The 55944-nt window shown below is 59.0% G+C and carries 57 protein-coding genes and 3 pseudogenes (1 of these 60 only partly in view); 38 read left to right on the forward strand and 22 right to left on the reverse strand.

Translation table 11 applies throughout. The annotated features are described in order from the left end of the window. A partial coding sequence (locus MA07_RS20475; RefSeq protein ID WP_052003083.1) for a helix-turn-helix domain-containing protein occupies positions 1–275 on the reverse strand: 275 nt, incomplete at its 3' end. Between the two features lie 58 nt (positions 276–333). Here MA07_RS20475 and MA07_RS20480 point away from each other — a divergent pair. Continuing rightward, a complete protein-coding gene (locus tag MA07_RS20480) occupies positions 334–1473 on the forward strand; it encodes an IS630 family transposase (protein WP_036345333.1) in 1140 nt (379 codons plus the stop codon). Between the two features lie 60 nt (positions 1474–1533). Here the strand turns inward: MA07_RS20480 and MA07_RS20485 are convergent, their stop codons facing one another. Together MA07_RS20485 and MA07_RS20490 are read right to left on the reverse strand one after the other, a co-directional pair. Next, positions 1534–1794, reverse strand: a complete 261-nt coding sequence (locus MA07_RS20485) for a hypothetical protein (RefSeq protein ID WP_036356073.1) — start codon at positions 1792–1794, stop codon at positions 1534–1536. Between the two features lie 280 nt (positions 1795–2074). Beyond that, positions 2075–3466: an amidase gene (locus MA07_RS20490; RefSeq protein ID WP_036356076.1), complete on the reverse strand. Its 1392-nt coding sequence runs from the start codon at positions 3464–3466 to the stop codon at positions 2075–2077. 223 nt (positions 3467–3689) lie between these two features. Between MA07_RS20490 and MA07_RS20495 the strand changes: the two genes are divergently transcribed. The 7 genes from MA07_RS20495 to MA07_RS20520 all read left to right on the forward strand — a co-directional run bounded on the left by MA07_RS20495 (position 3690) and on the right by MA07_RS20520 (position 10184). Then, entirely contained in the window at positions 3690–4880 is a 1191-nt protein-coding gene (locus MA07_RS20495; protein ID WP_036356079.1) for an ABC transporter substrate-binding protein, read from the forward strand. A 121-nt stretch (positions 4881–5001) separates the two neighbouring features. Beyond that, on the forward strand, positions 5002–5886 hold the full coding sequence (locus MA07_RS20500; protein ID WP_052003380.1) for a branched-chain amino acid ABC transporter permease: 885 nt from the start codon (positions 5002–5004) through the stop codon (positions 5884–5886). Next, entirely contained in the window at positions 5883–6836 is a 954-nt protein-coding gene (locus MA07_RS20505) for a branched-chain amino acid ABC transporter permease (RefSeq protein ID WP_036356084.1), read from the forward strand. The genes MA07_RS20500 and MA07_RS20505 overlap by 4 nt, the downstream gene beginning before the upstream one ends. Next, on the forward strand, positions 6814–7530 hold the full coding sequence (locus tag MA07_RS20510) for an ABC transporter ATP-binding protein (RefSeq protein ID WP_036356086.1): 717 nt from the start codon (positions 6814–6816) through the stop codon (positions 7528–7530). Before MA07_RS20505 ends, MA07_RS20510 begins: the two co-directional genes overlap by 23 nt. Then, positions 7530–8246: an ABC transporter ATP-binding protein gene (locus MA07_RS20515; protein ID WP_036356089.1), complete on the forward strand. Its 717-nt coding sequence runs from the start codon at positions 7530–7532 to the stop codon at positions 8244–8246. The genes MA07_RS20510 and MA07_RS20515 overlap by 1 nt, the downstream gene beginning before the upstream one ends. 447 nt (positions 8247–8693) lie before the next feature. Continuing rightward, the gene (locus MA07_RS29120; RefSeq protein WP_200879409.1) at positions 8694–9233 is read left to right on the forward strand and encodes an ureidoglycolate lyase; all 540 of its coding nucleotides are present in this window, start codon (positions 8694–8696) and stop codon (positions 9231–9233) included. Between the two features lie 147 nt (positions 9234–9380). After that, complete coding sequence (locus MA07_RS20520) at positions 9381–10184, forward strand: hypothetical protein (RefSeq protein ID WP_152568953.1); 804 nt, start codon at positions 9381–9383, stop codon at positions 10182–10184. A 39-nt stretch (positions 10185–10223) separates the two neighbouring features. Here the strand turns inward: MA07_RS20520 and MA07_RS20525 are convergent, their stop codons facing one another. Beyond that, on the reverse strand, positions 10224–11342 hold the full coding sequence (locus MA07_RS20525) for an NADH:flavin oxidoreductase/NADH oxidase (protein WP_200879411.1): 1119 nt from the start codon (positions 11340–11342) through the stop codon (positions 10224–10226). A gap of 283 nt (positions 11343–11625) precedes the next feature. Between MA07_RS20525 and MA07_RS20530 the strand changes: the two genes are divergently transcribed. From MA07_RS20530 to MA07_RS20560, 7 genes are all read left to right on the forward strand, one after another. Next, the gene (locus MA07_RS20530; protein ID WP_036356093.1) at positions 11626–12540 is read left to right on the forward strand and encodes a LysR family transcriptional regulator; all 915 of its coding nucleotides are present in this window, start codon (positions 11626–11628) and stop codon (positions 12538–12540) included. 234 nt (positions 12541–12774) lie between these two features. Beyond that, positions 12775–13824 carry a TRAP transporter substrate-binding protein gene (locus MA07_RS20535; protein ID WP_036356096.1) on the forward strand — a complete coding sequence of 350 codons (1050 nt, stop codon included), beginning with the start codon at positions 12775–12777 and terminating at the stop codon, positions 13822–13824. 111 nt (positions 13825–13935) lie between these two features. Next, complete coding sequence (locus tag MA07_RS20540) at positions 13936–14547, forward strand: TRAP transporter small permease (protein WP_036356099.1); 612 nt, start codon at positions 13936–13938, stop codon at positions 14545–14547. 6 nt (positions 14548–14553) lie between these two features. Continuing rightward, a complete protein-coding gene (locus MA07_RS20545) occupies positions 14554–15837 on the forward strand; it encodes a TRAP transporter large permease (protein ID WP_036356102.1) in 1284 nt (427 codons plus the stop codon). A 47-nt stretch (positions 15838–15884) separates the two neighbouring features. Then, positions 15885–16568: a DUF2848 domain-containing protein gene (locus tag MA07_RS20550; RefSeq protein WP_036356105.1), complete on the forward strand. Its 684-nt coding sequence runs from the start codon at positions 15885–15887 to the stop codon at positions 16566–16568. A 39-nt stretch (positions 16569–16607) separates the two neighbouring features. Continuing rightward, the gene (locus tag MA07_RS20555; protein WP_036356108.1) at positions 16608–17963 is read left to right on the forward strand and encodes an amidase; all 1356 of its coding nucleotides are present in this window, start codon (positions 16608–16610) and stop codon (positions 17961–17963) included. A 27-nt stretch (positions 17964–17990) separates the two neighbouring features. Beyond that, positions 17991–18785: a putative hydro-lyase gene (locus MA07_RS20560; RefSeq protein WP_036356110.1), complete on the forward strand. Its 795-nt coding sequence runs from the start codon at positions 17991–17993 to the stop codon at positions 18783–18785. A 210-nt stretch (positions 18786–18995) separates the two neighbouring features. Here the strand turns inward: MA07_RS20560 and MA07_RS29125 are convergent. Further along, a pseudogene (locus MA07_RS29125) lies at positions 18996–19511 on the reverse strand (NAD(P)-dependent oxidoreductase); the annotation flags it as partial. Between the two features lie 73 nt (positions 19512–19584). Here MA07_RS29125 and MA07_RS29130 point away from each other — a divergent pair. Beyond that, a protein-coding gene (locus tag MA07_RS29130) for an IS630 family transposase (RefSeq protein ID WP_152568954.1) occupies positions 19585–20531 on the forward strand; the annotation gives its coding sequence in 2 pieces (ribosomal slippage) (positions 19585–19923 and positions 19926–20531; 945 coding nt in all). On the opposite strand, the gene MA07_RS29135 is transcribed toward MA07_RS29130, so the two are convergent. The 5 genes from MA07_RS29135 to MA07_RS20595 are packed head-to-tail and all read right to left on the reverse strand — an operon-like array spanning position 20503 to position 25083. Next, positions 20503–21072, reverse strand: coding sequence for a hypothetical protein (locus tag MA07_RS29135; protein ID WP_348270415.1), 570 nt, complete (start codon positions 21070–21072; stop codon positions 20503–20505). The two genes, MA07_RS29130 and MA07_RS29135, sit on opposite strands and share 29 nt — an antisense overlap. 32 nt (positions 21073–21104) lie before the next feature. Next, positions 21105–22385, reverse strand: a complete 1281-nt coding sequence (locus tag MA07_RS20580; protein WP_036356114.1) for a TRAP transporter large permease — start codon at positions 22383–22385, stop codon at positions 21105–21107. 9 nt (positions 22386–22394) lie between these two features. Beyond that, complete coding sequence (locus MA07_RS20585; RefSeq protein WP_036356117.1) at positions 22395–22916, reverse strand: TRAP transporter small permease subunit; 522 nt, start codon at positions 22914–22916, stop codon at positions 22395–22397. After that, the gene (locus MA07_RS20590) at positions 22913–23893 is read right to left on the reverse strand and encodes a TRAP transporter substrate-binding protein (protein ID WP_036356119.1); all 981 of its coding nucleotides are present in this window, start codon (positions 23891–23893) and stop codon (positions 22913–22915) included. The genes MA07_RS20585 and MA07_RS20590 overlap by 4 nt, the downstream gene beginning before the upstream one ends. A gap of 38 nt (positions 23894–23931) precedes the next feature. Further along, positions 23932–25083 carry a mandelate racemase/muconate lactonizing enzyme family protein gene (locus tag MA07_RS20595; protein ID WP_036356121.1) on the reverse strand — a complete coding sequence of 384 codons (1152 nt, stop codon included), beginning with the start codon at positions 25081–25083 and terminating at the stop codon, positions 23932–23934. A gap of 123 nt (positions 25084–25206) precedes the next feature. Between MA07_RS20595 and MA07_RS29140 the strand changes: the two genes are divergently transcribed. Further along, entirely contained in the window at positions 25207–26106 is a 900-nt protein-coding gene (locus tag MA07_RS29140) for a LysR family transcriptional regulator (protein ID WP_081929089.1), read from the forward strand. A gap of 181 nt (positions 26107–26287) precedes the next feature. On the opposite strand, the gene MA07_RS20600 is transcribed toward MA07_RS29140, so the two are convergent. Then, positions 26288–27538, reverse strand: coding sequence for a glycerate kinase (locus MA07_RS20600; protein ID WP_036356122.1), 1251 nt, complete (start codon positions 27536–27538; stop codon positions 26288–26290). A 146-nt stretch (positions 27539–27684) separates the two neighbouring features. Continuing rightward, a complete protein-coding gene (pgi, locus tag MA07_RS20605) occupies positions 27685–29334 on the reverse strand; it encodes a glucose-6-phosphate isomerase (RefSeq protein WP_036356342.1) in 1650 nt (549 codons plus the stop codon). Between the two features lie 315 nt (positions 29335–29649). On the opposite strand from pgi, the gene MA07_RS20610 reads away from it, so the two are divergent. The 10 genes and pseudogenes from MA07_RS20610 (at position 29650) to MA07_RS20655 (ending at position 41070) form a co-directional block, all read left to right on the forward strand. Continuing rightward, a complete protein-coding gene (locus MA07_RS20610) occupies positions 29650–30645 on the forward strand; it encodes a DctP family TRAP transporter solute-binding subunit (RefSeq protein WP_036356125.1) in 996 nt (331 codons plus the stop codon). Positions 30646–30714: 69 nt separating this feature from the next. Beyond that, positions 30715–31269, forward strand: a complete 555-nt coding sequence (locus MA07_RS20615) for a TRAP transporter small permease (protein WP_036356128.1) — start codon at positions 30715–30717, stop codon at positions 31267–31269. Further along, positions 31266–32546, forward strand: coding sequence for a TRAP transporter large permease (locus tag MA07_RS20620; protein ID WP_036356130.1), 1281 nt, complete (start codon positions 31266–31268; stop codon positions 32544–32546). The genes MA07_RS20615 and MA07_RS20620 overlap by 4 nt, the downstream gene beginning before the upstream one ends. Before the next feature lie 147 nt (positions 32547–32693). Next, entirely contained in the window at positions 32694–33674 is a 981-nt protein-coding gene (locus tag MA07_RS20625; RefSeq protein WP_036356133.1) for a D-2-hydroxyacid dehydrogenase, read from the forward strand. A 108-nt stretch (positions 33675–33782) separates the two neighbouring features. After that, positions 33783–34607, forward strand: a complete 825-nt coding sequence (locus MA07_RS20630; RefSeq protein WP_036356137.1) for a 2-amino-3,7-dideoxy-D-threo-hept-6-ulosonate synthase — start codon at positions 33783–33785, stop codon at positions 34605–34607. Further along, positions 34604–35644, forward strand: a complete 1041-nt coding sequence (locus tag MA07_RS20635; protein WP_036356140.1) for a zinc-dependent dehydrogenase — start codon at positions 34604–34606, stop codon at positions 35642–35644. Before MA07_RS20630 ends, MA07_RS20635 begins: the two co-directional genes overlap by 4 nt. After that, on the forward strand, positions 35637–37193 hold the full coding sequence (locus tag MA07_RS20640; protein ID WP_052003384.1) for an FGGY family carbohydrate kinase: 1557 nt from the start codon (positions 35637–35639) through the stop codon (positions 37191–37193). Before MA07_RS20635 ends, MA07_RS20640 begins: the two co-directional genes overlap by 8 nt. An 18-nt stretch (positions 37194–37211) precedes the next feature. Further along, positions 37212–37916 carry an FCD domain-containing protein gene (locus tag MA07_RS20645; protein ID WP_036356142.1) on the forward strand — a complete coding sequence of 235 codons (705 nt, stop codon included), beginning with the start codon at positions 37212–37214 and terminating at the stop codon, positions 37914–37916. A 1500-nt stretch (positions 37917–39416) separates the two neighbouring features. Beyond that, positions 39417–39623 (forward strand): annotated as a pseudogene (locus tag MA07_RS20650) (IS3 family transposase); the annotation flags it as partial. Positions 39624–40200: 577 nt separating this feature from the next. Then, positions 40201–41070: an alpha/beta hydrolase gene (locus MA07_RS20655; RefSeq protein WP_244445314.1), complete on the forward strand. Its 870-nt coding sequence runs from the start codon at positions 40201–40203 to the stop codon at positions 41068–41070. Between the two features lie 429 nt (positions 41071–41499). Here MA07_RS20655 and MA07_RS30235 read toward each other — a convergent pair whose 3' ends face one another. Genes MA07_RS30235 through MA07_RS20670 form a run of 4 tightly spaced genes read right to left on the reverse strand, consistent with a single transcriptional unit; the run spans position 41500 to position 42508 of the window. Next, positions 41500–41652: a hypothetical protein gene (locus MA07_RS30235; RefSeq protein ID WP_160195465.1), complete on the reverse strand. Its 153-nt coding sequence runs from the start codon at positions 41650–41652 to the stop codon at positions 41500–41502. A gap of 6 nt (positions 41653–41658) precedes the next feature. Then, positions 41659–41919, reverse strand: coding sequence for a sensor histidine kinase (locus tag MA07_RS30240; RefSeq protein WP_036356146.1), 261 nt, complete (start codon positions 41917–41919; stop codon positions 41659–41661). A gap of 44 nt (positions 41920–41963) precedes the next feature. After that, positions 41964–42233, reverse strand: a complete 270-nt coding sequence (locus tag MA07_RS20665) for an HWE histidine kinase domain-containing protein (RefSeq protein WP_036356149.1) — start codon at positions 42231–42233, stop codon at positions 41964–41966. Further along, entirely contained in the window at positions 42221–42508 is a 288-nt protein-coding gene (locus MA07_RS20670; protein ID WP_152568956.1) for a hypothetical protein, read from the reverse strand. The genes MA07_RS20665 and MA07_RS20670 overlap by 13 nt, the downstream gene beginning before the upstream one ends. A gap of 171 nt (positions 42509–42679) precedes the next feature. Here MA07_RS20670 and MA07_RS29755 point away from each other — a divergent pair, with 171 nt between their 5' ends. The 6 genes and pseudogenes from MA07_RS29755 (at position 42680) to MA07_RS20695 (ending at position 45137) form a co-directional block, all read left to right on the forward strand. Continuing rightward, the gene (locus MA07_RS29755; RefSeq protein WP_036356154.1) at positions 42680–42877 is read left to right on the forward strand and encodes a hypothetical protein; all 198 of its coding nucleotides are present in this window, start codon (positions 42680–42682) and stop codon (positions 42875–42877) included. Further along, positions 42858–43061 (forward strand): annotated as a pseudogene (locus MA07_RS30975) (response regulator); the annotation flags it as partial. The gene MA07_RS29755 and the pseudogene MA07_RS30975, both read left to right, overlap by 20 nt. A gap of 26 nt (positions 43062–43087) precedes the next feature. Beyond that, the gene (locus MA07_RS30980) at positions 43088–43267 is read left to right on the forward strand and encodes a hypothetical protein (protein WP_244445324.1); all 180 of its coding nucleotides are present in this window, start codon (positions 43088–43090) and stop codon (positions 43265–43267) included. Positions 43268–43269: 2 nt separating this feature from the next. After that, positions 43270–43491 (forward strand): hypothetical protein, encoded by a 222-nt coding sequence (locus MA07_RS20685; RefSeq protein ID WP_152568957.1) that lies wholly within the window; start codon positions 43270–43272, stop codon positions 43489–43491. Between the two features lie 348 nt (positions 43492–43839). Beyond that, positions 43840–44184, forward strand: coding sequence for a DUF2382 domain-containing protein (locus tag MA07_RS20690; RefSeq protein WP_244445315.1), 345 nt, complete (start codon positions 43840–43842; stop codon positions 44182–44184). A gap of 8 nt (positions 44185–44192) precedes the next feature. Beyond that, the gene (locus tag MA07_RS20695; protein ID WP_036356160.1) at positions 44193–45137 is read left to right on the forward strand and encodes a YsnF/AvaK domain-containing protein; all 945 of its coding nucleotides are present in this window, start codon (positions 44193–44195) and stop codon (positions 45135–45137) included. 407 nt (positions 45138–45544) lie between these two features. Here MA07_RS20695 and MA07_RS29760 read toward each other — a convergent pair whose 3' ends face one another. Then, positions 45545–45880 carry a DDE-type integrase/transposase/recombinase gene (locus tag MA07_RS29760; RefSeq protein WP_152568959.1) on the reverse strand — a complete coding sequence of 112 codons (336 nt, stop codon included), beginning with the start codon at positions 45878–45880 and terminating at the stop codon, positions 45545–45547. A 300-nt stretch (positions 45881–46180) separates the two neighbouring features. Continuing rightward, positions 46181–47572, reverse strand: coding sequence for a fused MFS/spermidine synthase (locus MA07_RS20705; RefSeq protein WP_036356166.1), 1392 nt, complete (start codon positions 47570–47572; stop codon positions 46181–46183). Between the two features lie 654 nt (positions 47573–48226). Here MA07_RS20705 and MA07_RS20715 point away from each other — a divergent pair. Then, positions 48227–49447, forward strand: coding sequence for a multidrug effflux MFS transporter (locus MA07_RS20715; RefSeq protein WP_052003386.1), 1221 nt, complete (start codon positions 48227–48229; stop codon positions 49445–49447). Here MA07_RS20715 and MA07_RS20720 read toward each other — a convergent pair. Then, positions 49444–49908, reverse strand: a complete 465-nt coding sequence (locus MA07_RS20720; RefSeq protein ID WP_052003387.1) for a DsbA family protein — start codon at positions 49906–49908, stop codon at positions 49444–49446. The two genes, MA07_RS20715 and MA07_RS20720, sit on opposite strands and share 4 nt — an antisense overlap. A gap of 262 nt (positions 49909–50170) precedes the next feature. Between MA07_RS20720 and yghU the strand changes: the two genes are divergently transcribed. Together yghU and MA07_RS20730 are read left to right on the forward strand one after the other, a co-directional pair. After that, complete coding sequence (yghU, locus tag MA07_RS20725; protein ID WP_036356173.1) at positions 50171–51049, forward strand: glutathione-dependent disulfide-bond oxidoreductase; 879 nt, start codon at positions 50171–50173, stop codon at positions 51047–51049. A 252-nt stretch (positions 51050–51301) separates the two neighbouring features. Further along, on the forward strand, positions 51302–51625 hold the full coding sequence (locus MA07_RS20730; protein ID WP_152568960.1) for a hypothetical protein: 324 nt from the start codon (positions 51302–51304) through the stop codon (positions 51623–51625). A gap of 241 nt (positions 51626–51866) precedes the next feature. On the opposite strand, the gene MA07_RS20735 is transcribed toward MA07_RS20730, so the two are convergent. The 3 genes from MA07_RS20735 to MA07_RS20750 all read right to left on the reverse strand — a co-directional run bounded on the left by MA07_RS20735 (position 51867) and on the right by MA07_RS20750 (position 53919). Continuing rightward, positions 51867–52079 carry a hypothetical protein gene (locus MA07_RS20735; RefSeq protein WP_036356179.1) on the reverse strand — a complete coding sequence of 71 codons (213 nt, stop codon included), beginning with the start codon at positions 52077–52079 and terminating at the stop codon, positions 51867–51869. 415 nt (positions 52080–52494) lie between these two features. Beyond that, complete coding sequence (locus tag MA07_RS20745; protein ID WP_036356185.1) at positions 52495–52767, reverse strand: DUF2312 domain-containing protein; 273 nt, start codon at positions 52765–52767, stop codon at positions 52495–52497. A gap of 174 nt (positions 52768–52941) precedes the next feature. Further along, positions 52942–53919: a 3'-5' exonuclease gene (locus MA07_RS20750; RefSeq protein ID WP_244445316.1), complete on the reverse strand. Its 978-nt coding sequence runs from the start codon at positions 53917–53919 to the stop codon at positions 52942–52944. Positions 53920–54321: 402 nt separating this feature from the next. On the opposite strand from MA07_RS20750, the gene MA07_RS20755 reads away from it, so the two are divergent. Both MA07_RS20755 and MA07_RS20760 read left to right on the forward strand, forming a co-directional pair. Next, positions 54322–54582 (forward strand): hypothetical protein, encoded by a 261-nt coding sequence (locus MA07_RS20755; protein ID WP_152568961.1) that lies wholly within the window; start codon positions 54322–54324, stop codon positions 54580–54582. Between the two features lie 147 nt (positions 54583–54729). Then, positions 54730–55944: the 5' portion of a protein adenylyltransferase SelO gene (locus MA07_RS20760; protein WP_036356194.1), read on the forward strand. 264 nt of this gene lie beyond the right edge of the window; only the first 1215 of its 1479 coding nucleotides appear in the window; the start codon lies at positions 54730–54732; its stop codon lies off the right edge, out of view.

Here is a 55944-nt window from a genome sequence, read left to right on the forward strand (position 1 = left end):
ATCCTCGGCCCAGAGGATTTGACGGGTTGGGGATGGCGGAGGAGGGGCAGGCCTTCAGGGGCGACCAACACCTCGATGCTTCGCGCCACTCCGGGCTGACGGCGGATCAAGCCGGCCCGTTCCAAGGTTAGGATCATCTGGTGCACGGACGGCGGCGTGACCTGGAAATGGCGCTGCATGTCGGTCTCAGCCGGGGGGCGGCCATGGACGCGCGTGTAGGCATCGATGAAGGCCAGGTACTGGCCCTGCCGGTCGGTGAAGCTTTTCTCGGACATCCGCCACACGCTCGATTCATCGGCTGATTCAGCTGGGCCTCTCACGCGGGAGGCCGAGATGAACATATGCTACCGGATTGAGCTGAGCGAGGCCGAGCGCACCCAGCTTCAGACGATGCTCAGCGGCGGCAAGCAGGCGGCCCGAAAGCTCAAGCGAGCGCAGATCCTGTTGGCGGCCGATGCCGGGGTGTCAGACGAGACGATTGCCGAGAGCATCGCGGTGGGCGGCTCGACCGTGTACCGGACCAAGCGCCGCTTCGTGGAGGGCAACCTGGAGCGGGCCCTCAGCGAGGAACCCCGTCCCGGCGCCGCCCGCAAGCTCTCAGGCCCGGAGGAGGCGCTGCTGGTGGCCACCGCCTGCGCAAAGCCGCCGGCGGGCCGGGCCCGCTGGACGCTGGAGCTCCTGGCCGGCGAGATCGTACGGCTCACCCAACACAACAGCCTGTCGCGCGAGACAGTGCGCCGGCGTCTGGCTGAAAATGCCCTCAAGCCGTGGCAGCAGAAGATGTGGTGCGTGCCAAAGATTGATGGCGAATACGTCGCCCGCATGGAGGATGTGCTTGATCTCTACGCCGCGCCGTCCGATCCGCAGCACCCGGTGGTGTGCTTCGATGAAAGCCCCGTCCAACTCATTGGTGAGACGCGCCCGCCGCTCCCGGCCGCACCGGGGCAGATTGAGTGCATCGACTACGAGTACCGCCGCTGTGGCACGGTGAACCTGTTCGTGATGGTGGATGCGCACCGGCCCTGGCGCCGGGTCAAGGTTAGTGAGCAGCGCACGGCATGCGACTTCGCCCGGTGCATGCGCGAGCTTGTGGATGTCGACTTTCCGCAGGCCGAGCGGATCCGGGTCGTGATGGACAACTTGTCGACGCACACGCCCGGCGCGCTCTACGAGGCTTTCCCGGCCGCGGAAGCGCATCGCCTCCTGGGGCGGCTGGAGTACCACTTTACTCCCAAGCACGCGAGTTGGTTGAACATGGTCGAAATCGAGATCGGGGTGCTCAAGGGCCAGTGCCTGGACCGGCGGATCGCCACGCGCGAGGGGCTCGAGCGGGAAATCGCTGCCTGGGAGCGCGAGCGCAACGCCGCCGGGGTCCGGGTCAGGTGGATGTTCACCACCGAAAACGCCCGGGTCAAAATGGGCCGCGCCTATCCCAAAACCGCCTCGCCCGAGCCACTCGCCAAAGGGTCATAATCACTGCGTAGAGGATCTAGTTCCAGACAGGCAATGATCGGAAGCTCGCAGACGCTTGTCTCACCAGCGCGGGGGCTGCGGCTGAGGCTCCACGCGGTCGACATCCATCGACACCTTGATGGTCAGCACCCGTTGGCGGTGTTCGTTTCTGACCTCGACCGTGACCTCGCGGGCGTCACCCTTCGGCAGGCAGTCCCGGCCGATCTCGGCCGCCGTGCAGGCCGCCTCGTGCTCGGCGGCCTCAAGGCTGGCAAACTCCAGACCCTCTTCATCAGGGATGAAGCTCGCTCCCTCGCGCACATCGAAATAGAACCGAGACATCGCTTTTCCCTGAAAAACAAAGATGAATGGTCCTCTCCCCAAGCTTCCTACGCTGATCGACAGTCTCATCGAGGCCGTTCGTGCTGGAGAGCTGGATTCAGCCATCGCTACGGCTGCCGCTGAGCGGGGGCAACTTCTGAACCGCAATGGAAAGCCAAAGACCACCTGAAATTAAACAGGTGAGTTCTCGGCTTCAGGAAGAGAGCTTGGGTCTGGGTATCAGTCCCCATGTGGGGACTGATAAACCCAAGGATGTGTCCTCTAGCAGTCCTGCACTTGGTCAGCTCAGAAAGTCGGCCAAGTTTGGAGCCGCAGGAGTGCCGAGCACTTCCTCGATCGCTAGTGCAACCGACAGTGCCTGCACATCAGCCCCTTCAGGACAAATGATCTGCAGCCCTATTGGGAGACTCCCAGGCTTCTGCGGCAAAGGGATGCTCACGGCGGGACATGCGAAATAATTCGCAGGCTGAGTGTTGCGGGTCATACCCAAAGCAAGATCAAGGGCCTTCTGTTCGTCATCCAGGTCAGCCACGGAAGGTGGAGGCGTTGCGGTCGTTGGAGTGACCCAACCGTCGAGTCCTGAGAATTTCTCGGAGACGCTCTGGCGGGACATGGTTCGCTTCGCCTCAAGAGCGAGATAATCTGCTGCCGTCACATCAAGGCCAGAGGTTGCGCGCTTCGCAACAATTGGATCCATCTGGTCACGACCGGCAAGGAAGCGATCTCGGCCAAGGGTCGCAATAAGGCAAGCCGGGAGAACAGCGGGGAAATAGCGCTCGCGTTCGCTCGCTTCGGGAACAGACACAGGCCTCAACCGGCACCCTGCAGCCGACAGGGCTTCCATCGCACCCTTAATTTGCGCTTCGACGACTGGATCGAGGTTATCAAAAAAGTACTCCTGAGGAATGCCAAGCCGGAGCGCTTCGACCGGAAGAGGGCGGGCTTCCGGTTCGCCTGTGAGCGCAGCCACAGCAATCGCGGCGTCTCGGGCACTGCGCGTTAGCAGGCCAGGCGTATCCAAATGAGGGGCCAAGGGGAAGGCCCCCTCGGTCGAGAAGAAACCGGGTGTCGTCTTGAGCCCGAAAATCCCATTGAACGCGGCGGGGACGCGGACTGAACCGCCCGTATCCGAACCAATGGCGAAGGCACACAAACCGGCAGCAACCGCGACGCCTGAACCGGAGCTCGAGCCTCCAGGCAGGCGCGGAGTTTGCGCGTCCCATGGATTTATAGGTGTGCCCTGGGCACTGGATACCCCTGTAATGCCGAGGGCGAACTCGACGGTCTTTGTCTTACCAAGGATAACGCATCCTGCTTGTCGTAAACTTTTGACCAGAGGACCTTCTGGTCCAGCGATGTCGTCGATGCTCATTTTGGTGCCCGCTGTCGTGGGCATACCTTCGACAACGAACAGATCTTTCACGGCGATCGGTACGCCCATCAGCAGACCAAGATCCGTGCCGGCCGAATAGAGCGCGTCGATTGCGCGGGCGGTCTCAAGCGCCTGTTCGGCGGCAACATGCTGGAATGCGCCGAGCCTCGGGTCGAGCGCTTCGATGCGGGAGAGATAAGCCCGCGTCGCCTGTTCGGATGTTGTTTCGCCAGCTCGAAACCGTCGGGCGAAACCAGAGAGTCCTCCCTGACCAAGTGGATCCTGTTCCAACACGACCATTCAGCGTCCCTCGCAATATTAAAACATGGCCGCTTTCGGCGGCGCTTGTATGCTAACCATGACAGATGTCATTCCGTAGCAGAGGATAATCTCGAGCTAAGCTCTGTCGAGGAAAAAAGTGTTTGGCGGGGCGGGAACGCGCACTAGGTTTAAGTCACTGCAGAATGAGTCTCTTTTTGCAGTGACAGACTTCTTAGCGAAGCAGATAAAAGGGTGAGGAAAAATGAGGATTGCTATCGCCGCTGCATTGGCAGCCACACTGGCCATCGCCGGCGCTCCTGCTCAGGCGCAGGTTGAGGTCGGTGTTATCAACAGCCTTTCAGGTAACTTCGCCGCGTTCGGCGAGCGCTATCGTACAGGCCTTCAGGTTGCACTTGACGAGATCAATGCGAACGGAGGCATCAAGGGGCAGCAGCTCACCCTCACGATCCAGGATGACCGGTCTGAAGCGAAGAGTGCGCTTGCCGCAGCTGAGAGTTTTGCCAGCAAAGACGTTCCGCTTGTCATCGGCTCCTACGCTTCCTCGATCACAGGACCTCTTGCGCAGTTCCTGACACGCCAGAAGGTTCCGATGATCGTTCTGGGCAGCGCCGACGACAGCATCACGAAGCCGGGTTCGCCGTGGGTGTTCCGCGCCAAGCACAACTCCACAATCGTCGGAAAGGCATATTTCGATTACTTCGACTATCTCAAGAATACAAAAAAAGATGTACCTCTTGAGACGGTCGCCATGCTGTACGGCAACGGTGCTTGGCCGACTTCACTGGCGAAGGAAGGCAAGCGTCTCGCCTCGGAGCGTGGGTACAAGGTCGTCGGTGACCAATCCTATGATCAGGGTGTGACTGATTTCCGACCGATCCTCAACCGCTTCCGCGGCGCCAACCCGGATATCCTTTATATTGTATCTTATGCAGAGGATGGTGTCGCGATCACCCGGCAGATGCGTGAGGTTGGCCTCAACGCCAAAGTCATCGCCATCGATACGTCCGCGGCTCTTCCGAGCTTCGTCCAGCAAGTCGGAAAATCGGCTGACTATGTTGCAACGGCTGTGAGCTGGAGCCAGGACGTGAAGTATCCCGGCGCTCAGGAGCTCTATGAGCGTCTGAAAGCAAAGGCCGGCGGTGAGCCGTCATTCTATGAGGCAGAGGGGTACCTTGCGCTGATGGTCGCGGCCGATGCTCTGCGCCGTGCTGACCCGAAGTCGCGTGACTCTGTGCGCGATGCGCTGGCTGCCACCGACATCACGACGCCCGTGACGACAGTGAACTTCAAGAGTGCTGACGGCTTCCAGGGCCAGAACCCAATCCGAAGCCTTATCCTGCAGATCCAGGACGGCAAGCACGTTACGGTATTCCCGGATGATCTCGCTGCGAAGCAGGCGCAGCATCCTACGCCGGAGTGGTCAACCCGCTAACACGGTTGGACCGGCGGCACAGCCGCCGGTCCAATCAAAACGGCAGTCACACATGACGATTGGCTCGTAACCGCGCACCTGCTTGCAGCGGATGAACACGTGACAGCAATCAGGAACAGGAATGGCCGAGTTGGACATTTTTCTACAGAACATCGCCAACGGCGTTCTGATCGGGGGCGTTTATGCCCTCATTGGAATTGGCTTGACCCTTGTGTTCGGCGTCATGCGCACGATCAACTTCGCTCACGGCGATTTCGTCGTGCTCGGTATGTACAGTGCTGTCCTTTTCAACGCTCTGCTCGGATGGGATCCATATCTGTCGCTGCTTCTTGCGATGCCGATCGGCTTCTTTGCTGGCGTCATCGTCGAGCGCTTCATCCTCTCACGCGTCATCGATGCGCCGCCGGAATCGGCTCTTCTGGCGACGCTCGGGATCTCATTAATCATCGGGAATGCAATCCTGCTCACCTTTGGTGGCGAGCCGCGCTCCGTTCAGGTGTCGTATGCCTCATCGACCTTCTCTATTGCAGGAGTGAACGTCTCTATGGTCCTGCTTCTTGCTGGGATCGCCACAGTCATTATGATCGCGGCACTCTATGTGCTGCTGAATCGGACTGAAGTTGGCCGTGCCATCCGCGGCACTGCGGAAAACCGGCTTGGCGCCGAGCTCGTTGGCATTGATACGCGGCGCATCCATAGCATCGTCTTTGGTCTCGGCGTGATGCTGGCGGTCATGGCAGGTGTCACGCTCATCCCGCTCCTGTTTGCAACTCCGACCAACACGGGGGCCGTGTTCACCCTGAAGGCTTTCGTCGTGACGGTTCTCGGTGGGTTGGGGAACGTCGGTGCGGCGATCGCCGGAGGCATTCTGCTGGGTGTGGTTGAGGTTCTGGGCGCCTCTTACTTCATGTCCGAGTACCGTGAGGCTTACGGATTGATTGCGTTCCTGCTGATCCTGCTCTTCCGGCCTGAGGGTCTGTTTGGACGGACGGTGAAACGCGTATGACAAAGCATCTCATTGGACTAGGCGTGCTGCTTGCTGTTGGTATGGCCTACCCGGCCATCTTCCCGAACAATCTGACGATTGCGGTCTCTGTCCTGCTGTTCGCCGGCTGGGCCACGTCCTGGGATCTGCTCGGTGGATGGAATGGCCAGGTGAGCCTTGGCCATGCATCGTTCGTAGGCCTCGGAGCTTATTTTGTCGCCATCGGCCAGAGCCAGTTCGGACTTGCGCCATGGTGGACAATGGCCATGGCAACCGCTGTTGCGGCAGTCCTCGCCTATTTTTGGGGATGGCTGACCTTCCGCCTGCGCGGGCCGTACTTTTCACTTTCCACCATCGCGGTTGCGGAGATCCTCCGGTTGGTCGCCATCAATGAGGAGTGGCTATCCGGAGGCGCTACGGGCGTATTCATTGCAACCCTCCCGGAGCCGTTTGGCATCGATCTCTTCTCCAGAACCGCCCAGTTCTATATGGCGCTTGCCTTCGCGACTGTGGTGATTTCTACCGTCATTGTGATCTCTCGGGCCCGATTTGGCTATCAGCTACGGGCTGTTCGCGAAGACGAGGACTCGGCGATGGCAGCGGGCATCGATCCGACGGCGACGAAGTTGAAGGCGTTCATGCTGTCCGCTGCGCTCACCTCGATCGGCGGCGGAATTTACGGGATCGTACTGGCGTTTATTGAACCGCACGTCATTTTCGCCCTTCTCCTGTCCGTGCAGATCGCCCTCACAGCCATCATCGGTGGGCGCGGGACGATCTGGGGGCCCGCAGTCGGCGCCATCGTGCTGATCGGAGCGGGAGAGATGTTCCGTACCACGTTCGCTGAGGCGAACATGCTCATCTACGGGATCCTGATCTTGGTGGTCGTGCTTTTCGTTCCCCGCGGCATTGTCGGGGAGCTGGCCCGCAGACATATTCGGAGGCTCTATGCCAAACGTGCTCAGGGCTGACGGCATTACCGTCAAGTTTGGCGGGGTAACGGCCGTCAACAACGTTTCCCTATCCCTTAGCTCCGGCGAGATCCTTGGGTTAATCGGCCCGAATGGAGCCGGCAAGACCACACTGTTCAATGCGGTGACGGGCTTTGCCCCCATGCACTCCGGCAGGATCACCTTGCTCGATAAGGATATCACCGCGCTCCCGGCATTTAAGCGGACCCGTTTGGGGTTCGGCCGGACTTTCCAGACAGAACGGCCGTTTGAGGAGTTGACGGTCCTGGAGAATGTGCTCGTTGCCGCGTTCCTGACGGCCAAACGGCGGAGCGAGGCGGAGCGCCTCGCTATGAGTGTCCTCGAGCAGGTGGGGCTGGCGGATCGCGCTCACCAGCCCGCATTAGATCTCAACCTTGCGCGTCGACGGCGGCTGGAGCTGGCGAAGGCGCTTGCCGTAAAGCCGAAGGTGATCTTTCTCGACGAGATCATGGCGGGTCTGAATCCTCCTGCGTTGCGGGAGATGATCGCCTTCGTGAGATCGTTAAGCGCTCAAGGTCTCGCGGTGCTGATGGTCGAACACATCATGGAGGCGATTATTGAGCTGTCCGATCATGTTATTGTACTCGCCAGTGGCGAGAAGATCGCTGAGGGCACTCCGCAGCAGGTAACGAGCAATGAGCGCGTGATCGAAGCCTATTTGGGGACCGACTGATGGGGCAGGCAATTCTGCAGGTTGACAATGTCGACCTTGGGTATGGTGCGCTGAAGGTGGTGTTCGGTGCCACTCTACATGTGGATCGCGGCGAGTTGGTCGGCCTCGTTGGGGGAAACGGTAGCGGCAAATCGACAATCCTCAGGGCGATCTCAGGCATGATTACTCCGTGGAGCGGACGCATCCTATTCGATGGCGAGGAGCTCAAGGGTGCACGGCCCCATCAGATGGCTCGCAAGGGATTGGCTCATGTAGCTATGGGTCGTCAGTTGTTTCCCAATATGACCGTCCGTGAAAATCTGATGCTCGGGGCCTATTTGCCGGAAGCAAAGGCAGCCCGGGACGAGAACATGGCGAAGGTCGAAACCCTATTCCCCGACCTTGTCCGCTACACCAGCGCGATGGCTGGCCAATTATCCGGTGGACAGCAGCAGATGGTGGCTATTGCGCGCGCTCTTATGCTCGGACCCAAGATGCTCATCATGGACGAGCCAAGTCTCGGTCTGTCGCCGCTTTTTGTCAAAGAAGTGATGGCAGCGATCAGGCGGGTCGCCGAGACTGGTCTTCCAATCCTGCTGGTGGAGCAGAATGTGAAACAGGTCCTCGCTGTCAGCCACCGGGTTTACGTGCTCGAGAATGGCAAGCAGGTGCTCGATGGTCCTTCAGAGGAGTTACAAGGGCACCCGATGATCCGTAAGGCTTATCTTGGCCTTTAGGCTTTCACTGATGAGCCTTAAGGCAATCACGGACGGAAACTTCCGGACGATCGTACGGTGGATATCCGCCGGCGCTTTTCTACGACGCAAATTGGGGTGTTTGGCAGCATCATCCGCTGCACTAAGGTGCCAATCTTCTTATTGGGCTGTCCAAGAGCTTCTGAGGAGCTTCTCGACGCTTCTTAGCCGGGTTCCATCCTAGGGGCCAGTCACAGGTTTCTTTGCTTAAGGTCTGGTGCGAGCGCGAGAACTCAAGTTCTCTGTTTTGTGGGATTGTAATGTTCCTACCAGGAGGGGAATTGGCTCTTCAGTATTGTGACAGCCTCAAAACTGGCATGTGAGCTCGACTCCGCCATTTGCCGTTATGGAAGTGTCCTCACATGCCAAGCTGACTATCAACCTGTTATGCACGTCGTCAGATTTGCCGGGCACGTAGAAGGGAAACGAATGGGCATGTCAATCAACAATGCGGTGAGCATTCATCGTCCCGACTCGATTGCCGTTGCTCCATTCGGCTGGATGCTCGGTAAGCCATATCCGCCAGCAGCCGGTGCCACAGCCTACCGGAACGCTGCGACTGCCTTTTGGCAGGAGCATCTGTTCGATCCAGGACCAGATGGGGAAGTAGAGGTCCTTTGGGTGACCTATAACGATGCTAGTCAGGCGATCAATCGCCTAGAGGTTCATCATCTGACCCAGCAAGCGGTCGTACCCCTGATCGGAGAAATCATTCAAGTCGTAGCCTTGAGTGATGGGGAGGGTGCTCCCGATCTCGCCACTGTCCGGGCCTTTCACTTGTCTCCTGGGGTCGGAATTTGCATGCATGCCGGCGTTTGGCATGCGACGCGAACCATTGGGCCGGAAGCCACATGCCTGATGTTAACCCGTCGATCAACAACGGCTGATCTTATCGGTCACCTTGCCAATGCTCATCCAGCGCGGGAGACAAGTCTCAGAGACATACAGCCGATACACATGACAAGGTGAGATCAGCAAAAAGACCGGGAGCACAGCCGGAAACGACCAGTAGAATCCAGTTCTATGCCCATATAAGGAAAGCAGGTTTCTCATATGTACCTTGGTGCTCCGACAATCTGGTGCCTCCTCACGGCAAGTCATTAAAGGTTGAAAATCTTGGACTTCTCTTTCTGGGCACTTCTTGTGATGAAGATGCTGACCAGCGCGGCGATCGTTGTTGGAGCATCGCTGGTGGTGGAGCGAAGCGGTCCGTTCTTGGGCGCTATGATTGTGACCCTGCCGATTTCGGCTGGGCCAGCCTATGTCTTTCTAGCGCTTGATCATGGTTCTGGTTTCATAGCAGCTAGCGCCTTGGCCGGCCTGCCCGTCTCTGCAGCGACGGTCATCTACATGGTTGTCTATGTTGCCCTTGCTCAACGGTTTGGAGTTCTGCCGAGCGTCGGCTCTGCATTAGGAGTCTGGGTCATCGCCATAACGGCTATTCTCAAGTGGCAATGGTCTCTTGGGAGTGCCCTTGCGCTGAACATAGCGGTATATGCTCTCGCCATACCGCTCACGCGCAAATTCTCCACTGCTGCCGTGCCCGTTTCTCCAAAGAAGCGAGCATGGGACGTTCCTTTCCGTGCAGCCTTGGTTATGACTGTTGTCGGCGTAACGCTGGTAGTAGGGAGGACGCTTGGTCCCTCGATCGCTGCAGCGGCTGCTTTGGCTCCTGTCGTCCTCATCAGCGTAGCTTTAGTTCTGCAGCCACGTATGGGCGGCACGGCAGCGGCATCCGTGGTTGCCAATGGCGTGCCCGGTATGCTCGGCTTCGTAGGAGCGCTCAGTCTGCTGCATTTATGCGCCGTGCGCCTCGGAGCCCCCGTCGCGCTAATCTTAGCCTTGGCGGTGAGCATCGGGTGGAACGCCTCATTGATTGCAGTACGGCGCTGGCGTTTAGGGGAGAGAGCCGGGATTTGATCATCCCGACTTTCGTTTATCTGCTTATTGGAAAGCTGCTCACCGCTGTCCGTATTGGGTGTTTTTGAAGAGATCTTTCTGCTCGCGGGGCTGCGAGCGCCAGTACTGCTTGGGTGCATGAACTTGGGCGCCGAGTTTGGCGGCAGCGTGCCAGGGCCAGCGCGGATTGTACAGCATGGCGCGTCCGAGGGAGACCATGTCTGCTTCCTCGCCTCCGATAATGCCTTCTGCTTGCTCAGGTTCGGTGATCAGCCCAACGGCAATCGTTGGTAGACCAACCTCAGCCTTTACTCGCTTTGCATAGGGTACCTGATAACCTGGTCCGAGTGTGATTGCCTGTGCCGGCGAAACCCCTCCGGTGGATACGTGGATGGCGGCGCAGCCTCGGCTCTGAAGAGCCTTCGCCAAGGCGATTGTTCCCTCAATATCCCAACCGTTGGGAACCCAATCCGTCGCGGAAATCCGTACCCAGACCGGCCGATCTGCGGGAAAAGTATCACGGACAGCATCGAAGACCTCAAGTGGGAAGCGCATCCGGTTTTCGAGGCTGCCGCCGTATTCGTCCTCACGCTTGTTAGCAATCGGCGAGAGGAACTGGTGGAGTAGGTAGCCGTGGGCTGCATGGATTTCGATTGCATCGAAGCCTAGTCGTGCTGCCCGCCGTGTGGCATTCACAAAATCATCACGGACGCGCTTGAGGCCATCTCTGTCGAGGGCTGCAGGTACACTCTCGCCCTCAGCATGCGGTATGGCTGATGGAGCCTCTGTCTCCCAACCTAGGGGCTCGTTTGGGCTGATTTGGGCGCCGCCCTCCCATGGGGCTCGGCTTGAGGCCTTTCGGCCTGCATGGGCAAGCTGAAGGGCGAGCGGAATGGCGGAGTGCAGCTTGATTCCCTTCAGCAGACGGGCAAAAGCATCCTCAGTTTCATCGGAGTAAAGACCGAGATCGTACGGCGAAATCCTACCCTGTGGCGAGACAGCTGTGGCTTCAAGGATCAGCAGGCCTGCACCCGATAGGGCAAGTTGCCCAAGGTGGATCAAGTGCCAGTCGTTCGGGAGGCCTCCTTCTGCGGAGTACTGGCACATAGGCGCGATTGCGATTTTGTTGTCCAGTTGAAGATTGCCGATCTGCATAGGCTCGAAAAGGCGGCTCACAATTCACTCCTTTTGCACGGTGATGGTGAAGTGTTGAACTTGCTGGAATGGGATAAGCATGTGGGGTGTTCAGAAGAGATGCATTCACCCTTCCAGACCCGCAAGAGCGAACAGTGTGGCAAGGCGATAGGACCTCGCTCGTGAGCCATATAGACTACTTTGGCAAATTGAGAGCAAAGCTCCTGTGCTGCATCGCCGGAGGTTGCATTGATTGCATCGCGAACCGCAGTGACTCCGGGTATGGTGACCGCAAAGCAAGCTGCCTCTGATCGCCGAACCGACCCTAATGATCGATTTTAGAAACATTGAAACGTTCTTTTGGGCTGCTGCACTGGGCAGCCTGAGAGCGGCGTCTGAGAAGCTCGGGACAACGCAGCCTGCGGTGTCACAGCGTATCGCCTCGCTGGAGGCCGCTCTCGGGGTGCGCTTGTTTGAGCGTGACGTGCGAGGCGTGACACTGACGGCTAAGGGGCAGGAAATGCTCTCGCACGCTGAGCGCATGATGCAGGTGCGACGCGATATGTTGAAGGCGGCCCAAGACCAAAATGTCATGAGTGGCACGATTCGAATTGGTGTCGCTGAAACGATCGTGCAGACTTGGCTATCCACCTTTATTGAGGAAGTGCACAGCGCCTATCCGGCGCTTGTCTTGGAAATCGAGGTCGACAGTACACATGTGCTTCGCTCTCACCTTCGGTCGAGGCAGATCGACATCGCGTTCCTGATGGGGCCTGTTCTCGAGGAGCGGATCGAGAACCTTCCACTATGCACTTATTCGCTCTCGTGGGTCGCTAGTCCAAAACTGCAACTAGAGGGCCCTTTGGTAACGCTGGATCATATAGCAAGTCGGCCCATCATCACTCATCCATCCAACAGCAGTCCTTACCAAATGGTGCGTGATATGCTTATGCGCGCTGGAGTAAAGACGCCTCGCATGTACGGTAGCGCTTCAGTTTCGATGATTGTGCGCATGGCTTTAGACGGTATTGGAACGGCTGTAATCACGCCGGTGTTCCTCGACCAGGAGCTTGCTTCTGGTGAACTGCAGATCCTTGAGGTGGAGAGTGATCCGCTTCCGGATCTCAGCTTTACCGCGAGTTGGATTGATGGTCTCGACAGTCGGCCCATGCGTTCACTTGCCGAACTCGCCCAGGATGTTGCTGTTCGCACTAAGGGCAGAGCGCCCATGGGTTATAAATAGTTTTTATATCCCCCATTAAAACATACGAATAGACAGGCTAAAGGTTCCTAGGATGCTATGTGACCAGGCTGAGGAACGACAGCCAGGTGGCGTATCAAAAGCGCACTGTGACGACATGGGTCCTTTGGTGATCGCCTGAGAGATCCTTAGAGCCGGAAGGCGGACAGAGGCGCTTTGATCCGACCTGAACGTGTTTTCGCTCAACCTCAAGATTGAACCAGAGGATGACACATCATGAAAAGAACCATTTATACCTTCGGAGCCGCAGCCCTGCTGAGCCTGTCTGGTGCAGCTCTGGCTCAGGATCTGCCGAAAACGAACCTCCAAATCGTCGGAGGCCTGAGCAATCTCACGGCCTACAATGACTTCGAAAAGCCGTTCTGGACCAAGACCATTCCTGAGCGTTCGAACGGTCAAGTCACAGCGGAGATTAAAGGCTTCAATGAGATGGGCCTCAAAGGGCCTGAAATTCTCCGCCTGATGTCACAAGGTGTCATCCAGTTTGGTACTGCGACGCTTTCGTACTTCGCGAGCGACAACCCAGTCAACGAAGCAATTGATCTGGCCGGTCTTGCGCCTGATGTGCAGACTGCCCGTAAAGTCACTGAGGCGTTTGAGCCGGTTTACAGCAAGTTCTACGGCGAAGGCTCCAAGGTAAAGCTTCTGGGTATCTCCACCTATCCCGCGCAGGTTCTGTTCTGCAATGCCGAAGTGAACGGCCTTGGTGATCTGAAGGGCAAAAAGGTTCGTACCAGCAGCCGAACTCAGGCCGAATTCGTTGAGGCTTTCGGAGGCGCGAGCGTGACCATGGCATTCGGCGAAGTGGTTCCCGCCCTCCAGAACAAGGTCGTTGACTGCGCCATCACGGGCTCCCTCTCTGGCTATTCTGCCAAGTGGTACGAAGTCTCGACCCACCTCTACGCGCTCCCGATCAACTGGAATCAGCAGATCCACGCCGTCAATCAGGCGGCTTGGGATAAGTTGGATCCGAAGGTTCAGGGATTCATCCAGACCAACATCAAGACATTGATGGACGACATCTGGAAGGCTGCCGATGAGCAGACCAAGCAGGGTTATGACTGCAACACGGGTGCTGCGGCCTGTACGCTGCCGGTCAAGGGCAAGATGAAGCTGGTTGAACCGAGCGCTGCTGACCGTGACCTTCTAAAGAAGGTCCTTCAGGAGACAATTCTGCCGAAGTGGGCGGCACGCTGCTCGGCTGACTGTGTGAAGAGCTTCAACGATACGATTGGCAAGACGTTGAACGTCACGGCCTCTAAATAATTTAGTTCGGCGCGCCGGACTGGTTCCAGAACCGGCGCGTCCCTTCGCACCTCTTGGCCGATCCTTCGCTGATCCAATGCGGCGCGCTCTTGCGCTGACAAGGTACTTCTCATGGCGGTGACCGTACGCCCTTCTTTCCTTGGCGGCTTGAGTCGCGCAGCTGAGCATATGTCCCGCTGGGCCGTATGGTTCGGCGGTGCTCTGACCATCGGCAGTGTGCTGCTGATCTCTTTCGACGTTCTCGCCCGTAAATTCCTTGGCTTCACTACGGGGGGCGCTGATGAGCTGTCGAGCTATGCGTTCGCAATCAGCACTTCATGGGCATTCGCATTTGCAACCCTCCAACGGGCGAATGTGCGTGTTGACGTGCTCTATCAGTATCTGCCTGTTCGGCTGTCGGCCGTGCTGGATTGGCTCTCCGTGGTGGCGCTCGGCGTTTTCATGGTGATGCTGACCTATTATGCCTATGACGTTGCCGCCAGCTCTTGGATTCAGAATTCGGCTGCTAACACACCGCTCGCAACCCCCCTCTATATTCCGCAGGGTCTCTGGCTGTTGGGGCTGATCTGGATGTGCCTGGTGCTGGCACTCATGCTCGTGCGGGCGTCTGTTGCGCTCGTCACAGGTAGAATTGACGACGTTAAATCCATTGCTGGCGTCCGCTCAACCCAAGAAGAAGCCGAAGAAGAAGCCGCCGCGGGCGAGCGCATGGTTAAGGGGTAAGGCGATATGGTTGCCACTGCACTCATCCTCCTGCTCGTCCTAATCGGGCTGAGCATTCCTGTCGGCGCTGCTCTCGGCGTGCTCGGTCTGATCCTGGATCCATTGTATTCCATGCTGCCGCTGACACGTGCCATTGGCGAGTTGGCCTGGAGCACGAACAATGAATTCCTGCTGGTGGCGGTGCCTCTCTTCATTTTATTGGGAGAGATCTTGCTACGGGCTGGATTCGCTGAGCGGATGTATAGCGCCATGAGCCTCTGGCTATCATGGCTGCCCGGCGGTCTCATGCATGCGAATATCGGTGCCTCAACCTTGTTCTCGGCAACATCTGGATCGAGCGTCGCTACCGCAGCTACTGTCGGAACCGTCGCGATCCCGCAGATCAAGCGGTATGGCTACAATGAGCCGCTCTTTCTCGGCAGTCTTGCGGCAGGTGGGACCCTCGGTATCCTCATTCCGCCGTCGATCAATCTCGTGATTTATGGCGTCCTCACCAACTCTTCCGTTCCTAGGCTCTATCTCGCGGGAATCATCCCTGGCTTTATGCTAGCTGCTTTGTTCATGCTGGTGATTGTAGTTGGCTGCACCGTGAAGCCGTCCTGGGGTGGTCACAAAATTCATGCCACCTGGGGCGAGCGTTTTAAGAGCCTGGTCCATCTTGCACCTCCTCTCGGGATCTTCTTTCTCGTCGTGGGCTCGATTTATGCCGGTCTTGCCACGCCGACGGAAGCTGCGGCTCTCGGTGTGACAGGCGCTTTTATCCTCGCAGCATGGTTCCGGCGGTTGACCTTGACGATGCTGCGCGAGTCCATCGAAGGCACGATGAAGGCCACCGCGATGATCATGCTGATCGTGATTAGCGCGGCCTTCCTGAACTTTATTATGTCGGCCACAGGTCTCACTGACGCAATCACCAGCTCGATCACGGGTCTCGGAGTTTCGCCCGGATTGATGCTATTAATTATCATCATCTTTTACTTGGTGCTCGGCTGCTTCATGGAAACACTCTCCATGATGATCACCACCATCCCGATCATTGCGCCAATTATGATCGCTCTTGGATATGACCCAATCTGGCTCGGCATCGTCATCATCGTCTTGGTCGAGGCGGCTCTGATTACGCCACCCGTGGGACTCAATCTCTTCGTCGTGCAGAGTATTCGTAAGGGCGGGTCAATGGGCGCTGTCATTACAGGTGCGTTGCCGTTCGTATTGGCAATGTTCATTCTGCTCGCGTTACTAGCGTTCTTCCCAGGTCTCGCGCTCTGGCTCCCAAGCGTCTTCAGCTAAGTCTTTACAGGCAACTGAACCTTTTCAACTCAATAGGTAACCCTACGATGAAACTCTCCTTCAAAGCTGAGACCCTCTCAGGTTCCCGCATAGTCGACGTCGAGATTTCCTCACTGGTGGTCGCCGGGTGGGCTGGTCGCGATCAGCATGCCATCGAGCATCACATTGAGGAGCTCTTCGCTATCGGTGTGCCGAGGCCTAGTTCCGTTCCGCTCTACTATCGCGTCGCGGAAAACCAGCTGACTCAGGCCTCGCGCATTCAGGTGGTGGGTGACCAGTCATCTGGAGAGGTGGAGACCTTTGTGTTTCGGGCAGGCGGTGAACTCTATGTCAGCATTGCCTCTGATCATACCGACCGTAAGCTCGAGACCCACAGCGTTGCTCTGTCGAAGCAGGTCTGTGCAAAGCCCGTTGCTGCCGAGGCATGGCTCTATTCTGACGTTGCAGAATATTGGGATGAACTTGTTATCCGATCCTACATTCAGGAGAATGGCGAACGGGTTCTCTATCAGGAGGGCACGCTTGCCTCACTCCGCGCGCCGCTTGAGCTGATCTCCGGTTTTGCAGGCAAATCCGAGCTTCCGGATGGTACAGGCATGGTCTGCGGAACGGTTGGGGCAAAGGGGGGCATCCGGCCCGCACCCTCCTTCACCATGGAATTGTTCGACCCTCGTCGCGAGCGTACTTTGAGCCACAGCTATGACATTGAGGTGTTGCCGGAGATCGCTTGATCCGTAGTTCCATGCATCCCCTACGATGGTTGATGTGACATGATTTCGACAGTGAAAGAACAGCACCTAGCGCTTCTAGACGGCAGCACCACGTCATTGGCCCTCACCGAGGAGGCGCTTAGCCGGGCCGCCGATCCGAATGGGGAGGGCTCGCGTGTTTTCACCAAGCTTTACACAAATGAGGCTCGTGCTGCCGCACAAGCTTCTGACATCCTGCGGAGTGCCGGTCTGGTCCGCTCGGCTATCGACGGCCTGACAGTGTCAATCAAAGACCTATTCGATGTTGCCGGCGAGGTCACTATGGCGGGATCTCTCGCTCGTGCCGGTGAGCCAGCGGCTGCGGAGGACGCCGTCGTTGTCAAGCGCCTTCGGGCTGCAGGCGCAGTGATTGTCGGACGCACAAACATGACCGAGTTCGCTTACTCGGGTCTTGGCCTCAATCCGCACTACGATGTTCCACGCAATCCTTGGGATCGCACAACCGGGCGTATTCCAGGCGGCTCTTCGTCAGGGGCGGCGGTATCCGTGACTGACGGAATGGCAGTTGCAGGAATTGGATCGGATACTGGCGGGTCAGTTCGAATACCCGCTGCACTATGTGGTCTCGTAGGATTCAAGCCGACTGCAGAGCGTGTGCCGCTGACCGGGGCTCTGCCACTTTCATTCAGCCTCGACTCCATTGGTGCCATTGCTCCCTCTGTGGCGTGTTGTGCTGTCCTCGACGCGATCATGGCTAGTGACGAGGAGCCGCTCCCGCAGCCATCTGACATCGGCAAGCTCCGGCTCGCGGTCCCTACAACCCTCGCGCTTGAAGGAATGGACAGGGACGTTGCGAGTGCTTTCGAAGCGGCACTCTCAACTCTGTCGGCTGCCGGTGCGCAGATTGACGAGATCGCCGTGCCAGAATTCGTTAGTCTTGCCGCGATCAATTCCAAAGGAGGCTTCACTGCAGCCGAAGCGTGGACTTGGCACCGGGACCTGATCAGTCGTGCAGGCGACCGCTACGATCCGCGCGTCGGCTCGCGTATTCTGCGGGGCAAAGATATATCTGCCGCCGACTACCTCGACCTGCTTGCAGCCCGCAGAACCTGGAGAGCAGGCGTGGAGGCACGCATCGAAAGCTACGATGCCCTGGTTCTCCCAACTGTCCCTGTTGTCGCACCCGCCATTGCAGAACTCGCTGCGAGCGACGAGGTCTACTACGCTGCCAATGGCTTGATCCTGCGTAATCCCACGTTGATCAACTTCCTTGATGGCGCCGCTCTGTCCGTGCCGTGCCACGCACTCGGCGAAGCTCCTGTAGGGCTGATGATCGCTGGGCCTGCGGGTTCCGATCGCAGGGTTCTTGCCATTGGTATGGCAGTCGAAGCCCTGCTCTCACCGAAGCAGGTGTAAATTACACACTGGCAGAAGGACCAAAGGATGTCTGTAACGATCGACGTTGGCGCTGCCTACCAAGCCCGCTTGGACGCGCGCGGTGGTATCCTAACTGGCCCGACCGCAAACCTCGCTCCAGGGCATGTTCAGGCCAATCTCGCCATCCTTCCAGAGGAACTGGCGCACGACTTCCTGCGGTTCTGCCAGCGTAACCCCAAACCATGCCCACTTATTGCCGTTTCCGAGACTGGCGATCCGTCATTGCCTGAACTGGGGCGGGATATTGATATTCGCACCGATGTGCCTCGCTACCGAGTATGGCGGAATGGCGAGCTCGTATCGGAGCCTGTCGACATCCGAGACCTGTGGAACGAGAAGCTGGTGGCTTTCTTGATCGGCTGCTCGTTTTCTTTCGAAGAGGCCATGCTGGCTGATGGCTTGCCGGTGCGCCACATCGAGCAGGGTCGCAACGTTCCGATGTATCGGACGAACGTTCCTACGGTCGCAACGGGGCCCTTCTCAGGACCGCTCGTTGTATCCATGCGTCCACTGAAGGCAGCGGATGCTATTCGTGCGATACAGATTACGTCTCGCTTCCCTTCGGTTCATGGTGCCCCGGTGCACCTGGGTGATCCTTCGCTGATTGGGATTGCCGATATTAATAAGCCGGATTACGGCGATCCAGTCGAGATTCGCGACGGTGAAATCCCGATCTTCTGGGCCTGCGGGGTCACGCCCCAATCTGTCATTGCGAACATTCGGCCGGAATTCTGCATCACTCACGCGCCGGGGCATATGCTCGTGACCGATCTCCTAAATTCTTCAATTGCGGTGATCTGAGGTAAGTGAGTTTTAGACACTACATTATAAGTCTACGATCTTTCCTTCTCCAGCCCAGCACTCGGCATGACCAGAGTTTATCAGGTGTGGGCACCGCCTCTTATCCCCTTACCCGAAACCTGAGTAGATAGATTAGGCAAACTTGAGCCAGAACCAGGAGTTCCAGAGAGCGCTCCAGAGTCACTCCAAGTCCTCACGGCTGGGCTATACCTAATTGCGCCTCCTCACATGCGCGGTTTCCGACACGGGTGTTAAGGCGCGGTCTCCGATGAACCAGGAGATCAGGTTCTCTGCCAGTAAGTTCGCTACCGCGGCTCGCGTGTAAGCTGATGCTGCAGCAACATGTGGTAAAAGCGAGACGTTATCTAGGGCGAGCAGGTCTTCTGGAACATGTGGCTCGTTGGCATAGACATCGAGGCCAGCTGCGCCAATTGTGCCGTTCTGGAGCGCTGCTATTAGAGCCTCCTCATCGACAGTACTTCCACGGCCGACGTTGATAAAGATGCCGTCGCTGCCCAGTGCGGTAAACACCTCTGCGTTGACTGCCTTGTAAGTAGAGGGTCCCCCAGGCGCCACTGCGATGAGCGTATCGACCGACGCTGCCAATTGCGCAAGTGTTCCATAGTAGGAATAGGGGAGGTCGCTACGAGGTTGGCGATTGTGATAACTAACAGGCAAGCCAAATGCCTCTATCCGGCGCGCAATGCATTCGCCGATGCGCCCTAGAGCGGTTTGGGGTTGAACGGAATCGGAAGATCTGACTCGATGGTGGTCAGGGGCGTGAGCACAGAGGCCCGCCATGACTACACCGCTGTCCCAGGATCTGCGCCGGCGCATCGTGCGTGCGGTTGAGAACGGCAGCTCCATCCGCCAGGCTGCCGCTCGTTATGAGGTCAGTCCCTCGGCCGCCGTGAAGCTCATGCGGCGGCTGCGCGAGACCGGCTCAACCAGGCCAGATCGGGTTGGAGGCCATCTCCGCCCGGTGCTCGAGCCGCATCAGGATCTGCTGCGCTCCCTGGTGGACGCCAAATCCGGCATCACGTTGGCCGAGATCCAAGCCGAACTGCGCACCCGCGGGATCGTGGTGCAGGCGCTCTCGACCATTCACCTGATGCTCAAGCGCATGGACCTGACGCACAAAAAAAGACACTCCGGGCAGCCGAGCAGGACCGGCCGGACGTAGCGCAAGAGCGCCGCCGCTTTCGGGTGTGGCAGCGCTTCATGGACGCAAGCCGCTTCGTGTTCCTGGACGAGACTGGCACGGCCACCAACATGACCCGCCGCTACGGCAGGGCGCCGCGCGGGCAGCGGGTGGTCGATGCGGTGCCACATGGGCACTGGCTGACCACCACCTTTGTGGCGGGCCTGCGCGAGAACGGGATCATCGCTCCGCTCGTGGTCGACGGGTCCATGCGGGGCGAGATCTTCAAGGCTTATGTGGAGCAGATGCTGGCGCCAGCCCTCTCACCTGCCGATGTGGTGGTGCTCGACAATCTGGCCGCTCACAAGGTGGCAGGCGTTGAGGAGGCAATCCGAGGTGTCGGGGCCAGCCTGCTGTACCTGCCGCCTTATAGTCCCGATCTCAATCCGATTGAGCAGCTGTTCGCCAAGCTCAAGGCGCTCCTGCGCAAAGCGGGCGCACGCACCAAGGAGGCACTCTGGGCTACCATCGGAGAGCTGCTCGACAGCTTTCCAGCGGAGGAGTGCCGGAACTACCTCAGGAATAGCGGGTATGAGCCCGTCTAAATCGAATCTGCTCTAGACCAAATATACCGACGGATCGCCCACGGAGGGTTCTTGAGGTCGGTGGATACGGCCCCTGTTTCTGCCAGCGTCTATCACGCAGCCATGCCTCAGCCTTGGGAAGCTCACGCACAACATTGATGAGCAATCCTATCGCTGTGTCAGCGACCTCCTCGCTGAGAACGTCAGGTGTATTTGTAACTGTCACACCTTTCCTGCTGGTATGTTCCACATCTATGCCGTCATACCCTACGCCGAGACTTGCGATGATTTCCAGGTTGGGCAATGCGTCGATGAACTGTGAGGTCACTTGGGCGCCGCAGCCGATGCCCCTGATGCGGTGAGCGAGCTCCTCCGTGATCAACCTTGGATCAGTGCTATCGACCCTTACCACCTCGAAGTGATCAGCAATTCTGACAACAGCCTCATTCGGAAGCGAACCAGGAATAAGAATAGTTGGGCGGTCTCGCATGATCATCGCTGTTGGTGTGGTATGCAGAAATTCGAGACACAATGATCGCTCTCGCAAGAAGAATTGGATCATTGTGCCAGTGGAGGATGTTGTGATTGTGTCTCCTAAGGAGCAGCAAACAGCCTAAGAAACGCAAGGCTGATCTCAGGAACATAGGTAACCAACCCCAAACACAGGACGATCACACCCACAAAGGGGAGAAGGTGGGGGATCATCTTCTCAAGCGAGACATTCCCTACAGCGGATGCGGCGAACAAGTTAACGCCGAAGGGTGGCGTGATCATTCCCATCGCAAGATTCACGATCATGATCATGCCAAAATGCACGGGATCGATCCCGTAGCGTATAGCTACTGGGGCAAGAATGGGTGCAAGTACCACAATCGATGCGGACGTCTCAACAAACATGCCGATCACGAAGAGGAATGCATTAACCGCTAGTAGGAACGTGATGCCACTTGTAAATGTCTCAACAACCCAGTCTCCGATCATTGCAGGTATCCCGGCTCGGGTTAGGACAAATGAGAAAAGCCCGGCCATCGAGATGATGAACATGATGATGGCGGAAGCCATCGTTGATCGCTTGATGACGGTGAGCAGACCTGAAAAGGACAACTCGCGGTAGATGAATACACTGACCAGCAATGCGTAGAAAACCGCGACCACGGATGCTTCTGTGGGGGTGAACACTCCCCCGTAAATTCCACCAAGGATAATCACGGGCATGAGCAGAGCAAGGGTGGCACGGCGGGCGCTTACCAAAATCGGCTTGTGTTCGAACCCACTTGGTACGGCGTGATTCTTCAGACGACACCATATCCAAACATATAGCGTCAGTGCAGCTGCAATGAGAATGCCGGGCCCAAAGCCGGCGATAAAAAGATCTCCAACAGGAGCGCTCGCTGCGACGCCATAGAGGATCATAGGAATTGAAGGCGGAATGATCACGCCCAATTCAGCCGAAGTCGCCTGAAGCGACGCTGCGAAGCCAACTGGATAGTTTTGGCTGACCATTGCTGGGATTAGGATCGCGCCAATAGCATAGGTTGTTGCAACGCTCGAACCAGAAACGGCAGCAAATACCATGCAGACCAGGACGCACGAGATCGGCAATCCGGCACGTGCGTTTCCTAGCAAGCTAATAACAAAGTCGACCAAACGCGAAGATATTCCGCCAGCACCCATAATATTGCCAGCTAGAATGAAGAAAGGTATCGCCGCGAGCGGAAACTTATCGAGTGCGATATAGGCCTGTTGCGGAACAACAATAAGCGGGAGGTTGGAGAACCCAATGGTTCCTATGATGCCTGCTAGGCCAATAGCAACAGCCACTGGCACGGCGAGGATCATTAGGACCGTCATGGTTAAGGTCATGACTGCGAGCATTGCAAACTCCTAACCAGCGGCTTCTGGTTCGACGATGGTCTTCTCAGGCGGGTCAATAAAGTGGGCAATTAGACCGAGAATGGATAGGAAAGAGCCCAATGGCAAAGCTGCGTAAGACCAGGACGCAGGAATTCCAAGGCCGGCGATTGTTTGGAAACGCACGCGCCACACAAGTATGCACCCGAACCATAGCAATACGATAAGCAACGCTAGAACTGCGAACATGATGACCGCAGTGAGAATGCGCTTGAATGGCCCTGCACTGAGGCGAAGAAGCATATCAACCGATATTAGCGTGCCAGTCCGCATAGCGCCCGCGAGTGCTAAGTAGGTCATCCAGATCAAAACGATCTGGATCATTGGTTCTGACCAGGACGCAGGATGGAAGAGGACAAACCGCGCTATGACTTGATAGAATCCTACGAGCGCCGCAAGAACAAGCCCGAGGCATCCCAGTGCGACAGCTGTCTGGGTAATGCGGCGCTCGATCGCGAGAAAGATCGAGCGCCCATAGAGCAATGCAGGGCTCATTTTGTATCCTGGATAGCCTTGAGGGTGCTCGCACCAAACGTCGTGGAATACCTCTCATAAAGCTGGCCCAGTTGCGCTCTGAAAGCTGCCTTGTCAACGTCGGTGACTACCGTCATTCCCTGGCTGCGTAGGGTGTCAAGCCCAGACTTTGCTACAGCCTCGACCTCCTTACGATTGCGCGCCATGGCGCTTTTCGCAGCCTCGCTGATGATCTTCTTGTCCTCATCCTTGAGGGCCTCATAGACGGATGGGGAAATCAGCAGAACCAAGGGTGTGAAAGCATGATCGGTAAGGCTAATGTACTTTTGCACTTCGCCAAACCGATTGTTAATGATTGCGCCGATGGGGTTCTCTTGCCCGTCTACTACACCCTGCTGTAGGGCGGTGTACACCTCAGGAATGGCCATGGGTGTTGGTAGCACACCGAGTGCTCGCCACACTTCAATGTGCATATCATTCTGCTGCGTCCGAACCTTCATACCCTTCACGTCTGCCGGTGTTTTGACGGGGCGAGCAGTGTTGGTGAGCTGACGAAACCCCATGCCGCCGAAAGCAAGGCCGACAAGACCGTTGTTCGGCATCTTGTCCAGAACGGCCTGCCCGATTGGCCCAGTGAGAACTGCCTCAGCGTGGTCGAAGTCGCGGAAGAGGAAGGGAATGTCAAAGACTTTAAGTTCGGGCACAAAATTTGCGACAACGGATGAACTGACCACCGTCATATCAGCAGTGCCAAGTTGCACACCCTCTACGACCTCTCGGTCTCCTCCGAGCGCAGCGCCACCATGGAGGCGAATGGTAACGCGCCCGCCGGTTTTTGCGCCTACCTCTTCGGCAAACTGCCGCATGGCGATTGCTTCAGGAGCTTGTGCGGCACCAATGAAGCCAAGGTTGAGCGTTGTCTGTGCTTGAGCAGGCGCTAAACCTGACACTCCGATCAGAACCATGCTGGCTGCGGCAAGTAGTGTACGTCTTTTCATTGTTTCCTCCCTTGCAAAAAGCAATATTACTGACTGCTCTATTCAAGCGTCCAGTGATCGGTAATGTACTCTGAAAGACCTTCAACCTTAACCTCAATCCCGAGACCAGGCCCGTCTGGAATGGTTAGCATACCATCGCGATCAGGTTGGGGATCATAGATCGCCGATCGTAGGGGATTGTAGCCCATGTCGTACTCAAACAGCGGGGAGGGGACTGAGCCAAATCGTGGCGTGAGGACCGACGAGAACTGGAGGGATGCAAGAAAGTTGATGCCTGTGCCCCAGACATGAGGCGCTACCATTGTTCCAAAAGCATCCGCAAATCCGGAGACTCTCATCGCTTCGGTCAGACCACCGCAAATCGCAAGATCGGGCTGAACGACGTCAAGGGCGCCAGCACACATGACGTCTCGAAAGGATTGAACGCCACAGAATGACTCCCCGCCAGCAAGAGCGAGTGGTAATAGCTCGGCTAAGCGCTTGTATCCCGGTAGGTCGTCGTGTGGGATTGGCTCCTCAAGCCATGAAAGACTAGCATCCTCAACTATGTGCGCTAAGCGGACGGCTTCCCGGACTGTGGAGCCTTCATTCATGTCTGCCATCAACAAGGCATCCGCACCCACGATGCTCCGTGCCTTCCGGATTGCCCATGTATCCCGAGCAAGCGTTGTTCCAACACGGAGTTTCACCGCGCGGAAGCCGGCATTCACGAAACGCTCGACCTCCTGCTCGAATCCAGCATAACGGTCCTCGCCGGCTTGCAGAAACGGTCCGCTCGCGTACGCTTTAACGCGGTCACGCATTTGTCCGCCAAGCAAAGCATAGATTGGCTTCTTGGTGATCTGTCCGAGCGCATCCCAGAGTGCAATATCGACTGCGCTGATAGCCATGTGTCCTTGGCCGCGGCGGTCTGGAATAATCCGCCCGAGCAGACGTGCCTGTACAGCCCGTGGAGAGGTGGCATCAGCACCGAGAATATCTGGCGCCAAAACGGACTTGATAAAGCTGCTCGCGGCCGCAGGGAACGCCCAGGTTTCTCCCCAACCAACAAAGCCAGACGCCGTTGTAATCCTTACAAGCAGTGCTGATCGCTTGTTGAACATACGTAGGGAGTTTCCCACGAATGAAGTAAGATTGCAGGCAATCTCGAAGCCCTCAATCTTGACGACCCTATGCTCGTAACTCGGCATCGAAACGAGCTCCTCCTCTTTATATGGGCCACACCTAGGCATTGGTGCTTGAGGAGAAGTCGTAATTGATTGCAAAAGAGCCGTCTATTTAGAATAATAGGCGCGAAATGATTGAGAAATTTAATGAGTCGGGTCACGTTTGCACAGCTCGAGGCTTTTTACTGGGTTGCATCCTCGGGCTCGGTTGAAAGCGCGGCTCAGCGTTTGAATCTGTCGCAGCCTACGATCTCTCTCCGTATCAAAGCTTTGGAGGAGGAGATTGGTCTTTCACTGTTTGATCGGGTTGGTCGTGGTATCCGGCTGTCGCTGGACGGGCAAGCGCTGCTACCAAATGCAAGACGTATATTGGATAATGTTCAAGATTTCACGAATCATGCTGGCCACTCTCAAGTGCGGGGTCGCCTCCGAGTAGGACTAGCTGAAGGTTTTGCGTTCATCTGTTTAGCCCCTATTCTGGAACTGCTGCATAAGAACTACCCAGAGCTGCAGCCTGAGTGCGTCATTGCAACGAGTTCCTCTATTGAACCGGAACTGCATGACCATAAGCTCGATTTGGCATTTCTCGTGAGTGCGAAAGAGCGAGAGAATTTCACACTGATACCTCTCGGGGTCCAAGAGACGAGTTGGGTCGCTCCAACCAGTTGGGATCTGCCGGAAACCGTATCTCCTCACGATCTGGCCGATCTACCTATTATCTGTAATCCCCAGGGGAGCATCAATTATTGGCAGGTCAAGAGTTGGTTCGCAGGCTCTGGAATTACGCCTGCCCGGCTAGATATCTGCTCCAGTGTTGCAATGCTTTCGCATCTGGTGAGCAAAGGTTCAGCTGCAGCTATATTTCCGAGCAAGATGGTTGAGGTAGGACCCAGTACAGGGAGAGTTCGTGTGCTTCAGGCATCGCCCCGGATCGAGGACGTTCCGGTCTATGCAGCTTTCCACACTGATAATCAGAGTGCTGCGCTCAAGGCGTTTATCAAGACTGTACACCAAGTCCTGGCGCAGATGGATTACCTGCGTCGCTGATGATCTAGTGCTCAGTACTGCTCCAGGGTCTCAAGCGACTGTCTGGGGGGCTGAGCTCCAGGTGCTCCTTCTGATCGATGAGGAGCAGCACATGCATGGTTGCGCACGGCTAGCGCGTCTTCGAGCAACGTCAAACCTTACAAGTGCTTAGTGGTACTAGAAGGCAGATCACAATTTGCAGTCATCGGATGAGAATGCCCCGGAAGTCGTTCACGTTCGTCAGCGTCGGCCCAGTGACTACAAGCTTGTCGAGTTTCGCGAAGGCTGTATAGGCGTCGTTACTCGCCAGATAGGCCGCAAGGTCGATCCCCTTGTCCCGTGCGCACTCATGCAGCATCGGATCGAACCATGCTCCCGCGTTGTCTTCCGAGCCATCGATGCCATCGGTGTCGCAGGCGATGGCGGAAATGGTCGCTTCGCCTTTCAACTCCAGCGCGAGAGATAACAGAAATTCCGCATTGCGCCCACCGCGCCCCTGGCCTCGCACAGTAACAGTGGTCTCGCCACCCGACAGCAGGACGCCGGGAGCTCTGACCGGGTCTCCATGCCTGCGGGCCGACTGGGCAATTCCAGCCATGACGCGCCCCACTTCCCGCGCCTCGCCTTCGATTGCGTCCCCGAGGATTAGGGGTTCAAGACCGAATTCACGCGCCCTCGCTGCAGCGGCATCGAGCGCCATCTTCGGAGTTGCGAGCATATGCAGGGCGCCGCCCGCAGGAGTTCCGTCGACCACATTGGCCTTGATGGCCTGGAGGACATGGTCAGGTATTTCGATGCCGTACTTGCGCAGGACGGCCAGAGCGAGATTCGGGTCGACTCGCTCGGGGATCGTTGGGCCGGACCCGATGCTGCTTGGATCGTCGCCTGGAACGTCCGAGATCAGATAGGTGACGAGCTGCGCCTTGCCGGCTGCCGCCGCGAGCCGCCCGCCCTTGATTGCGGAGAGCGACTTGCGCACCAAGTTCATCTCCCCGATGGGTGCGCCGGATTTCAGCAAGGCACGGTTGAGATTCTGTTTGTCGGCCAGCGTCACCCCTTCAGCCGGCAACGACAGGAGTGCCGAAGCCCCGCCGGACATGAGACAGATGACGAGATCATCCGGGCCAGTCTGCTGTGCGAGAGCCAGGATTCGGCGCGCTGCGTTCAGGCCTGCCTCATCCGGAACCGGATGCGAGGCTTCGACGATCTCAACAAAGCGGGTTGGCGCCGCATGGCCATAGCGTGTGACCACGAGTCCTTCGCAGGTTCCGCCCGCTCGTGTCCAAGCTTCCTCAAAAGCTCTTGCCATGCGCGCAGAGGCCTTTCCTGCGCCTAGGACGATAGTTCGTCCCTGTGGTTTCGGCGGCAGCCAACCATCGAACTTTCCCTCTGGGAGAGCTGCGTTCAGCGCCGCATCAAACAGAGCCCGCAAAATTTCAGCATCGTTCGGCATTACTGACCTCGTGACAGAGTTTGTTTGTGGAGAGGTAAAATGCGGGCTGCCTGACCTGTCTTATGTGAGCCGGCAGATTGGGATGCTAGTGAAAGCATCGATGGTGGGTAGTGCGTTGATGACATTTGGGCCTAGCAGATTCGAGCCTAATCCGTAAGCCTGCGAAGATGCTGGATGTGGTTGATCAGGCCGGTCGTCGAGCTATCATGCCCTGTCGCTGTCTCCTGGCTTTGGAGCTCCGGCAGGATCCGTGATGCGAGTTCCTTGCCGAGTTCAACACCCCACTGATCATAGCTGTTGATGCCCCAGATGATGCCCTGGACGAAAATCTTGTGCTCGTAAAGCGCAATCAGGGAGCCGAGACGGCGAGGCGTCAGCTTGTGGTAAAGGATTGAGGTCGTAGGCCGGTTTCCATCGAACACTCTATGCGGCACGAGGGCATCCAAGGCCTCACCCGTTAGGCCTTGTTTCTGAAGCTCGGCTCGGACTTCATCTGCCGTCTTGCCAAACGCGAGGGCCTCAGTCTGCGCCAAGAAGTTCGCGAGCAGCTTTTCATGATGATCTGCCAAGGGCGTCTGGCTCTCGGCCGCAGCGAGAAAGTCGGCTGGTATCAGCCCCGTGCCTTGGTGGAGAAGCTGAAAGAATGCGTGTTGACCATTTGTGCCCGGCTCACCCCAGATGATCGGGCCCGTGTCATAGTCCACCCGCGTGCCGTCTCGGCGCACGGACTTGCCATTGCTCTCCATATCGCCCTGCTGGAAGTAGGCGGCAAACCGAACGAGGTGCTGGTCGTAAGGCAGCAGGGCGAGGGTCGAGGCGCCCAAGAAATTGCGGTACCAGACGCCAAGTAGGCCCATGATCACGGGCATATTCTGCTCAAGGGGAGCACTGCGGAAGTGCTCGTCCATTTCATGGGCGCCCTCAAGCAGTTCGGTGAAGCGCTCAAACCCGACGGCCAACATGATCGGCAGGCCGACAGCGGACCAAAGGCTGTAGCGTCCGCCAACCCAGTCCCAGAACTCGAACATGTTCGTCGTATCGATGCCAAACCGCGCCACCTCGGCAGCATCGGTCGAGATGGCGACGAAGTGTTTCGCGACCGCGTCCTCGCCCAAGGCGTTGGTTAGCCAGGACCGCGCGCTAGCAGCGTTCGTCATTGTCTCCTGCGTCGTGAAGGTTTTTGATGCCACAATGAACAGCGTGTGCGCAGGGTTGAGACGAGCGAGGGTGTGAGTGAGATGAGCCGCGTCGACATTAGACACGAAATGCGGCCTCAGGTCCGGTCGCTGGTACGGCTTCAGCGCCTCGCAAGCCATGACAGAGCCGAGGTCGGAGCCACCGATGCCGATATTGACTACGTCTGTGATGACCTCCTCCGTCGACCCGCGCCAAGCGCCGCTTCGGACCCGCTCTGAGAACAGACGCATCTTTTCCAGCACAGCCGCGATCTCCGGCATGACGTCGATGCCATCGACAAGGATCGGTCGTTCTGCGCGGTTGCGCAACGCGACGTGCAGCACGGCTCGATTCTCGGTACTGTTAATCTTCTCCCCCGCGAACATCCTATCGCGCCAGCCCTCCACATCCCCGACCCTGGCCAAGTCGAGCAGAAGTGTCATGGTTTTGGCTGTGATCCGGTGCTTGGAGTAGTCGAGCAGAAGATCATCAATCCGTAGTGAGAAGTGTTGGAAACGCTTCGGGTCTTGGGAGAACAGATCACGCAGATGAAGATTGCGTATGCTATCAGAATGCGCCTGAAGCGCGTGCCAAGCCGGGAAGTCCGTGATTGTCTTCATCGCGTCGGAGCCCTGTCTATGAGAAATGCTCGGGTAATCCAGCTTCGCTCTCCAAATACGACCGGGCAAGCGCAACTTTACGCCTTTACCTGTAAGTCAAGCTTTCAACCGTCACGTCAGATCTGCTGGACTTGCCCCAACGCCTTTGAGTCCCGCCACGCTTAGCAGAAGAGGTCAGAACATTTTCCTCAATCATGATCGTGAGAGATAATTGGTTATGCCAATTTAGACAACGCTTGCCATCCGCTAAGCGTTCGGCTAACTTTTTGGTATAACCAATAAGAACATCGTAACGTTTTCATGGAGGAGACAAGAATGCTGAAGTCGATGATTCGTGGCTTGGCCACAGCCGCTGTAATGATTGCTGCGACGGCAGCGAGTGCTCAGACCAATTTTACTCTCTCAACGCCTGATCCGGATAATTCTGAAATTACTCTTGCGGCTAACAAGTTCGCCGAGCTGGTGTCGCAGAAGACAGGCGGTAAGGTCACGATCAAGGTGTTCCCAAATGGCCAGCTGTATGGCGGCGATCCCTCAGCTGCAGTGAAGCAGCTTTCAGGTGGCTCGCTCGACATGCTGCTGCTCTCGACGTCGCTCTATGCCAACTTCAACCCGAAGTTCACGGCGATTTCAGTTCCGTACCTCTTCACCGATACGGCGCAGCTCCGCACATACCTGTCCGGACCGCTGGGCCAGGAGCTGATCGCCGACCTTAACAAGATTGGTATTCAAGGCCTTGGCCTGTGGCCGCGTCCGTTCCGCCAGATGACCAATTCGCGCAAGCCGATCACCAGTCCGCAGGATCTGGCCGGCATGAAGTTTCGCGTACCCAACAATCCGCTCTGGGTTGAGTTCTTTAAGAAGATGGGCGCTGCCCCGACCCCAATGGCGTTTGCAGAGGTTTACAATGCCCTGCAGCTGAAGGTCATCGACGGCCAGGAAAACCCGATCAACATCCCGGTTACGGCTAAGTTCTACGAAGTGCAGTCCTTCGCCACCATGACGAACCATATGGCGGATGGTTGGGTGCTGGGGATCAACCCTGCTAAGTACAACGCACTCCCTGAAGACCAGAAGAAGTCTATCAAAGAAGCGGCTGTTGAGGCCGAGGCCTGGAAGGTGGAAAACGACGCCGCAGACGAGGGCAAGTCAATCGCAGCGCTCACCGAGAAGGGCATGAAGGTCGACCGCTTGACCCCTGAGCAACAGAAGGCTTTCGCGGACGTCGCCAAGGAGCTGTTTCCGACCTTCGCCAAGCTCGTGAAGGATCAGACCTTCTTCGACCGCACCATCGCGGCCGTCGGCAAGTAGTAAAACAAGTCCTACAGGGCATCCTGGTCGCGATCCTGCGGCCAGGATTCATCTGGGAGGTAAAGCCCCATGGCTCAACAACCGTCTTTGCTCGGCCGGTTCGTCAAGCTCACTGCCGACTTCGCAGCCGGCGCCACGGCAGCCGGAATTCTGATCGTCGTGGTCGTGCAGATCGTGGGCCGCTTGATCGGGCAGCCAGTCTCCTGGTCTGAGGAGGCCACTCGCTTTCTCTTTGTCTGGATGGTTTTCCTGGGCCTCGCCGCAGGGTTCCGCACCGTTGAAAGTGCCCGGGTTATGGTGTTCATCGCTGCAGCGCCAAGACTGTTCCGGCGATTGGCGGTGCCAATTTATGTGGTCTCATCCGTTCTATTCTTCGGCATCATGGGGTGGACTGGCCTTAGCCTCGTCCGCCAGCAGATCATGATGAGCGAAGAGGCGGCAACGCTCGCCATCCCAATGTGGGTGATCGGTCTCATCATGCCCATCTCGGCAATTCTAGCCATCTTGGCCATCGTTGAGTCCCTGAAGACAAAGCGCGATCTCATTGCGCTTCCGGAGGTTGGCGCGCCGCGGGTCGACCTCGACGAGCCTGATGTCTTTGTTTCGAAAGGACATACGCCGTGAGCATTGCGCTTCTTCTTCTCTTTCTAGGGCTGTCCGCCCTTGGCGTTCCTTTGGCAGTGGCGCTCGGCCTGGCTAGCGTGGCGGTCATCATGATGTTCACGTCCACCCCGATCGATCTCCTCTCGCAGAGTATGTTCTCGGCGATGAACTCCTTCCTGCTTGTGGCCGTGCCACTCTTCATCCTGGTCGGGCACTTCATGGAGCGGGGGCGTGTGGCCGAGCGCATCTTCGACTTCGCCGAGGCGATGGTGGGCTGGATGCCCGGCGGCCTCGGCCACGTAAACGTGGTTTCCTCCGTGATCTTCGGCGGCATCTCCGGATCATCTGTTGCCGACATCGCGTCTGTCGGCGCGATCGAGATCAAAGCTATGGAGCGGCATGGCTTTCCCAAGAGTTACGCGGTCGGAATGACGCTCGTCACCTCGACGCTGTCCTCCATCATCCCGCCATCTATCCTGGTCGTGATCGCAGGCTCGATCGCAAACGTCTCCATCGGCACGCTGCTGGTGGCTGGCCTGATCCCAGGCCTGTTCATCGCCTTCGTGTTCATGGTGTTCAACCATTTCTACGCTGTGCGCTACGGCTATAATCCACCGACTCCGTTCAATCTCCGCTTGGTCGTGACGACTGGGCTTCGCGCTATCCTGCCGATGCTGACACCGGTCATCCTGCTCGGCGGTATCGTCAATGGCTTCTTCACGCCGACGGAAGCCGCCGCCATCGCGGTGCTCTATACGATGTTTCTGTCGGTCATCGTTTATCGCTCAATTCCTCCAGCAGAGATATGGAATATCCTGGTCGAGACGGCCCGGGCCTCTGGGACGATTCTTTTCATTGCCGCGACCGCGAAGCTCGCTGCCTGGGTGTTCGCCTTCGACGGCCTGCCAGTCCAGGTCGCTAATTTGCTAGGCAGCATCAGCACCGGCCCGACCATGGCGCTGTTCCTGATCTTCCTGTTCCTCATCGTGGTTGGGATGTTCATGGATGCGATTGCAGCCATGTTCATCTTGATACCGGTGCTGCTACCTCCGGCACTGAAAATGGGCATCGACCCGATGCACTTTTTGATCGTAACCGTGATCACCCTCACGCTTGGCCTTGTCACGCCGCCGGTGGGTGTCTGTCTCTTCGCTGTGGCTCAAGTGGCGAAAATGCGGATTGAGGACGTTATCCGCGGATCTATGATCCCGGTTGGGATCCTGACCGCCGCGATCCTAGCGCTGGTCCTGTTCCCAGTTTTGACTCTGGGGCCGATCAGGCTCCTCGGGCTTTATTGACGGCAACAAGTCAAGAAAGGGCAGGGTGTATCAACATCGGGCCCTTTGCATTTCCTGGCGACGGTGGAAGCCGGTTTGTCGAGGCGGATCCAGACCTCACATGCCGCGCATAGATCGCCACAACCGACTCGCAGAAAGTGGTGTCGTATGACTGAATCTCTGCCCGATGCGCCGGCTCGCATTGTGTTCCTCGATCGAGAGACGCTCTCTCCAGAAGCACAGCTGCGGACGCTATCTTTCCCCCATGAGCTTATCACCTATGGCAAGACCGCTCCGGGCGATGTAGGCACGCGCATTGCTGATGCTGATATCGTCATCACCAACAAGGCATCGGTAAGACGCGATGCCATCGCGCAGGCACCTAGGCTCAAGCTCGTCGCTGTTGCGGCCACCGGGTACGACGTCGTCGACGTCGCAGCCTGCCAGGAACGCGGCATTTCCGTGTGCAACATCCGCAATTATGCGGTGAACACTGTGCCCGAACACACTTTTGCGCTGATCCTCGCCCTGCGGCGCAGCATCCTAGCCTATGCGGATGCTGTTCGCCGAGGCCGATGGCAGGAGGCGGGTCAGTTCTGCTTCTTCGACTATCCAATCCGCGATCTCGCCGGCTCGACCCTCGGTATCATCGGCGATGGCGTGCTTGGTCAAGCCGTCGCCGACATCGCCCGCGGCTTCGGCATGCGAGTGCTGTTCTCCGCCTACAAGAGCTCAACCGGCATGGGTCCGCTCTACACCCCTTTCGAGAATGTGCTCCGCCAGAGCGATGTCATCACGCTGCACTCTCCGCTGATGCCATCGACCCGCAACATGATCGCCGCTCCGGAATTCGCCCTTATGGAGCGCCGGCCCCTGCTCATCAACACGGCCCGCGGAGGGCTGGTGGACGAGGCTGCCCTGGCGGATGCGCTCACAGCCGGACAAATCTCCGGCGCCGCCTTTGATGTAGTCACGGCGGAACCGCCAGCTGCGGATCACCCATTCATGCGCCTGCTGGAACGGCCCGACTTCATCCTTACGCCGCACGTGGCTTGGGCGAGCAGCGAGGCTGTCCAGGGGCTCACGGACCAGCTGTTTGAGAACATCGAGCTGTTTCGGGCCGGCAGCCCAAGGAACCTAGTAACGTAAAATTGGTACAACCAATTGATGTTTGTGCTTGTACTTCGGCTTTAATTGGTATAACCAAATCTAATCCCAGTTTCGTCGGCAACATCCGACCTGCATTAAGGAGCCTCTATGTTTCTCGGGAAAGAAGTTCGTCTGAACCGGATCGTGAATCCCAAGTCTGGCCGCATGCTCGCCATCACGGTTGACCATCCGATCACCCGCGGGATGATGCCCGGACTCGTGGATATCCGCTCTGTTATGCGCAAGGTTGTAGCCGGCAAGCCTGACGGTATCACCATGCACAAGGGCATCGCCGAGAAGGTGTTCGCACCCTATGCCGGCCAAGCCTCAATCATCTTGAAGGCTAGTGCCTATTCCGTGCAGTACCATCCGACGTACGACACGCCCGTTGCGGATGTGGAGGAAGCGGTGCGCTTTGGCGCTGACGCTATTTCGGTGGGCTGCATCGTCGGCGGTCCCGATCAGGCCCAGCAGCTGACATTCCTTGGCAAGATCTCCAAGGAAGCAGCGTCGGCCGGCATGCCGCTTGTCGCGCACATCTATCCGAAGGGCGCTCTGATCAAGGATCAGCACGACGCTGAGGTGTTGGCCTACGCGGTGCGCGCTGGCGCCGAGCTTGGCGTCGACATCATCAAAACCATGTGGTCTGGTTCAGCCGAGAGCTTCCGCTCGGTGGTGGATGCCTGCCCGTCCATCGTGGCTCTGGCTGGTGGCGAGATGGGCGAGACTCTGGAGGACTATTTGCGCATGACCCGCCAGGCACTCGATGTTGGTATGCGCGGCGTTACCTATGGCCGCTTCGTGTGGTCTCACCCGCATACCTCCGCCGTTATCAAATCCTTGTCCGCTTTGATGCACGATGACGCCAGCGTCGAAGGAGCTCTCAAAGTTTACGAGCGCGCCCTTGAAGAAGAGAAGGATCTCCAGAAATGAAGGCAGCAGTTCTTCGCGCTCCCGACGACATCGTCTTGCAGGATGTCGCAACCCCGTCCGCCGGACCCGGTGAGCTGATCCTGAAGGTGAGGGCCGCAACCGTGTGCGGGACAGATATCCGCATCTTGCGTGGCCGCAAAACCAAGGGCGTCCGCTTCCCGTCCGTTCTCGGCCACGAGTTCGCGGGCGAGGTCGTCGAGGTAGGGGCAGGCGTCTCGCAGTTCTCCTGCGGTGATCCGGTGTCGGTTAATCCTGTCATTCCCTGCCGCAAATGCGCCTATTGCAAAACCGGCCGGGAGAATGTCTGCCAGAATCGTCAGGCCATCGGATACGAGTTCGATGGGGCTTATGCCGAGTACCTGAGGGTGCCCGCGCTGGCGCTTGAGTCCGGCAACGCAGTCCGTATCCCGCAGGGGATGCCGTTCGAGGCGGCGGCTTTGGCGGAACCTCTGGCGTGCTGCATCAATGGTTTGCGCAATGTCGGCGTTGAACTCGGTGACGTGGTGGTCATCCTCGGGGCAGGGCCGATCGGACTCATGCATGCGGCGCTTGCGCGTCGGGCCGGGGCACGCCTGGTCATCGTCAGCGAGCCCAACCAGATGCGCCGCGAGGCTGCCCTCGAGCGCGGCGTTGACATCGCCTGCGATCCGACCAAGGAGGATTTGGCAGGGGTAATCCGCGGGGTGACTGACGGTCTCGGCGCGGATGTGGCGATCCTAGCCATCGGCGTTCCGGCGCTTGCTAACGAGGCGCTGAAGCTGGTGCGCAAAGGTGGCCGCGTCAATCTCTTCGCGGGGTTCTCGGCGGGTGACATGGCGACGTTCGACGTCAATCTCGTGCACTACAACGAGATCGTCGTGACCGGAGCCAGCGCGCTGCGTCGGCAAGATTATGAGACGGCTCTCAACCTGCTCGCAGGCGGGCTCATCGATGCCAACTCGCTTGTCACCCATCGCTTCGGATTGGCAGATGCTGTCGAGGCGCTGAAGGAGGCAGAGAGTGGGCGGGCGCTTAAGGTGGCAATCCGCAATGACTGAAGCCTTCCTCGGGGTCGATGCTGGAACGAGCGGGATCAAGGTTTGTGCCTTCACGCGCGAAGGCCGCTTGGTTGCGAAGGCACACCGAGCGGTTCCCGTGGTCACACCTTATCCGCTCTGGGCCGAAATCGACCTCGACCGCTATTGGGCGGCCACCGCCGATGCTATACGGGAGGTTGCCACCCGCGTCCCTACGATAAGCTCGATTGGGCTTGCCACAACTTGCCCGACGACCATCCTTCTCGACGAGGAGGGTCAGGCAATACGGCCGGGCATCCTTTACCTCGATGGCCGGGCCCAAGCAGGTCTTGAAATGGTGGTTGGTGCCGACGCTGAAGCAGATGTGCAGCAGACCGGCAACCGGGCTAGCACGTCTACCTGCTGGGCAGCCAACCTGGCCTGGGTCCGTGAGAATGAACCGGGTGCCTGGGCAAAAGTGCGGCGGGTTACCATGCTTAACGGTTTCCTGGCTCGCCGGCTAAGTGGCCAGGACGGCATCGAGCCGACCCAAGCGTCTTACTCGGGTCTGATGCGTATTGCTGATCCCGAGCCGTCGTGGAGTCGCGACCTCCTAGCTAGGTGGGGACTCGATGCGGCTATCCTGCCAGAAATCAGTGGCTGTACCGATATGATCGGTCGAGTGACGGATGAAGCCTCCATCCTGACTGGAGTTCCGGCCGGCATCCCCGTAGCGCTCGGCGCTGCCGACACGGCAGCGGCTTCCTTTGCGGTTGGCCTAATGGACAGCGGCGAGGTTTTCGAGTCCGTTGGCACGTCCGGGGTCATTACCTTCTGCCTTGACCGTCCGGACTTCGAGCCGTCATTCCTGCATCGCCATCATATCGTGCCCGGCCGCTGGCTCGCCCACGGGGCAATGTCGACGCTGGGCGGTGCGTTCGGGTGGCTCAACAACAAGGTCTGGCCAGAGCTCAAGACTCTTGCCGAGCTGGAGCGCTTGGCGCAGGAGTCGGTTCCAGGAGCCAACGGTCTCTTGTTCCTGCCCTACCTTGCCGGCGAGCGGAGCCCCATCTGGGATGCAGAGGCGAGCGGCAGCTGGCTCGGGCTTCTCCTCCGACACAGCCGACAGGATATGGTCCGCGCCGTCTTTGAGGGCACGACGTTCGGCCTTCGGCAGATTCTGGAGCGGGGTTCCGCCAAATGGGGCAAGCGCCCGGAGCGCATGCTCAGTGTGGGCGGCGGAGCGCGGAACAAGTTCTGGGGGCAGATGAAGGCGGACGTCCTGAAGCTCGACTATATCATGTCTGATATGCCTGATGCTGCGGCACTGGGAGCGGGCCTGCTTGGTGCCATAGCGGCAGGGCTGTTCACGGGCAGTGATGATAGGGAGCTTCCGTTAATCTCGGCCAACGCAACAGCGATCAGGCCCGGGTCCCAACGGACGATCGAGACCTACAACCGCATGTTCACGATCTTTGACGCAGCTTACCCGCAACTGTGCGACTTGATGCATGCTCTCGCAGATCGTAGTTCTGGCCCGTACGCGGATGAAGAGGCACGGCCCCGGCTTGGGGTGCGAGCCACTGGGTAAAAGGAACTACGGTTTCATATGACGGACGGCGAAGACGATATCCTTGCGCGCGTCATCGACATCGCGATGGAGCTGAGACCCGACAGCAGTGGACGGATCAAGCTTCCCACAGAGCGTGAGCTGGCCGATCAACTCGGCATCCAGCGCCCGACTCTGCGGGATCGGCTGACTGTTCTGGAGACGCTCGGGTTGCTCCAGCGCGTCCAAGGCAGCGGGACCTATCTGGCGCTCCCGAACTCGCGGTTCCTGCAGTTCTATTTCGGCGTTGCTCTGAAGCTCGGGTTCATCTCGATTGATCAGATCCAGAACGCCATGGAAATGATTGGTCGAGAAATGGCAGGAGCCGCCGCGATTCAGGCCAGCAATGCTGATCTTGAGGCCCTCGAGGATCTCATCGACCAGATCGCTGCATCAGACTCCTTGGAAGATGTGGTTGAGCTCCAGTTCGAGCTTCACGCCAGCCTCGCCAGGGCGTGCCGCAACCCTGTAATCGTCATCGTCATCGATGGCCTCTCGTCCGTCATCCGATCTGTGATTGCGAACAAGGTTAGGATCATCTCCATGGTCCGCGGTGCGTTCGAGCGAAACGTCGAAGCGTACCGCGCACTCGTGCAAGCCCTAAGGGATCGCGAGCCGGAGCTCGCTCGTGAGGCTATTCAGGAGTGTTACTGGTTATGGCGCCGGGAAGAATCGAAGATTTCGATCCTCAACATCAGCGAGTGAGAGCCTCGGAAAGGCACGAGCGACAATCTCATGCGTGTAGATTAGCGCTTCCCTAATCCGCAATGTCCGTATCAACGGTAGAGTGGAGCGACAATGACTGAGCCTAAGCCATGCCCAGTGTGCAGAAGCGCCGAATTAGGGATCAACTGCCTTGAATTATATGGGCAGCACGAGGCGCATTTTCTCTGCCTCAGTTGCGAGAGCGAAGTCGCACCACAAGGCCCTTTGTCAGAACCGTGCGGGACGGCAACTGAAGCGGAGGAGGCGGCTCTTCGCGCTTGGAACGACTTCGTGTCCGGTTTTCCCGGTCGCAGGCATGTAGCCTAGTTGTCGCTGATAGCCCCAACGCGCCGTAACGGGTAGGGCGGTGAGTTGCTTCGCAGAGGCGGCAGAATCTTGCCTTTAGGGCTTTTGGCGTTCTCAGTCGAGTTTGTTGCCAGCGCGTGCGAGATGCGCATTCAGAACACGTTCGGCCCTGAGCTGGTTCGCGTAGGCAGTTGCATTAACGACGCGCATCACGAGACGGAGGATTGCTGTTACGAGCATAATTCTTATCCCTCTACAGAGGCGTTCAATAAGCCTCCTGTGATGGATAGATAATTCTTATGCTGCTGCGCGGTAGATAGGTCAGCACACATGACCTATGCGCTGTAGGCATATCAATCTAAGTTTGCGTCAATGCTCCTTTCCTGGGAGCATGAGTTATATGATGTCTTTCTTGATTTTTGGATTGCCTGGTCATCGTCCAGAGCGCGCCCGCGCAGGAGATGTGCTTAACGTCAGCAGGAGCAGAACTCGGACATTCCCTAGGGAAGAGGGCTGATCTGACTTGCAGCCGATGCGGCAATTTAATTTTAGCTGCAGTGAGAGGAGCGTAAGTTTCGGGATCCATAATCTAGCGTAAAGCCAGTGCGGTTTGACAATATTATAGCGAAGTCAATGCTTTAGGCTTGTGCGACGTCAAATCATAATCCTTGTGTCGGGGATTCAAATCCCTCCTCCGCAACCATAGGTCTAAGGTCTTTTACGGCATCTCCCCGAGTTTTTAATCAGACCCGTTACCAAGCCACCAGCGGTGCACCCTAGCCTCCGCCTTCACGCCACGGTTGTTGGAGCTTCTCATCCCGCAGTTCCGGTCAGCCACGACTGAGATGATCAGCAGCCTCCCCGCCGCTGAGAAGGAGCGGGTGGATCTCTTTCCGCTAGGCCGACGGCTGGCGCTGGATATCGCATCAGTCTTACTGTGTAACGCCCACAACCGGGTCAGTCTTATCGTGGAATCCGGGTCAGCCTGTTTCCCGGGAATTGGGGATTCACAAAGGTTTCAGCGGGTCGGTCTTAGTGTGGCCCGATAAACTGATCCGCCCCCCGCTGAGTGGTCCGGCTGGGCGGCTCAGCAACCCCAATCAGCCCCGCCGCCCGCGCTGGTGTCGAGGCCATCCCTCCATTAACATTCCAGCCGGACCACTCAGTGGGGCGGATCAGCACGGCATCCGGATCTCGATGCCCGGAAAAGGAAACTGTTATGATAATTCGGTGGTCGGGACCTTCTTCAAGACCTTGAAGTCCGAATTGGTCTGGCGCACGGTGTTCCAGACCAGAGCTGAAGCCAAGGCGGCCAGTAGTCGTTACATCGACGGCTTCTGCAACCCTGTCCGGCGTCATTCGACACTGGACTATGTCAGTCCGGTTCAGTTCGAAAAGCTAGCCGGATAGCTACCAAACCGCTCTCCATAAAAGAGGAGCAAGTCCAAACTTCAGCATTCACTGCGTGGACCTGAAACACGCGCTTGGCCAAGTCCAAGCTGATTGTGGTAACTTCCATAGCGGATGGCTCCTTGCTCCAGTTTGCCTGACAGCAACCCATCCTGGCACTCAGATGCCGTCAGTGGGAGCCATCCACCTCATCTGCTCAGGTGCGGAGTTCCAGACATTCCAAAAAGGCGGCGATTGTGCGCTGCAGCAACCGACTGGCGTTTCGGGCGTTCTACATGATCACCCTACATGGAGAGTACGCATGTCCCGCACGGAGAGGAGAGCCGACACGAGCCCGCGCAACCCGGCTGGGGCTGCGCTTCATTCGAGCAAACCGCAGCGGGCTAACACTCATCGCCATGGGCGGACGACTGCACGGCCGGGCAGGGAGCCCCGTTCGAACGAGAGCTCTCATCCGAGTCGTTGGCGCTGGCTTGCGCCCGTTCTGGCAGGCTCGGCCGCAGCTCTGGGCGCTGCTGTTCTCTACAACCGGAAGAGAGCCCGGACTGCCGAACGCGAGACCCCGCCCATGGGCCGGTTCCTTGATGTTGATGGCGTTCGGCTGCACTACATTGAGCGCGGCCAAGGCGATCCTATCGTGCTGATCCATGGCAATGGCACCATGATCCAGGACTTCACCGTCAGCGGGCTCGTGGACCGTCTGGCAACCCGCTACAGGGTGATTGTGTTCGACCGTCCCGGGTACGGCTACAGCAGCAGGCCCCGTCAGCTCTGGACCCCACGAACCCACGCAAAGCTCTTCCAGAACGCGCTAGGGCAGCTCGGCGTCGAGCAGGCGGTTGTCCTCGGCCATTCCTGGGGAACCTTGGTCGCAGTGGCCCTTGCCCTTGAGTGCCCGTCGCTCGTCCGCAGCCTCGTGCTTGCCTCGGGCTACTATTACCCAACCCTGCGGGTCGACACGTTCCTGTTCTCACCGCCGGCTGTTCCCGTGATTGGTGACGCTATGCGCCACACGATCTCACCGCTGATTGCCCGCGCCATGCTGCCAGGGCTGATCAAACAGATGTTCGCGCCCGCTGAGGTGCCGGAGCGGTTCGAGCGTAAGTTCCCCAAGGAGATGATGCTCCGTCCGTCGCAATTACGCGCCGCAGCGGAGGACGCAGCCCTCATGACTCCATCCGTCATGGAACTGCAGCACCACTACCGCGAACTGCAGATGCCGGTCACGATCATCACAGGTGCCGATGATCAGATTGCGGATGTCGGCCGTCAATCGGAGCGCCTGCACCGGGAACTGCCGCAAAGTGAGTTCATCGCACTTTCCGGCCTCGGGCACATGATGCACCACCTAGCTCCCGACGCAGTCATTAACGCTGTGGAACGAACGGCATCGAAGGTTGGAGACGAGATTCGCGGTCGGCCGCGCGCCATTGTTTAGCAGCAGGCTGTTCTGACCAAGGCCAGAGCGGGCACCCGTCTTAAGTTTTTACAGGATAGCCCGGCCCGGTCTGCTCCTGCGCCCGCCTGACGATGCAGGCGCCCGTCCGGGTCCGTTCAGCCCAGGCTTGCAGCCTGCGAGGCAGAGATGCGAAGGCATCCTGTCCGTTCGTCCCAGAGCCTGGGCTTTTTCCATTCCGGCAATGCCTTTGACTGACAGAGCACAGCCAATCTAGATGGTTGCGAATAGCCGCTCCTGATACGAGGCAGACGAAAGCGATTGGTCCTCTTTGGTATCCATGAGCCGACCTTTGTTAAGCTGCCGGAATGTGAAATTTTGACCGAGCGGACTATCTGCTGATTGGAGCATCTGCCTGGACAAGATGGCGATCAGAGTTCTGACCTGATCCCGCCCGCCGGATCGCCATCCTCACGACGGCAGCGGCGCCTCGACCGAGCCGTTGGAACCTGCGGGGGCGTATGCGATCCTCACCTCGCCATTCAGGTCGTGCGCCAGGCTGCGCTCGATCAGGCGCGACCCGAAGCCCTTGTGGGTGGCAGGCTCCACCGTCGGGCCGCCCAACTCGTGCTATCGCAGCAGGAGGAGGGCTGGCGTGCGCGTATGGTCCACCATCCAGTTCAGGGACACCTCTCCCGTTGCATTGGAGAGCGCCCCGTACTTGGCCGCGTTCGTGGCCAACTCATGGAGGGCCGGCAGAGCGCAAGCGCCTTTTTCGGCTCGAGATGGACCTTGCCGCCCTAGCGCATCGTGCGGAAAAGTGGACCCGGTTTTCGCTAGCGCGGCCCGCTGGGTCAGGTCCACACGATGCGCCCGTTGAAACTGAAGCATCGAATGGATCCCAAAAGTGCAAATTCACTTTTGGGTCCGATGCCTTAGCACCGGATGCGTCCATCTCCAAGGCCCTGATAGGGCTCGATCACGTTGCCGACCACATCGTGCAGGTCGGCGCCTTCCCAACGCTCACGGGCAAGCTCGTCGGGGGAGCGGGGGAGCGCGAACAGACGGTTCTCAATGGCCTGCCGGGCCTCGCGGCGCTTGCGACGTGCACAACGTCTGGCTGGCCGCGAGGCCAGCATGCGACGGACGGCCATCAGCGTGATATGCCGGGCTTTGTCCGGCCGATGGCGGATCACTCCCGCCATGGCTCCGCCAGCCGGGAGCCGTTCGGGCGCACCGTCAGGCGGAAGGCGACCTCCTCCCCGGTGAGGGGAAGTGTGGCCGGACCGCAGGTGACCTTGAAGACCGTCCCGCCGTCATTGGCTTCGACCTCTGCGATCCTCGTGGCTATGGGACAGGCAAACCCACCCTCCCTGACCCAGGAGGCGTATCGCTCCAGGACTTCAATGGACCAGACATCACTCTGGGCGAGGGAGGTGGCCGGAAGAAGCACTGCGACAACGAAGATAGCTACGCGCATGGGGACTGCCTCGAACTGCTGGCTCCAGCCCACCAGCCTCGACGGACGAACTTTGGCGCTAGGCTGAAACCGTTCCCCGCGTCGGCGGTTCACATCGTTAACGTATGTTATCCCAAGACGCTCCAAGCCGCCGCGCTGGGCATTCCAAGCGAGTACCCGAGGAGAGAGCCGATGTCCCACGACAATCCAGGCGACGTGCGCCTGCCCCATACCAACGACGTTCATCCGGACGTTGCTACCTTCATGATCGCACGGGCCTTTGCCGAGACCTACAGGGATGTGCTCGATGCACCGATCCCAAGGCTGCTCGTTGCGATCCTGCGGCAGATGGATGTCAGGGAGGTCGACGATGAGCGTCACGCACCCTGAGCCGTATGTGGCGTTGATCGTCGAGGACGATCCGGACGTGCGGGAGCTCGCCGCCGCCCTGCTGGAGGAAACCGAACTGGACGTGGTGGAGGTCGGGAACGCAGAGGCGGCTTTGGAGTGCCTGCGAGAGCGCGGGGGCGAGGTCGCGATGCTCTTTGCCGATGTTCACCTGCCGGGCTCGATGGATGGGGTCCAGCTCGCCAAGGCCGCATGCACGCTCTGGCCGACGATCCGGATCGTGCTACCTCGGGTGACCCGGGCGCCCAGGTCGATGCATTGCCGGAGTGTGTCACCTCCATGCCCAAGCCCTGGCGCGGCCTCGACGTGCTGGTCCAGGCGGCGAACGCCGATGTCGCCATGGCGGTGCTGGAGGCGCCTCCGAAGAGGTGAAGGTGTTGTTCACCGACGTGGATATTTCCGGCTCGATGGATGGCATGGCCTTGGCCGAGCAGGTGCACCGACGCTGGCCGCACGTGCTGCTGCTGATCTCCTCCGGCTACGCGAGGCCGCATCCCGACGAGATCCCGGACCACGGGCACTTCGTGCTGAAGCCCTGCATCGGAGCCACCCTCGTGCGGCACATTCACGAGATGATGCACGGACCGCGGTCGTGAGAGGATCGGACGCAAAGCTGTTGACCGCTCTTCCGCCGCAAGGGTGGGAGTGGTTCGGCGGAAGGGAACGGATTTCCCTGCGGGACAAGGCCATTGCCGACCTACGCGATGGCAGGTGTCCTGCCATCGGTGGCACGGGAACCCTCGTGGCGACCCCTCGTTGGCTCCCGTTCACCCGAGAGCAGCCATGAGCCACCCAACCACACCCGCGAGCCTGTACCCAAACACCGAGGAGCCTGTCCCTGTCCTTGAGGAAGCCGTGGCGACCAGCGCTGATTTCCTATCCGAGGAGGTGAGGAGGTCATCCCGCCGGTCGAGGAGACTGCCACCGTCGGCAAGCGGCAGGTCGTGACCGGGCGTGTACGCGTGCAGACGGTCACGGACACCATCGAAGAGATAGCGCAGGCGAACGTGCAGCGGGAGACCGCGGAGGTCACCCGCGTACCCGTCGACCGGGTGGTTGAGGCCGCCCCCGAGGTCAGGACCGAAGGCGACGTAACGATTGTTCCCGTCGTCGAGGAGGTTCTCGTGGTCGACAAGCGTCTCGTCCTCAAGGAGGAACTGCTCATCCGGCGCCGGGTTGAGACCGAGACTAGGGAGGTGCCAGTCACCTTGCGCAAGCAGCGCGCCATAGTAGAGCGGCTGGCTCCCGACACCGCAACCCCTGATCCAGAGAAGGAGATGCCCCAATGAGTTACGGAATGACGACAGGATCCGCAAGCCGACGGCTGGTGACAGCCTTCTTCGACAACCGCACCGACGCCGAGGAGGCCATCAGCCGTCTCCATGCCGCCGGCATTGCCCGTGACGGCATTCGCCTGACCGCGAGCGAGCAGGACGGCGGTACGTCCAGTGGCACGGGCACGCAGTCCTTCCCGGAGGCCAGCAACAGTCTTTGGGAATCGCTACGAGATCTCTTCCTGCCGGACGAGGATCGCCAGACCTATGCCGAGGGGCTGCGCCGCGGCGGCTACCTGGTGTCGGTGCATGCCAGTGACGCCGACTACGAAGGGGTGATCGACATTCTGGATGATGAGGGCACCATCGACATCGACGAGCGCTCCAGCTCGTGGCGCTCCGAGGGCTGGTCAGGATCGTCCATGTCGGGTCTGTCATTGGCTGAGACGGCCAATGTGACCACAGGCTCCTCTGCCACGGCGGGGACTGCTGCTGCGGCTACGGACGGTGGAGCTGGATTGGGTACGGCCTCAATGAACACAACGTCCGAGCGCACCACGAGCGATAGTGACGAGGTGATCCCGGTCGCCGAGGAGGAACTGCACGTCGGCAAGCGCGACGTGAGCCACGGCCGCGTCCGCTCCTATGTGGTGGAGCGTCCTGTCGAGGAGCAGGTGACCCTGCGCGAGGAGCGCGTGGCCGTGGAGCGTCGCCCGGTATCCGGCACGACGCAGGCCGGCACGCTTGGCGGCGACGCGTTCCAGGAGCGCACCATCGAGGTGGAGGAGCGCGGCGAAGAGGCCGTGGTCTCCAAAGAGGCCCGCATGGTCGAGGAGGTGGTCGTCCGCAAGGAAGCCGAGCAGCGCACCGAGACGATCTCCGACACGGTGCGCAAGACCGAGGTGGATGTCGAGGATGAGCGGGGCACCCGTGTCACCGGCGCCGGTAGGAACGACGTTAAGCCGTAGCCTTCAACCCGGCATTCCGGCGCCTCGCCTTCGCGGACCCGTCCCCGGAGGAGAGGCGAACATTCCCAAGCATGGTGAGTGCCTGCGCCATCCGGACCGGGTTGGACTTACTCGCCTGGAACGCGGCCGCCACGGCTTTGTTGCAGTAACCTGAGACGTGCATAACGAACCCAGTCTATCAGGTTACTCAGGCGGCAAGGCCGAAGAGCTGGTTCATAAGACGGATTTCGCCCGTCACACCAGACGCCGGCAACATATAATGACCACGCTGGATCACGCGTATGACCTCAAAGCCTCTGATCGTTGCAGAAGCTGTCTTCATCCTCCGAAAGCCGGGGGTTGGGGGGGTGACGCGCTTGATCGCGTCGTGATCCGCTTTGATGACATTGTTGAGATACTTTAAGGTCCTATGCTCGACATTCTGACAGCAGCCCTTCGCGTTGCAAGCGTCGAATGGCCTTTGGGTACGAGGCCAGTCCGTCAGTCGTGATCGATGAAAGAGGATAGTCACCCATCATCTTGAGGGCTTTGCGCAAGAAGCGATAAGCGGCTCGGGTGTTGCTGAAGCTGATCTCGCCGTTGAGGAGCTGACCTTCCCGGTAGCCGAAGGCTGCGGCCCCGAGTTCCGGTGCTAGAAACGAGAGATCACTCAGATCGGTATTCTGGTAGATGCCTTCGACACCATAAAACACATAGCGCAATGTGTCTGCTATGGCCGTTTCCACTTGGCTCATCCGGGCCATGCCTATGCCCGGTTCCGATCAGCACCGCCGATTCGCCGGATGGGCTGCGGCTCGCAGCATATTCCGGATCGGATTGCTTCAGAACAGCACCAGGATCTCTGGTAGGAGGAGCACACTTGCGGACATGCCTCTTAAGTACCGGGCGATTTCTAAACGCCGCCTTGTGGCACTCCTGAAACATAAGCGGTTTGTCCGCTTCAGCGTTCAAGGGCCGACGTTCGTCGAGCAGACGGAAGGTGAACCTGTGACCCTATGCGGACCTTCATGCTCAACCGGGAGAATGACGGTTCATCACACCGGCTAGTAATCCAGGAACGAGCGGTTCTGGTTGTCCGTATAGATGTCGTGGGGTTCGCCCTCGAGCCTGCCTGCGAGATAGAGCACGCTCGCAACGCTGCCGGTGCGCGTCTCGGGAAGAAGCTGGCGGGTGACAAACGGAAACACGCTGCGGATCGTCGCGTCGATGCTGCGACTGAAGCGATCGGCAAAGTCCGGCGAGGTGATGATGTTCATGACCACCTGACCGTCCGGCGTCACGGCCTGCCTGACGGCCGCAAAGGCCTCGCGGGTGATCAGGTCAGGCGGCAGGCTGATCCGGTTGGTGAAGGCATCGAGCACCACGACATCATAGGTCTGGGTGTTCCGGCGCAGGAAGGCCCGGGCGGATTCAGGCACGAAGATCTTGTTCGCGGACAAAGGCTGGCGAAGAAAGTGCTCCTCGCTCACCGCCCGCAAGGCCGGGTCGATATCGACATAGGTGTAGGCATGGAAGCGATCCTCCAAGCCGATGGTGAAGCCTCCGGCCCCGATCACTAGGACGCGCCGGGGGCGATCGGTGTCGAGCCTCCTGAGAACTTCCTTCTCGATGAACTTCAGGTAGGCGAAGCGGTGCTCCGGATGCTCCGCGATCTTGGAGGAGGGGCTGTTGTTGATGACCAGGAGGCGGCTGTTCTCGGCCGGATTGGGAACGATCCGCACCTCGCTATAGAGATTGTTGCTGACGATGCCATACGCCTTGACCGCCGCGGGACTGTTGATCGCAAGGATGTAGAGGCCGAGTGCACCCGCTGTGAGAACCAGCTTCCTGCGATCTTCGATCCGCCAGCCGATAAGACCCGCGAGCAGCACCAGGAGCCCAAGGGTGAGGGCTACCGTGATGTGGACGCCGAAGAAGGTCATGAACACGAGGGTCGACACCACCGAGCCTAGGAACGACCCTAGGGTGGACAGGAAGAGCATCAGGCCCGTGGAGCGGGGCAGACTGGCGCCTGTAGAGCAATAGGCGACCAGCGGTATGGTCTGTCCCAGGAGGTAAATCGGGTAGACCAAGAACAGAGAGGTGTGAACAGCGGCCTGGACCAGGCGGTGCGTCAGACCAATGTTGTCGAGGATCTGGAAGAAAGCCGCCAGGAAGGGATGGGACAACCCGAGGCTGAGAAGGAAAGCGGCAATCAGCAGGTTCCGGGTGAGCTGCCGGCGCACGCCCGCCTCATCGCCGGGAGCAAAGCTCGCCCGACCACCAGCCTCATAGCCGAGTGCCAAGGGGAGCAGCACCGCGGCAATCACGACGGCAACGGTGTCGGTGGCATTGCCCACAAAGGGAGTGAGCTGACGAATGGCGAGGAGTTCCACTGCGAGAACAGCGTAGCCCTCAATCGCAATAGCACTCAGGAGCAGCGGAGAGGGAAACATCAGGTTTTAGTAGCCTTTGATCGGGGGAACGATAAGCGTTGCTGTGGCATTGCTACATAGCTTCATCAACACGCACAGGAATGGCAACAACCATGTTCGACACTCTGCCGTCTGTCTTGCTCACACTCTTTCTGGCCGCGTGTGTGCTCTGGCTGATCTGGCAGGCTTTCCGCCGCCTCTTCTCTCCCCGGAAGAGACGGGTGGTGGAGCCGTCTCTTGCTGATGAGCCCGGCAACAGCCGTATCGAACCGGCTGTTAGCCGGACGGACGCTGCGGTGTCGACCATTCCGGACGCAGCCGATGTTCTTGCTCTCAAGGCAGCCATCGATAACCTGGCACGGCAGGTTTCTGCTCTGGAGCAGCGTCTCGCGGCCGGTCAGCCAAGCCTCCCACGTCAACCTACGCCGAGGGATAGAAGCGTCGACCATAGCCCTGTGATCCCTCCCATCTCGCCCGACCATCGGATATGACGCGGGATTACGGCAGGCTGGCCCATATCTGCACGTCGCCTATTCATCATTGCAGTGCGTGCAGATCAGTCTTGCGCCAGTCGAGGAGACCAAGCACTGTCATGAACCTATAGACGTTCTAGCTTGTGCACAAGGAAGCTCAACTGCCAAGCTGATCACGGGTGCCGGAAGCGATCTTGAAGGTATGAATCATCACAACGCCGCAGCGGCTCGGCCTGCCGTGAAGCCTAGCCTTATTGCGTTGCTCATCGCTGTCTCAGCCGTGAGCCCGCTGGGCATCAATATGTACCTGCCCTCGATGCCCGGGATGGCACGGGCGCTCGGTGTCGATTTCACCACCATCCAGCTGACCCTGTCGCTCTATCTTGGTGCAATGGCTTTGGGACAGCTGATCATCGGTCCGCTATCCGATCGGTTCGGACGCCGGCCCGTGCTTTTGATCGGGCTTCTAACATTCGTGGCGGGCTCCGTCCTGTGCTTGCTGGCTCAGAGCATTGGCGTACTGATCTTCGGCCGCATCGTACAGGCCATCGGAGGCTGTGCCGGGATCACGCTCAGCCGTGCAATCGTGCGTGATCTCTATGGGCGCGATCAAGTGGCGAGCATGATCGCCTATGTCACTATGGGCATGGCGGTCGCTCCCATGGTCGCACCGACTATCGGCGGCCTGCTCGAGACGTTCTTCGGATGGCGCGCCTCGTTCGCTTTTCTGATCGGCTTCGGTGGGCTCGCCCTCGTGTTTGCGTATGGGCAGCTGAGCGAGACCAACCACAAACGCGCCTCAGGAGAGACTGCTCGCGAACTCCTGCAGGGCTACAGGAGCCTCTTTCGCTCGCGCCAGTTTTGGGGCTACACCCTGGTGACCAGCTTCGTGTCAGCCATGTTCTTCGCCTTTCTGGCGGGCGCCCCCTATGTGATGATTGAGCTGTTGAAGCGCAGTCCAGCGGAGTACGGGTTCTATTTTGCCATGGTGCCGTGCGGCTACATCCTGGGCAACTTCGTCACGGGCCGCATCGCCGGCGCTATGGGGCCAAACCGGATGATCTTGGCAGGCACGCTCCTGTCTCTCGCCAGCATCGCGTCCATGGCCGCTCTGATCGCTTCAGGCGTCTTCGTGCCGGTTGCACTGTTCGGGCCAATGCTCTTCATCGGTGTGGCGAACGGGCTGGTGCTGCCGAGTGGCATTGCAGGTGCTGTGAGCGTGAGGCCGGATCTCGCAGGAGCCGCCTCTGGCCTGTCGGGCAGCTTCCAAATCGGGTTTGGTGCGCTTGTTGCCCCCATCGTTGGCGCGGCCCTCAGTTCAACCGTCTGGCCACTGATCGTGATCATGGCAATCTGCTCATTGCTGGCGATTGTCTCGCTCGTCTTGGTTGCAGGCCAGCGCATGCCTGTGGCAGGCGGCTAGACTAGTGCAGATCGCGTATAGCGCCTCGTCAGAGAGGTCCGGGTTTGGCACGGAGCCGAAGTAGACGGTATGTCCCATCGAGACGAGAATACGTGCTTCAGCTCCCGCTGGCACCCTGCAATGCCCGCCCAAAGCAGCAGGCGGTAGGCATCAAACGTGTTGTAGATCCGGCTCTCGTCCGACATGTTGAATGTGAAGCCAATCTCGGCGCAGCGCGCTCGGATCATCGCGCGACTGGCGGCCGGCTGCACTGCCGTGGATCCGTACTTCTCCACAGTATGCCCCACCAAGTTCTGGCCGGCTGCGGGTATTCCGGGATTGAGCTCAGACGGCTGGAAGATGATGTCGGCTTCTACCGCCTCCGCGGCATTGGCCAGCGCCTGCTCAAACCTCTGCAGGCCGATGACGCACCACGGGCAGGCCACGTCGGAGACGAAGTCGATCTTCAGGTGCTGGGTCATGGTGCCACTTGTCGTCGTTCGTGGAAATGGTGGGGTCGCGGGAAGGCTGACTTACCATAATGTCGATATATCTAGGTGAGTAACCCTCAAGGCGCTTGTTCACTTTCCGGGGATCCCTGCCGTGGGTTCGCGCCACCGGATGCGAGAGCGAGACGTTGCATCTACGAGGATTGGTACACAAGGTCTCATCGTGCGTTACATCCATCCAGCAGCGGGGATCGTCGACTCAGGATGCACCCCGCGGATGCCAGGAGCAGCAGGAATGACTGATTCATCCGATTACGTGCCGCCGAAGGTCTGGACCTGGAACAAGGGTAGCGGCGGGAGCCCCGTCACAAGCCTCAACCGCCCGACGGCCGGAGCCACGCAAGAGAAGGAACTGCCTGTCGGCCGCCACCCCTTGCAGCTCTACTCGCTGGGGACGCCCAACGGCCAGAAGGTCACGATCCTACTGGAGGAGTTGCTGGCGCAGGGCCATTCCGGCGCAGAGTACGATGCGTGGCTGATCAGGATCGGTGAGGGCGACCAGTTCGGTAGTGGCTTCGTGGCGGTCAACCCGAACTCCAAAATTCCTGCCCTGGTGGACCGCTCTGGTCCGGACCCGATCCCGGTCTTCGAGTCCGGTGCGATCCTGATGTACCTGGCGCAGAAGTTTGGGGCCTTCCTGCCGAGCGAGAACGGGCTGCGGGCCGAATGCCTGTCCTGGCTGTTCTGGCAAATGGGGACCGCGCCCTATCTCGGCGGAGGCTTCGGCCATTTTTATGCCTATGCGCCAGTGAAGATCGCGTATGCGATCGATCGGTTTGCGATGGAGACGAAGCGGCTTCTCGACGTGCTCGACCAACGGCTTGCGGACAACGAATACGTGGCGGGGTCTGAGTACACGATCGCCGACATGGCAATCTGGCCGTGGTATGGCGGTCTGGTTCAGGGGCGGCTGTACGAGGCGGGCGAGTTCCTGTCCGTGCAGGAGTACAGGCACGTCTGGCGCTGGGCCGATGCGATCGGCGGCCGTCCCGCTGTCAAGCGTGGGCGGATCGTGAACCGCACCTCAGGCGAACCGTCCGAGCAGTTGCACGAGCGCCATGATGCCAGCGACTTTGATACAATGACCCAGGACAAGGTGGCCGCCCGGGAGTAGCGGCCCACCAAACACGAGCGAACGTCCCAAATGAGGATGGCCGCGGACGCCACGTGCTGGAGGAGGACCATGCGTTGCGACGTGGTCTTCTCGGACGTCGTGGTGCTGGGATGAGCAGAGTTATGCAGTTAAGGATGTTTGCAGGATTGCGTATCGCTGCGTCAGAGGGGCCGCTTACACTCGCCTGAGCCTTTCGGAGGGGATGGTATGAAGAGGTTGGTCACGGTCACCGGTCCTGTAGCAGCCGCTCAGATGGACGGGTATCTCATTGAGGAGCGCCTCCTCGATCACATCATGATCCAGGTGATCGACAACGGCGACGGAAACCTAGACATCACCTTTCATGAAAGAGACCGACGTTACCTGTCGCAGTTCTCTGCCGAGCAACTGGCCGAATGGCTGCAGGAAGCGATGCTCCATGTCGAAGCGGCATGTCCGCTGGAGACACACGATGGCAAAGCCGCCTGGATCGCTGACCAAATACCACCAAAAGCTAGAGCGTCTATCACGGCCATGCGCCCAGCACGGCAGGAGCACGATCTTCCGGCTGGCCTGGAGTTCTTGAGGCGGACCTAATTCGCCTCGGCTCATTTGTGCGAACGAACCGAAGGGCCACGCTGTCATTGTTATGGTTGAGGACAATCACTCCTCAGCACGGCCGGCTTGCGGCCCCAGCAGATGAGAGAATGACAATGGCTCGAACCAAAAAGGACGACACTACCCAACCCGGCAGAAGCCGGAAAACGCCGGAGCGGTCCACGACGAAATCCGCCTCCCGGTCGGCCACGAAAAAGAAAGCGGGCGCTTCCAAGCGTGCTCAGCCCAAGGCAATGGCTAGCTCCCGATCAGCGACCAAGTCCCAGGCTGTTGTCACAAAGGCCCGCTCCCCCGCAGGATCGCGCACAGCAGCACGCTCGACCTCCAGCCCGTCGAGGTCACGTTCCACGACCCAGGCCCGCTCCGCATCCCGCTCACAGGGCAGCCTGCTGAACCCGATGGCTTGGCTCTCAACCCTGGAGACAACGCTCACCTCCCCACAGGCACGGGCTGTGATGGCAGAGGCCCTCAGGTCCGTCGCGAACATACTGGAGAAGCCGCAGGGCAGGGAGCAGAGCCAAAGTGGCGAAACACAAGAAGGCCGAAATGCCGTGGCGGCTGCCGGCAGCCTCGGCGCCGAGATCGTTGCTGCTCCGCTGGAGGTCGCAGCAGCGGCCATTGGCGCCGCAGGTGAGGTGGTGACCAGCGCCCTTGGCGGATCTCCAGGCAGAAACGGTGGCAGTGGCGCCAGCCGGAAAGGCGGCAGGCGGTCCTCCTCGCGGAAGGATTCATCGGCAGCCGGTGATTAGCCGATCAGATGATCGATCGGGCGGCTCTGCATCACGAAGGGCGTGAAAAGGCCGCCTCGTTGGAGGCGGCCTTCGCACCATCGGGAGATCGAGACGTTATCAGGCCGCCTCGGCGACGGGCGCCGGCCCGGCCACATCCATGGCGCGCATGTAGACGTCGAGCAGGCTGTCGTGCTCGTCGCGCTCGTCCTGATCTTGCTTGCGCAGCTTGATAATCTCCTTGAGGATCTTCACGTCGAAGCCCTCACCCTTGGCCTCGGAGAAGACCTCCTTCTTGGCCTCGTTCAGGTCCTTGATCTCGTTCTCGATCTGCTCGATGCGCTCCACGAACGAGCGGATCCGATTGCCCGGAATTCCAACGACGTCACTCATGGTCTCTCCTTTGCCGTATGTGGATGGGCACTATCGGGCAGGGGAGTAAGCACCCCGTTAATCCGGACCTTCAGTCACAGAGGAACTGCCCTGTCGAGACCATACTTCATTTGGGTGCACCGGTGACGCGGGTAGGGACGGATGTCAGGCACGTTTCATGACGTGACGAGCTGGTCATGAGGCTGCCCTGAACCTCTCCAAGGCTGTAATCCGCTGCGTAAACGGCTCCACGTCCCGGCGGTAGATCTCCTGCCGCAGGAACTTCATCTCTGCCTCGTACGCATCCTCGGCAATCTCGATGAACCATGATTTCGGCTGGCCGTTCGTGCCATCGTTCCAACGGTAACCACGCTTCTTCAGCGTGTCCTTCATGTCGAAGGGCGAGCCTTCCGCCCAGATCCGTAGCAGGGCCCTCCGGGCTGAGGCCAGCAGATGGGTCATGGCACAAGCCGTAGCCCCGCACAGCGGAGCCGCCAGGACTTCCAGCAGGGCATGGCAGTCCTCGACCGCCCGGTGGCCCTGGTGGAACCACCCGCACTGAGACAGCAGGTAGCCGAGCTTCGAGCCCTCGAAGCCATACTCCGACCAGGATATCTCCGCATGGGAGCAGGCCCAGGCCTTCGGCGAAAAGCCATGGGTCAAGCGTTCACAGAAGGGCCGGTCGAAGCGGGCGTTGTGGGCGATCACCAAGTGAGCGGGCTGAATGAACGCCTCAACTGCATCCAAGTCAATCGTATGACCCTTCACCATCTCGGGCGTGATGCCGGTCAGACGCGTGATCTCAGGTGTGATCGGGACCGTCGGCTCCCGCAAGGCATTGTAGGTTCCGATGACATCGCCGATGCGGCCGTCCTCGCTATACGAGAACGCCACCATCCCGATCTCGATGACCTCATCCCAGGTTTGATCGAGACCGGTGGTTTCGGTATCCACAATGACGGCGATCTTCTCGTCCTGGCGAGGTGTGCGGGAGACGACAATGGGGCGTGGTGTCAATCGGCGCAGCACGCGGTAGTCGCCCGTGGCCTCCAGCATCCGGGCGGCGGTCTCATAGTCGGGAGCTTCAAACGACCCCCTGTGTTGCCTGGCTTTGACGACAATCTCATCGGCCGGATTGGTCTCGATGGGACCCGGCGGTGCGCCGTAGTCCAAGAAAAGATCAGCCTGGCCTCGCATTCCCACACCTTCCGCCTGTTGTAACAGGCTCGTGCTGAGCCCGGCGGGGCAGACTAGCGAGGTGCAGGTCGCCAGATCGTTAATGCGCAGGGTGTGGCAGTTGTCCTTTGAGGGGCTCTCGACTATCAAACAGTTCTCACATCTGGGATAGACCTCGGATGGCCTCGCGGCGGAGTGTTTACGCAGAGGACTGCAAAACCTTGCACCCCGGTTCGATTTCGGGTGGGGCCTTCATCCTTCGGACAAGGAGCCGATAAGTCGGCGTTTTGCGGAGGACGTGAGATGAGAACAAAGGTATCCGGCTCACCTCAACCTTGTTTCCCACTTCTGACGTCAGCATGTAGACCCTGTTGAAGTAGAGCTTCGCAAAGAGAGAAAATGAAACCGAATTATTCGTCCTATCCAGGGGGCAAATTGATCCGAATGCCTCGCTGGGCGGCCGCCTTGCTTCTGATTGCTGCCGTTTTGCTGGGTCTCATACTGATCATCCTGGCCGCTGGACTTGCACTGATCATCATTCCTGCCGCTTTCAGCTTAGGCATGATTTTACGGCAGCGACTTCGCCGCACCACGGGAAAGGCGCCTCGACAGGGAGACATTATCGACGTTGAGTGCGGCATTGTAGACCGGAAGCGGTAAGCGTATCTTCTTGATCGAATGGGGGGTGGTGTTATCAAAGGCCGAGTAGGGGGATCTTGGAGTTGACCCAGTCGGATTTGCCCTCCGGCTCTTGTTTTCTGAGGCACCCATTACGATTTCACGTGGTCCTTGTGGTGAGCCCGGACCATGACAACTAATTTCCCCTTCGACAACACCTACGCGCGCCTGCCTGATCGGTTCTATGCGCGCGTAGAACCCGAAGCCGTCTCGACTCCAAGGCTCATCCGGCTGAACCGGGATCTCGCGTTACACCTCGGCCTTGACCCTGATCGCCTCTCCAGTCCTGACGGAGTTGAACTTCTGTCCGGCAACCGCGTTCCAGATGCAGCCGAGCCCATTGCTATGGCTTATGCCGGCCACCAGTTCGGGAACTTCGTGCCGCAACTCGGTGACGGCCGGGCCATCCTCCTCGGCGAAGTGGTTGATCGGGGCGGCATCCGTCGGGACATTCAACTCAAGGGCTCAGGGCCGACGCCGTTCTCACGCCGCGGCGATGGGCGAGCGGCGTTAGGGCCTGTTCTGCGTGAGTATCTCCTCAGCGAGGCAATGGCCGCGCTTGGCTTGCCGACAACACGTGCGCTTGCCGCGGTGTTGACCGGGGAGACCGTTGTCCGGGAAACGCCACTTCCCGGCGCCGTTCTCACCCGAGTGGCTTCGAGCCATATTCGGGTCGGCACGTTCCAGTTCTTCGCAGCCCGGCAGGATGTGGAGGGGCTGCGGCTTCTCGCGGATTATGTCATCGGCCGGCACTACCGACAGGCCGCCGAGAGCGACAGACCGTATCACGCGCTCCTGGATCAGGTGATCGCCGCACAGGCAGACCTCATTGCCCGCTGGTTGCACATCGGCTTCATCCACGGGGTGATGAACACCGACAACATGTCCATCGCCGGCGAGACGATCGATTATGGCCCGTGCGCCTTCATGGATGCCTACGATCCGGCGACAGTCTTCAGCTCGATCGATCGGCAGGGCCGCTATGCCTATGGCAACCAGCCGCGCATCGGCCTCTGGAACCTGACGCGGCTGGCCGAGGCGCTTCTGCCGCTCCTGTCCGAGGACGAGGAGAAGGCCATAGCTGAAGCGAGCGAGGCGCTCGAAGCCTTCGCGGGCAAGTTCGAGGCGGCCTATCATGCGGGGCTCAGGCGCAAGCTCGGGCTGCTGACGGAGCGCGAAGACGACCCGACGCTCGCCGGGGATCTTCTGAAGGCCATGGCCGAGAACCAGGCCGACTTCACCCTGACCTTCCGGCGCTTAAGCGATGCCGCTGCCGCATCCGAAGCGGACGAGGCCGTCCGAAACCTCTTCATCAATCCGCTTGCTTACGATGCCTGGGCTGCC

The organism is Microvirga sp. BSC39 (genome assembly GCF_000739015.1).
Lineage (GTDB): Bacteria > Pseudomonadota > Alphaproteobacteria > Rhizobiales > Beijerinckiaceae > Microvirga.

Bases quoted from the DNA above. Each gene is read 5' to 3' on its own strand.
- MA07_RS20480 (WP_036345333.1), top strand. From the start codon at position 334: ATGAACATATGCTACCGGATTGAGCTGAGCGAGGCCGAGCGCACCCAG.
- MA07_RS20485 (WP_036356073.1), bottom strand. From the start codon at position 1,794: ATGTCTCGGTTCTATTTCGATGTGCGCGAGGGAGCGAGCTTCATCCCT.
- MA07_RS20490 (WP_036356076.1), bottom strand. From the start codon at position 3,466: ATGGTCGTGTTGGAACAGGATCCACTTGGTCAGGGAGGACTCTCTGGT.
- MA07_RS20495 (WP_036356079.1), top strand. From the start codon at position 3,690: ATGAGGATTGCTATCGCCGCTGCATTGGCAGCCACACTGGCCATCGCC.
- MA07_RS20500 (WP_052003380.1), top strand. From the start codon at position 5,002: ATGGCCGAGTTGGACATTTTTCTACAGAACATCGCCAACGGCGTTCTG.
- MA07_RS20505 (WP_036356084.1), top strand. From the start codon at position 5,883: ATGACAAAGCATCTCATTGGACTAGGCGTGCTGCTTGCTGTTGGTATG.
- MA07_RS20510 (WP_036356086.1), top strand. From the start codon at position 6,814: ATGCCAAACGTGCTCAGGGCTGACGGCATTACCGTCAAGTTTGGCGGG.
- MA07_RS20515 (WP_036356089.1), top strand. From the start codon at position 7,530: ATGGGGCAGGCAATTCTGCAGGTTGACAATGTCGACCTTGGGTATGGT.
- MA07_RS29120 (WP_200879409.1), top strand. From the start codon at position 8,694: ATGGGCATGTCAATCAACAATGCGGTGAGCATTCATCGTCCCGACTCG.
- MA07_RS20530 (WP_036356093.1), top strand. From the start codon at position 11,626: ATGATCGATTTTAGAAACATTGAAACGTTCTTTTGGGCTGCTGCACTG.
- MA07_RS20535 (WP_036356096.1), top strand. From the start codon at position 12,775: ATGAAAAGAACCATTTATACCTTCGGAGCCGCAGCCCTGCTGAGCCTG.
- MA07_RS20540 (WP_036356099.1), top strand. From the start codon at position 13,936: ATGGCGGTGACCGTACGCCCTTCTTTCCTTGGCGGCTTGAGTCGCGCA.
- MA07_RS20545 (WP_036356102.1), top strand. From the start codon at position 14,554: ATGGTTGCCACTGCACTCATCCTCCTGCTCGTCCTAATCGGGCTGAGC.
- MA07_RS20550 (WP_036356105.1), top strand. From the start codon at position 15,885: ATGAAACTCTCCTTCAAAGCTGAGACCCTCTCAGGTTCCCGCATAGTC.
- MA07_RS20555 (WP_036356108.1), top strand. From the start codon at position 16,608: ATGATTTCGACAGTGAAAGAACAGCACCTAGCGCTTCTAGACGGCAGC.
- MA07_RS20560 (WP_036356110.1), top strand. From the start codon at position 17,991: ATGTCTGTAACGATCGACGTTGGCGCTGCCTACCAAGCCCGCTTGGAC.
- MA07_RS29135 (WP_348270415.1), bottom strand. From the start codon at position 21,072: ATGATCCAATTCTTCTTGCGAGAGCGATCATTGTGTCTCGAATTTCTG.
- MA07_RS20580 (WP_036356114.1), bottom strand. From the start codon at position 22,385: ATGCTCGCAGTCATGACCTTAACCATGACGGTCCTAATGATCCTCGCC.
- MA07_RS20585 (WP_036356117.1), bottom strand. From the start codon at position 22,916: ATGAGCCCTGCATTGCTCTATGGGCGCTCGATCTTTCTCGCGATCGAG.
- MA07_RS20590 (WP_036356119.1), bottom strand. From the start codon at position 23,893: ATGAAAAGACGTACACTACTTGCCGCAGCCAGCATGGTTCTGATCGGA.
- MA07_RS20595 (WP_036356121.1), bottom strand. From the start codon at position 25,083: ATGCCGAGTTACGAGCATAGGGTCGTCAAGATTGAGGGCTTCGAGATT.
- MA07_RS29140 (WP_081929089.1), top strand. From the start codon at position 25,207: ATGAGTCGGGTCACGTTTGCACAGCTCGAGGCTTTTTACTGGGTTGCA.
- MA07_RS20600 (WP_036356122.1), bottom strand. From the start codon at position 27,538: ATGCCGAACGATGCTGAAATTTTGCGGGCTCTGTTTGATGCGGCGCTG.
- pgi (WP_036356342.1), bottom strand. From the start codon at position 29,334: ATGAAGACAATCACGGACTTCCCGGCTTGGCACGCGCTTCAGGCGCAT.
- MA07_RS20610 (WP_036356125.1), top strand. From the start codon at position 29,650: ATGCTGAAGTCGATGATTCGTGGCTTGGCCACAGCCGCTGTAATGATT.
- MA07_RS20615 (WP_036356128.1), top strand. From the start codon at position 30,715: ATGGCTCAACAACCGTCTTTGCTCGGCCGGTTCGTCAAGCTCACTGCC.
- MA07_RS20625 (WP_036356133.1), top strand. From the start codon at position 32,694: ATGACTGAATCTCTGCCCGATGCGCCGGCTCGCATTGTGTTCCTCGAT.
- MA07_RS20630 (WP_036356137.1), top strand. From the start codon at position 33,783: ATGTTTCTCGGGAAAGAAGTTCGTCTGAACCGGATCGTGAATCCCAAG.
- MA07_RS20635 (WP_036356140.1), top strand. From the start codon at position 34,604: ATGAAGGCAGCAGTTCTTCGCGCTCCCGACGACATCGTCTTGCAGGAT.
- MA07_RS20640 (WP_052003384.1), top strand. From the start codon at position 35,637: ATGACTGAAGCCTTCCTCGGGGTCGATGCTGGAACGAGCGGGATCAAG.
- MA07_RS20645 (WP_036356142.1), top strand. From the start codon at position 37,212: ATGACGGACGGCGAAGACGATATCCTTGCGCGCGTCATCGACATCGCG.
- MA07_RS20655 (WP_244445314.1), top strand. From the start codon at position 40,201: ATGGGCCGGTTCCTTGATGTTGATGGCGTTCGGCTGCACTACATTGAG.
- MA07_RS30240 (WP_036356146.1), bottom strand. From the start codon at position 41,919: ATGCTTCAGTTTCAACGGGCGCATCGTGTGGACCTGACCCAGCGGGCC.
- MA07_RS20665 (WP_036356149.1), bottom strand. From the start codon at position 42,233: ATGGCGGGAGTGATCCGCCATCGGCCGGACAAAGCCCGGCATATCACG.
- MA07_RS20670 (WP_152568956.1), bottom strand. From the start codon at position 42,508: ATGCGCGTAGCTATCTTCGTTGTCGCAGTGCTTCTTCCGGCCACCTCC.
- MA07_RS29755 (WP_036356154.1), top strand. From the start codon at position 42,680: ATGTCCCACGACAATCCAGGCGACGTGCGCCTGCCCCATACCAACGAC.
- MA07_RS30980 (WP_244445324.1), top strand. From the start codon at position 43,088: ATGCACGCTCTGGCCGACGATCCGGATCGTGCTACCTCGGGTGACCCG.
- MA07_RS20695 (WP_036356160.1), top strand. From the start codon at position 44,193: ATGACGACAGGATCCGCAAGCCGACGGCTGGTGACAGCCTTCTTCGAC.
- MA07_RS29760 (WP_152568959.1), bottom strand. From the start codon at position 45,880: ATGGCCCGGATGAGCCAAGTGGAAACGGCCATAGCAGACACATTGCGC.
- MA07_RS20705 (WP_036356166.1), bottom strand. From the start codon at position 47,572: ATGTTTCCCTCTCCGCTGCTCCTGAGTGCTATTGCGATTGAGGGCTAC.
- MA07_RS20715 (WP_052003386.1), top strand. From the start codon at position 48,227: ATGAATCATCACAACGCCGCAGCGGCTCGGCCTGCCGTGAAGCCTAGC.
- MA07_RS20720 (WP_052003387.1), bottom strand. From the start codon at position 49,908: ATGACCCAGCACCTGAAGATCGACTTCGTCTCCGACGTGGCCTGCCCG.
- yghU (WP_036356173.1), top strand. From the start codon at position 50,171: ATGACTGATTCATCCGATTACGTGCCGCCGAAGGTCTGGACCTGGAAC.
- MA07_RS20730 (WP_152568960.1), top strand. From the start codon at position 51,302: ATGGACGGGTATCTCATTGAGGAGCGCCTCCTCGATCACATCATGATC.
- MA07_RS20745 (WP_036356185.1), bottom strand. From the start codon at position 52,767: ATGAGTGACGTCGTTGGAATTCCGGGCAATCGGATCCGCTCGTTCGTG.
- MA07_RS20755 (WP_152568961.1), top strand. From the start codon at position 54,322: ATGAAACCGAATTATTCGTCCTATCCAGGGGGCAAATTGATCCGAATG.